The 55,490-nt window shown below is 69.3% G+C and carries 63 protein-coding genes and 1 tRNA gene (1 of these 64 running past the window's edge); 56 read left to right on the top strand and 8 right to left on the bottom strand.

What is annotated here, in order from left to right; genetic code table 11:
• From ABGB17_RS22205 to ABGB17_RS22190, 4 genes are all read right to left on the bottom strand, one after another.
• Positions 1 to 1,309, bottom strand: partial view of a HAMP domain-containing sensor histidine kinase gene (locus ABGB17_RS22205; RefSeq protein WP_347632506.1) — the 5' portion only. 35 nt of this gene lie to the left of the window's left edge; only the first 1,309 of its 1,344 coding nucleotides appear in the window; it begins with the start codon at positions 1,307 to 1,309; its stop codon lies off the left edge, out of view.
• Complete coding sequence (locus tag ABGB17_RS22200; protein WP_347632504.1) at positions 1,306 to 2,016, bottom strand: response regulator transcription factor; 711 nt, start codon at positions 2,014 to 2,016, stop codon at positions 1,306 to 1,308. The genes ABGB17_RS22205 and ABGB17_RS22200 overlap by 4 nt, the downstream gene beginning before the upstream one ends.
• Positions 2,017 to 2,033: 17 nt before the next feature.
• Positions 2,034 to 2,561: a hypothetical protein gene (locus ABGB17_RS22195; protein ID WP_347632502.1), complete on the bottom strand. Its 528-nt coding sequence runs from the start codon at positions 2,559 to 2,561 to the stop codon at positions 2,034 to 2,036.
• Positions 2,562 to 2,778: 217 nt separating this feature from the next.
• Positions 2,779 to 3,492: a class I SAM-dependent methyltransferase gene (locus tag ABGB17_RS22190; RefSeq protein WP_347632500.1), complete on the bottom strand. Its 714-nt coding sequence runs from the start codon at positions 3,490 to 3,492 to the stop codon at positions 2,779 to 2,781.
• A gap of 203 nt (positions 3,493 to 3,695) precedes the next feature.
• Here ABGB17_RS22190 and ABGB17_RS22185 point away from each other — a divergent pair, with 203 nt between their 5' ends.
• Positions 3,696 to 4,265 carry an RNA polymerase sigma factor gene (locus tag ABGB17_RS22185; RefSeq protein ID WP_347632499.1) on the top strand — a complete coding sequence of 190 codons (570 nt, stop codon included), beginning with the start codon at positions 3,696 to 3,698 and terminating at the stop codon, positions 4,263 to 4,265.
• Positions 4,252 to 5,028 (top strand): hypothetical protein, encoded by a 777-nt coding sequence (locus tag ABGB17_RS22180; RefSeq protein ID WP_347632497.1) that lies wholly within the window; start codon positions 4,252 to 4,254, stop codon positions 5,026 to 5,028. The genes ABGB17_RS22185 and ABGB17_RS22180 overlap by 14 nt, the downstream gene beginning before the upstream one ends.
• Before the next feature lie 109 nt (positions 5,029 to 5,137).
• Here ABGB17_RS22180 and ABGB17_RS22175 read toward each other — a convergent pair whose 3' ends face one another.
• Positions 5,138 to 5,653 (bottom strand): hypothetical protein, encoded by a 516-nt coding sequence (locus ABGB17_RS22175; protein ID WP_347632495.1) that lies wholly within the window; start codon positions 5,651 to 5,653, stop codon positions 5,138 to 5,140.
• A gap of 354 nt (positions 5,654 to 6,007) precedes the next feature.
• On the opposite strand from ABGB17_RS22175, the gene ABGB17_RS22170 reads away from it, so the two are divergent.
• Both ABGB17_RS22170 and ABGB17_RS22165 read left to right on the top strand, forming a co-directional pair.
• The gene (locus ABGB17_RS22170) at positions 6,008 to 7,690 is read left to right on the top strand and encodes a sigma-70 family RNA polymerase sigma factor (RefSeq protein WP_347632493.1); all 1,683 of its coding nucleotides are present in this window, start codon (positions 6,008 to 6,010) and stop codon (positions 7,688 to 7,690) included.
• A gap of 32 nt (positions 7,691 to 7,722) precedes the next feature.
• Entirely contained in the window at positions 7,723 to 9,408 is a 1,686-nt protein-coding gene (locus ABGB17_RS22165) for a hypothetical protein (RefSeq protein ID WP_347632491.1), read from the top strand.
• Positions 9,409 to 9,482: 74 nt separating this feature from the next.
• Here the strand turns inward: ABGB17_RS22165 and ABGB17_RS22160 are convergent, their stop codons facing one another.
• Both ABGB17_RS22160 and ABGB17_RS22155 read right to left on the bottom strand, forming a co-directional pair.
• Positions 9,483 to 10,502: an adenosine deaminase gene (locus ABGB17_RS22160; protein ID WP_347632489.1), complete on the bottom strand. Its 1,020-nt coding sequence runs from the start codon at positions 10,500 to 10,502 to the stop codon at positions 9,483 to 9,485.
• A gap of 34 nt (positions 10,503 to 10,536) precedes the next feature.
• Positions 10,537 to 11,742, bottom strand: coding sequence for a pyridoxal phosphate-dependent aminotransferase (locus tag ABGB17_RS22155; RefSeq protein ID WP_347632487.1), 1,206 nt, complete (start codon positions 11,740 to 11,742; stop codon positions 10,537 to 10,539).
• A 178-nt stretch (positions 11,743 to 11,920) separates the two neighbouring features.
• On the opposite strand from ABGB17_RS22155, the gene ABGB17_RS22150 reads away from it, so the two are divergent.
• The 50 genes from ABGB17_RS22150 to truA all read left to right on the top strand — a co-directional run bounded on the left by ABGB17_RS22150 (position 11,921) and on the right by truA (position 50,954).
• A tRNA-Trp gene (locus ABGB17_RS22150) sits at positions 11,921 to 11,993 on the top strand.
• A gap of 75 nt (positions 11,994 to 12,068) precedes the next feature.
• On the top strand, positions 12,069 to 12,335 hold the full coding sequence (secE, locus tag ABGB17_RS22145; RefSeq protein ID WP_347632485.1) for a preprotein translocase subunit SecE: 267 nt from the start codon (positions 12,069 to 12,071) through the stop codon (positions 12,333 to 12,335).
• A gap of 87 nt (positions 12,336 to 12,422) precedes the next feature.
• The gene (nusG, locus tag ABGB17_RS22140) at positions 12,423 to 13,193 is read left to right on the top strand and encodes a transcription termination/antitermination protein NusG (RefSeq protein WP_347632483.1); all 771 of its coding nucleotides are present in this window, start codon (positions 12,423 to 12,425) and stop codon (positions 13,191 to 13,193) included.
• Between the two features lie 173 nt (positions 13,194 to 13,366).
• Entirely contained in the window at positions 13,367 to 13,798 is a 432-nt protein-coding gene (gene rplK / locus ABGB17_RS22135; protein ID WP_347632481.1) for a 50S ribosomal protein L11, read from the top strand.
• 131 nt (positions 13,799 to 13,929) lie between these two features.
• Positions 13,930 to 14,649, top strand: coding sequence for a 50S ribosomal protein L1 (gene rplA, locus ABGB17_RS22130; protein ID WP_347632479.1), 720 nt, complete (start codon positions 13,930 to 13,932; stop codon positions 14,647 to 14,649).
• Between the two features lie 216 nt (positions 14,650 to 14,865).
• Entirely contained in the window at positions 14,866 to 15,744 is an 879-nt protein-coding gene (locus ABGB17_RS22125) for an LppX_LprAFG lipoprotein (RefSeq protein ID WP_347632477.1), read from the top strand.
• 379 nt (positions 15,745 to 16,123) lie between these two features.
• Positions 16,124 to 16,669: a 50S ribosomal protein L10 gene (gene rplJ, locus ABGB17_RS22120; RefSeq protein ID WP_347632475.1), complete on the top strand. Its 546-nt coding sequence runs from the start codon at positions 16,124 to 16,126 to the stop codon at positions 16,667 to 16,669.
• A 99-nt stretch (positions 16,670 to 16,768) separates the two neighbouring features.
• A complete protein-coding gene (gene rplL, locus ABGB17_RS22115; protein ID WP_347632473.1) occupies positions 16,769 to 17,158 on the top strand; it encodes a 50S ribosomal protein L7/L12 in 390 nt (129 codons plus the stop codon).
• Positions 17,159 to 17,447: 289 nt separating this feature from the next.
• Positions 17,448 to 17,975 (top strand): hypothetical protein, encoded by a 528-nt coding sequence (locus ABGB17_RS22110; protein WP_347632471.1) that lies wholly within the window; start codon positions 17,448 to 17,450, stop codon positions 17,973 to 17,975.
• Positions 17,972 to 18,541, top strand: coding sequence for a hypothetical protein (locus tag ABGB17_RS22105; protein ID WP_347632469.1), 570 nt, complete (start codon positions 17,972 to 17,974; stop codon positions 18,539 to 18,541). The genes ABGB17_RS22110 and ABGB17_RS22105 overlap by 4 nt, the downstream gene beginning before the upstream one ends.
• A gap of 471 nt (positions 18,542 to 19,012) precedes the next feature.
• Positions 19,013 to 22,480, top strand: a complete 3,468-nt coding sequence (rpoB, locus tag ABGB17_RS22100) for a DNA-directed RNA polymerase subunit beta (RefSeq protein WP_347632467.1) — start codon at positions 19,013 to 19,015, stop codon at positions 22,478 to 22,480.
• A 22-nt stretch (positions 22,481 to 22,502) separates the two neighbouring features.
• Positions 22,503 to 26,378 carry a DNA-directed RNA polymerase subunit beta' gene (locus ABGB17_RS22095; RefSeq protein WP_347632465.1) on the top strand — a complete coding sequence of 1,292 codons (3,876 nt, stop codon included), beginning with the start codon at positions 22,503 to 22,505 and terminating at the stop codon, positions 26,376 to 26,378.
• Between the two features lie 572 nt (positions 26,379 to 26,950).
• Positions 26,951 to 27,325 carry a 30S ribosomal protein S12 gene (gene rpsL / locus ABGB17_RS22090; RefSeq protein ID WP_184978963.1) on the top strand — a complete coding sequence of 125 codons (375 nt, stop codon included), beginning with the start codon at positions 26,951 to 26,953 and terminating at the stop codon, positions 27,323 to 27,325.
• A 1-nt stretch (position 27,326) separates the two neighbouring features.
• Positions 27,327 to 27,797, top strand: a complete 471-nt coding sequence (rpsG, locus tag ABGB17_RS22085; protein ID WP_184978964.1) for a 30S ribosomal protein S7 — start codon at positions 27,327 to 27,329, stop codon at positions 27,795 to 27,797.
• A gap of 39 nt (positions 27,798 to 27,836) precedes the next feature.
• Positions 27,837 to 29,936 (top strand): elongation factor G, encoded by a 2,100-nt coding sequence (gene fusA / locus ABGB17_RS22080; protein ID WP_347632462.1) that lies wholly within the window; start codon positions 27,837 to 27,839, stop codon positions 29,934 to 29,936.
• 59 nt (positions 29,937 to 29,995) lie between these two features.
• Positions 29,996 to 31,189 (top strand): elongation factor Tu, encoded by a 1,194-nt coding sequence (gene tuf, locus ABGB17_RS22075; protein ID WP_347632460.1) that lies wholly within the window; start codon positions 29,996 to 29,998, stop codon positions 31,187 to 31,189.
• 263 nt (positions 31,190 to 31,452) lie between these two features.
• Positions 31,453 to 31,761, top strand: a complete 309-nt coding sequence (gene rpsJ / locus ABGB17_RS22070) for a 30S ribosomal protein S10 (RefSeq protein WP_030912931.1) — start codon at positions 31,453 to 31,455, stop codon at positions 31,759 to 31,761.
• A gap of 14 nt (positions 31,762 to 31,775) precedes the next feature.
• Complete coding sequence (rplC, locus tag ABGB17_RS22065) at positions 31,776 to 32,429, top strand: 50S ribosomal protein L3 (RefSeq protein WP_347632457.1); 654 nt, start codon at positions 31,776 to 31,778, stop codon at positions 32,427 to 32,429.
• Positions 32,426 to 33,076: a 50S ribosomal protein L4 gene (rplD, locus tag ABGB17_RS22060; protein ID WP_347632455.1), complete on the top strand. Its 651-nt coding sequence runs from the start codon at positions 32,426 to 32,428 to the stop codon at positions 33,074 to 33,076. The genes rplC and rplD overlap by 4 nt, the downstream gene beginning before the upstream one ends.
• Positions 33,076 to 33,378 carry a 50S ribosomal protein L23 gene (gene rplW / locus ABGB17_RS22055; protein WP_347632453.1) on the top strand — a complete coding sequence of 101 codons (303 nt, stop codon included), beginning with the start codon at positions 33,076 to 33,078 and terminating at the stop codon, positions 33,376 to 33,378. Before rplD ends, rplW begins: the two co-directional genes overlap by 1 nt.
• A 48-nt stretch (positions 33,379 to 33,426) precedes the next feature.
• Complete coding sequence (gene rplB / locus ABGB17_RS22050) at positions 33,427 to 34,260, top strand: 50S ribosomal protein L2 (protein ID WP_347632451.1); 834 nt, start codon at positions 33,427 to 33,429, stop codon at positions 34,258 to 34,260.
• Positions 34,261 to 34,271: 11 nt separating this feature from the next.
• Positions 34,272 to 34,550: a 30S ribosomal protein S19 gene (gene rpsS / locus ABGB17_RS22045; RefSeq protein WP_184608224.1), complete on the top strand. Its 279-nt coding sequence runs from the start codon at positions 34,272 to 34,274 to the stop codon at positions 34,548 to 34,550.
• A gap of 28 nt (positions 34,551 to 34,578) precedes the next feature.
• A complete protein-coding gene (rplV, locus tag ABGB17_RS22040; RefSeq protein ID WP_184978970.1) occupies positions 34,579 to 34,947 on the top strand; it encodes a 50S ribosomal protein L22 in 369 nt (122 codons plus the stop codon).
• Positions 34,947 to 35,792 carry a 30S ribosomal protein S3 gene (rpsC, locus tag ABGB17_RS22035; RefSeq protein ID WP_347632448.1) on the top strand — a complete coding sequence of 282 codons (846 nt, stop codon included), beginning with the start codon at positions 34,947 to 34,949 and terminating at the stop codon, positions 35,790 to 35,792. Before rplV ends, rpsC begins: the two co-directional genes overlap by 1 nt.
• A 2-nt stretch (positions 35,793 to 35,794) precedes the next feature.
• Positions 35,795 to 36,211, top strand: coding sequence for a 50S ribosomal protein L16 (rplP, locus tag ABGB17_RS22030; protein WP_347632446.1), 417 nt, complete (start codon positions 35,795 to 35,797; stop codon positions 36,209 to 36,211).
• Positions 36,212 to 36,266: 55 nt separating this feature from the next.
• A complete protein-coding gene (gene rpmC / locus ABGB17_RS22025) occupies positions 36,267 to 36,503 on the top strand; it encodes a 50S ribosomal protein L29 (protein ID WP_184978973.1) in 237 nt (78 codons plus the stop codon).
• Positions 36,496 to 36,777, top strand: coding sequence for a 30S ribosomal protein S17 (gene rpsQ / locus ABGB17_RS22020; protein ID WP_184978974.1), 282 nt, complete (start codon positions 36,496 to 36,498; stop codon positions 36,775 to 36,777). Before rpmC ends, rpsQ begins: the two co-directional genes overlap by 8 nt.
• A 138-nt stretch (positions 36,778 to 36,915) precedes the next feature.
• Entirely contained in the window at positions 36,916 to 37,284 is a 369-nt protein-coding gene (gene rplN, locus ABGB17_RS22015; RefSeq protein ID WP_184978975.1) for a 50S ribosomal protein L14, read from the top strand.
• 9 nt (positions 37,285 to 37,293) lie between these two features.
• The gene (gene rplX, locus ABGB17_RS22010; protein WP_347632598.1) at positions 37,294 to 37,596 is read left to right on the top strand and encodes a 50S ribosomal protein L24; all 303 of its coding nucleotides are present in this window, start codon (positions 37,294 to 37,296) and stop codon (positions 37,594 to 37,596) included.
• Entirely contained in the window at positions 37,596 to 38,165 is a 570-nt protein-coding gene (rplE, locus tag ABGB17_RS22005; protein WP_347632445.1) for a 50S ribosomal protein L5, read from the top strand. Before rplX ends, rplE begins: the two co-directional genes overlap by 1 nt.
• 38 nt (positions 38,166 to 38,203) lie before the next feature.
• Complete coding sequence (locus ABGB17_RS22000) at positions 38,204 to 38,389, top strand: type Z 30S ribosomal protein S14 (protein WP_184978978.1); 186 nt, start codon at positions 38,204 to 38,206, stop codon at positions 38,387 to 38,389.
• Positions 38,390 to 38,565: 176 nt separating this feature from the next.
• Positions 38,566 to 38,964 (top strand): 30S ribosomal protein S8, encoded by a 399-nt coding sequence (rpsH, locus tag ABGB17_RS21995; RefSeq protein ID WP_347632443.1) that lies wholly within the window; start codon positions 38,566 to 38,568, stop codon positions 38,962 to 38,964.
• A gap of 19 nt (positions 38,965 to 38,983) precedes the next feature.
• A complete protein-coding gene (rplF, locus tag ABGB17_RS21990; protein ID WP_347632441.1) occupies positions 38,984 to 39,526 on the top strand; it encodes a 50S ribosomal protein L6 in 543 nt (180 codons plus the stop codon).
• A 2-nt stretch (positions 39,527 to 39,528) separates the two neighbouring features.
• Positions 39,529 to 39,909, top strand: a complete 381-nt coding sequence (gene rplR, locus ABGB17_RS21985) for a 50S ribosomal protein L18 (protein ID WP_347632439.1) — start codon at positions 39,529 to 39,531, stop codon at positions 39,907 to 39,909.
• Positions 39,910 to 39,958: 49 nt separating this feature from the next.
• Entirely contained in the window at positions 39,959 to 40,591 is a 633-nt protein-coding gene (rpsE, locus tag ABGB17_RS21980) for a 30S ribosomal protein S5 (protein WP_347632437.1), read from the top strand.
• 3 nt (positions 40,592 to 40,594) lie between these two features.
• The gene (rpmD, locus tag ABGB17_RS21975) at positions 40,595 to 40,777 is read left to right on the top strand and encodes a 50S ribosomal protein L30 (protein ID WP_347632435.1); all 183 of its coding nucleotides are present in this window, start codon (positions 40,595 to 40,597) and stop codon (positions 40,775 to 40,777) included.
• 2 nt (positions 40,778 to 40,779) lie between these two features.
• Positions 40,780 to 41,247 carry a 50S ribosomal protein L15 gene (gene rplO / locus ABGB17_RS21970; protein ID WP_347632433.1) on the top strand — a complete coding sequence of 156 codons (468 nt, stop codon included), beginning with the start codon at positions 40,780 to 40,782 and terminating at the stop codon, positions 41,245 to 41,247.
• A 167-nt stretch (positions 41,248 to 41,414) separates the two neighbouring features.
• Positions 41,415 to 42,722 (top strand): preprotein translocase subunit SecY, encoded by a 1,308-nt coding sequence (secY, locus tag ABGB17_RS21965; protein WP_347632431.1) that lies wholly within the window; start codon positions 41,415 to 41,417, stop codon positions 42,720 to 42,722.
• On the top strand, positions 42,722 to 43,375 hold the full coding sequence (locus ABGB17_RS21960) for an adenylate kinase (protein ID WP_347632429.1): 654 nt from the start codon (positions 42,722 to 42,724) through the stop codon (positions 43,373 to 43,375). Before secY ends, ABGB17_RS21960 begins: the two co-directional genes overlap by 1 nt.
• Positions 43,376 to 43,522: 147 nt before the next feature.
• On the top strand, positions 43,523 to 44,365 hold the full coding sequence (gene map / locus ABGB17_RS21955; protein ID WP_347632427.1) for a type I methionyl aminopeptidase: 843 nt from the start codon (positions 43,523 to 43,525) through the stop codon (positions 44,363 to 44,365).
• Between the two features lie 58 nt (positions 44,366 to 44,423).
• On the top strand, positions 44,424 to 44,849 hold the full coding sequence (locus ABGB17_RS21950; RefSeq protein ID WP_347632426.1) for a DUF1707 domain-containing protein: 426 nt from the start codon (positions 44,424 to 44,426) through the stop codon (positions 44,847 to 44,849).
• A 173-nt stretch (positions 44,850 to 45,022) separates the two neighbouring features.
• Positions 45,023 to 45,496 (top strand): hypothetical protein, encoded by a 474-nt coding sequence (locus ABGB17_RS21945; protein WP_347632425.1) that lies wholly within the window; start codon positions 45,023 to 45,025, stop codon positions 45,494 to 45,496.
• A gap of 537 nt (positions 45,497 to 46,033) precedes the next feature.
• Complete coding sequence (gene infA, locus ABGB17_RS21940) at positions 46,034 to 46,255, top strand: translation initiation factor IF-1 (RefSeq protein WP_012887858.1); 222 nt, start codon at positions 46,034 to 46,036, stop codon at positions 46,253 to 46,255.
• Between the two features lie 108 nt (positions 46,256 to 46,363).
• Positions 46,364 to 46,477 (top strand): 50S ribosomal protein L36, encoded by a 114-nt coding sequence (rpmJ, locus tag ABGB17_RS21935; protein WP_003956441.1) that lies wholly within the window; start codon positions 46,364 to 46,366, stop codon positions 46,475 to 46,477.
• Between the two features lie 192 nt (positions 46,478 to 46,669).
• On the top strand, positions 46,670 to 47,050 hold the full coding sequence (rpsM, locus tag ABGB17_RS21930) for a 30S ribosomal protein S13 (protein ID WP_347632422.1): 381 nt from the start codon (positions 46,670 to 46,672) through the stop codon (positions 47,048 to 47,050).
• Positions 47,051 to 47,090: 40 nt separating this feature from the next.
• Positions 47,091 to 47,495, top strand: a complete 405-nt coding sequence (rpsK, locus tag ABGB17_RS21925; protein WP_184978991.1) for a 30S ribosomal protein S11 — start codon at positions 47,091 to 47,093, stop codon at positions 47,493 to 47,495.
• 20 nt (positions 47,496 to 47,515) lie between these two features.
• Positions 47,516 to 48,142 carry a 30S ribosomal protein S4 gene (gene rpsD / locus ABGB17_RS21920; protein WP_347632420.1) on the top strand — a complete coding sequence of 209 codons (627 nt, stop codon included), beginning with the start codon at positions 47,516 to 47,518 and terminating at the stop codon, positions 48,140 to 48,142.
• A 114-nt stretch (positions 48,143 to 48,256) separates the two neighbouring features.
• Positions 48,257 to 49,273, top strand: a complete 1,017-nt coding sequence (locus tag ABGB17_RS21915) for a DNA-directed RNA polymerase subunit alpha (RefSeq protein ID WP_347632418.1) — start codon at positions 48,257 to 48,259, stop codon at positions 49,271 to 49,273.
• Positions 49,274 to 49,388: 115 nt separating this feature from the next.
• Positions 49,389 to 49,934, top strand: coding sequence for a 50S ribosomal protein L17 (gene rplQ / locus ABGB17_RS21910; protein WP_347632416.1), 546 nt, complete (start codon positions 49,389 to 49,391; stop codon positions 49,932 to 49,934).
• Between the two features lie 126 nt (positions 49,935 to 50,060).
• Positions 50,061 to 50,954 carry a tRNA pseudouridine(38-40) synthase TruA gene (truA, locus tag ABGB17_RS21905; protein ID WP_347632414.1) on the top strand — a complete coding sequence of 298 codons (894 nt, stop codon included), beginning with the start codon at positions 50,061 to 50,063 and terminating at the stop codon, positions 50,952 to 50,954.
• A 266-nt stretch (positions 50,955 to 51,220) separates the two neighbouring features.
• On the opposite strand, the gene ABGB17_RS21900 is transcribed toward truA, so the two are convergent.
• Positions 51,221 to 52,024, bottom strand: coding sequence for a hypothetical protein (locus tag ABGB17_RS21900; RefSeq protein WP_347632412.1), 804 nt, complete (start codon positions 52,022 to 52,024; stop codon positions 51,221 to 51,223).
• Between the two features lie 1,465 nt (positions 52,025 to 53,489).
• Here ABGB17_RS21900 and ABGB17_RS21895 point away from each other — a divergent pair.
• Both ABGB17_RS21895 and ABGB17_RS21890 read left to right on the top strand, forming a co-directional pair.
• Positions 53,490 to 53,741 (top strand): hypothetical protein, encoded by a 252-nt coding sequence (locus tag ABGB17_RS21895; protein WP_347632410.1) that lies wholly within the window; start codon positions 53,490 to 53,492, stop codon positions 53,739 to 53,741.
• Positions 53,742 to 54,050: 309 nt separating this feature from the next.
• The gene (locus ABGB17_RS21890; protein WP_347632408.1) at positions 54,051 to 54,560 is read left to right on the top strand and encodes a hypothetical protein; all 510 of its coding nucleotides are present in this window, start codon (positions 54,051 to 54,053) and stop codon (positions 54,558 to 54,560) included.
• Positions 54,561 to 55,490: the final 930 nt, after the last annotated feature.

Here is a 55,490-nt window from a genome sequence, read left to right as displayed (position 1 = left end):
TGCCCTGGGTTGGGAGGGAGCGGAGGGTGGCTTGGCCGCCGTGGGCTATGGCTATGGCTTGGACTATGGAGAGGCCTAGGCCGGTGCCGTCGCTTTCGGCGTGGTGGTGGAAGCGGTCGAACGCCAGGGCGGCTATTTCGGGGGGCATGCCTGGGCCGGTGTCGGTGACTTCCAGGGTGGCGGGGGGAGTCACGCGGACGGTGGTGGTGGTGCCGGGTGGGGTGTGGGCGCGGACGTTGGCCAGGAGGTTGACGAGGACCTGGCGGATGCGGGCCTCGTCCACGACGGCGATGAGTTCGGCGGGGGCGTCGAGGGTCACGGGGTGGGCGGGGTTGAGGGCGGTGAAGTCGTCGACGACCTCGGCGGCCAGGGTGGTGAGGTCGACGGGGGCCATGGCGAGGGGGGCGCCCTTGTCGAGGCGGGCCAGTTCCAGGAGTTCGGAGACCAGGCGGGTCATGCGGGCGGCTTCGTCCTCGATGCGCCGCATGACCTGCGGGGTCTCCTCGGGCGGGATGGCACCCTGGCGGTACAGCTCGGCGTACCCGTGGATCGTGGTGAGAGGGTTGCGCAGCTCGTGGGAGGCGTCGGCGGCGAAGCGGCGCACCCGTTCCTCCGAGGCCCAGCGCGCGGCGAAGGCGTACTGGATGCGGGTCAGCATGACGTTGATGGCCGCCCCGAGCCGCCCCGCCTCGGAGCGGCCCTCGGGCATGCGTTCGGACAGGTCGCCCCCTTCGGCCACCCGCTGCGCCGTGCTCGCCATCCGGTGCAGCGGCGCGAGGCCCTTGGCGATGAGGAACCGGCCGAGCAGGAGCAGCAGCACGATCAGCACGACCCCGGTGACCAGTTCGGCGAGGATGAGCCGCTTCACCGCGTCCCGCACCTCGTCCAGCGGCACCGCCACCACGACGATGCGGTCCCCGACGTCCATGCGCGCCGCTGCCGCGCGCAGCCGCCCGCTGAGGGCGAACGGCCGCCCGCTGTCCGCGAGCGGCTCCAGGACGCGTCCGCCGAGCCGTTCCAGCATCTCGGGCATGTGCCCGGCTTCGGTGTCGTCTCCGGCCAGCAGGCGCCCCCGGCCGGTGGTGAGGTTGAGCAGGGCCACCGCGTACGACGGGCTGGCGTTCACCAGCGCGATGCCGGACGCCCGTACCAGCCGCGTCGCGGACCCGTGCGCCGCCGCGGTCAGCGACGCGTCGGTGCGGTCCAGCATGTGTCCCCGCAGCACCAGCACGCTCACCACGGACAACACCGCCAGCCCGGCCGCGGTCACGGACAGCAGGCCCGTGAGCAACCGCCCGCTGAGGGTCATGACGAGGGACGCAGGGCGTAGCCGACGCCGCGCTGGGTGTGGATCAGCGGTGGCCCGAGCGGGTCGAGTTTGCGGCGAAGGTACGAGATGTACGTCTCGACGACCTGGGACTGCGTGCCGAACCCCCAGACGTGCTCCAGGAGCTGCGCCTTGGTGAGCACCTGCCCGGGGTGGCGCATCAGGAAGGCCAGGAGGCGGAACTCGGTGGGCGAGAGGTCCACCGGCGTGCCGTCGCGGCGGACCTCCCAGCGGGCCTCGTCCAGCTCCAGCCCGCCCACCGACAACACGGCCCGCTCGGCGGGCGCCTCGGCCCCGGAGCCGCCCCGCACGCCGCGCCGCAGCACCGCGCGGGCACGGGCGACCAGTGCCTCCACCGAGAAGGGTTTGGTGACGTAGTCGTCACCGCCGAGCGTGAGGCCGTGCACGGTGTCGGCGACGGTGTCGCGCGCGGTGAGGAAGATGACCGGCACGTCGTCGCCCCGGGCCCGCAGGCGCCGGCACAGCTCGAACCCGTCCAGGTCGGGCAGCATGACGTCCAGCACCAGCAGGTCGGGCGACGACGAGCCGGCCAGTTCCAGCGCCTCGTACCCCCGGGCCGCGCTGATCACCTCGAACCCGTGGAAGCGCAGCGCCATGCCCACGAGGTCGCGGATGTTGCGCTCGTCGTCCACGACGAGGACCCGGGGTCGGTTCGTCTGCTCGCTCATGGGTCCGCCGCTCACTCCTAGCGCTTGGGCACCACCACTCCGAGCGCGGTCCGGGTGTCACCGGACGGGCGGCCGAGGACGAAGACGTCGTCGCCCGCCTTCAGCGCCGACGGAGTGGACTTGTCGCCATTCTTACGGACTTTACTGTCGCCGGTGACCGTCCAGGTCCAGCTCACGCCGTCAGCGCTCCTCACGGTGAGGGCGGTGCCGGACGCCGACGTCACCGCGCCGCGCTGCCAGGCGAAGGTGTCGAAGCCGCCGCCGCGCGCCCGCACGGTCGTCTCGCCGTGCACCCCGATGAGCGCCCTGCGCGCCCCGAGGCGCAGCCGGGGCCGGTCGGCCGGGTCGCGGTCCCCGGCGGTGAGGAAGGCGGGGGAGGAACCCGCCAGGGAGGCCGCCTCGGCGGCGACCGGATCGGCGGCCGTGAGCTCGTACGGCACCCCGGCGCCGCCGTCCCGGTTCGCCAGCGCGGCGCCGCCGAGCAGGCCCACGGTGAGAGTGCCGGCGAAAGCACCGGCCGTCAGTGCCTTGGACAGATTTCTCATGTGGCCCATGCCACCGCCACCGGCTGGGAGAAGGCCGGGGAAAGCCTGGGACAACCCGGGGAACAGCGAGCCGGGCGATGAATCTTTCAACGGATTTCGCGTCCGGAGGCGGTGGATCCGGCGCGGAGACGTCCACCGGAAGTCCGGCGGCGGACTTTCCCAGCCGCCCGCCGCGGCCGGGCGGGGGGACAGGCCGGGAGGTGTCCGGGGGAACGTCTCAGCCGGGGACGCGGGCGACGCAGAACACCGTCTGGCCGAACGGCGGGCGGATGAACCGTTCGATCAGGCGGGTGGCGGGCACGACGGTGCGGTCGTAGATCTTCACCAGCCGGGGGTCGGGGTAGCCCACCCCGCCGCGCCGCACGGCCAGCCACCACGCGATGCCGCCGAGGAAGTTGATCGGCTTGAGGACCTCGGCCTTCAGCCCGGCCGAGGCGACCGTGCGGCCGAGCGTGGCGGGGGTGTAGCGGGTGACGTGGCCCACCTTGCGGTCGAAGTCGCCGTAGAGCTGCATGTAGCCGGGCACCCAGATGACGATGCGCCCCCCGGGCACGGTGACCTTGGCGAGCGAGCGCAGCGCCTCGACGTCCTCCTCGATGTGCTCGAGGACGTTCATCATCACGACGGTGTCGACCGGCTCGGCCAGCGGGATCTCGGCGGGCAGCCCGAACTGCAGCACGCCGATGTCCTCGCGCCCGTCGAAGCGCTTGCTGAGCTGCTCGACGCAGTAGGGGTCGAAGTCGCTGACCACGAGCCGGTCCAGGCGGGGCAGGAACTGCTCGGCGAAGTGGCCGAGGCCGGAACCGATCTCCAGCATGGACCTGCCGACGTGGGGGGCGACCATGTCGAATTCGTACTGCCGGTAATTGCGGGCCTCGTCACCCCCGAGGTGGTTCTCCAGGGCTTCGTCCCCGGCCGCAGGTTGCACCACGCGGTCATACCCAGACATGCGTTCCGCCCAGTTTCGCTCACTCAAAAACCGCGGCCCCGAGCGGGAGCCACGGTCACGGATGGGCCCCGAGTCTAGCCGCCCTGTTCCACGTCACGCTCCGCTTCCCGGACAACCAGGCGGTAAACGCCTGCTCTCCCCGGCGCGGGCACCCCTTTGCGGAATGGCGTGGCAGTAACTACCTTTTGACGCGCACACACCCCCCTGAAGGAGCCCCGACGGACGACGACGAGGCCATAACGAGGTCGCTGGCCGGCGATCTGGACGCGTACGAGGTGCTGGTCGCGCGGTACAGCGCGATCGCCCATCGCACGGCGGCCCTGCTCGGTGCGGGCGAGGAGGCCGAGGACGTCGTCCAGGAGGCCTTCGTCAAGGCGTTCCGGCACCTGTCCGGGTTCCGCAGGGACGCCGCCTTCAAGCCGTGGCTGTTGCGCATCGTGGCCAACGAGACCCACACGGCGACCCGCGCCCGGGGCCGCCGCACCGAGCTCGCGCTGCGGGCCGGGGCCGAGCCCGAGCGGTTCCCCGACGACCCGGAGGGCGTCGCCATCGCCACCGACCGCCGCACCCGGCTGCTCGGCCTGGTTCGCGCTCTGCCGGAACGGGAACGCCAAGCGGTGGTCTGCCGGTACTTCCTACAGCTGACCGAGGCGGAGACCGCCGAGATCCTCGGCTGGCCGCTCGGCTCGGTCAAGTCCCGCACCTTCCGCGGGCTGGCCCGGCTGCGGGAGGAGGTGGGCGATGGGCTCGCATGACGACCTGGAGATGTCCCTGCGTGCGCTCGGCGAACACGTCGGCCCCCCCACACCTCCGCCGGCCGACGTCGCGCGGGCCGTACGCGCACGCCTGGAGTCCGCCTCCGGGACCGAAGCTGACGGACCGCGCGCCCCGTCCGAGAGGACCGGCGGGGCGCACGGGCCGGACCGGCGCCGGTGGCGTCCGCGCAAACGGTGGATCGCGACGGGGGTCGCGGTGGTGCTGGCCGTGCTGCTCGGCCTCACCCCGCAGGGCCAGGCGGCGGTGGAGCGGGTGCTGCGGTTCGCCGGCATCGAGCTCCAGATCGGCGATCCCGGGCCGCTGCCGTCCGGCGTGCCGCGGGCGCTGCCGGGCGAGACCCGGGTGACGCTGGACGAGGCCAGGGACATGGCCCCGTTCCCGTTCCGGGTGCCGGCCGAGCTCGGCGCCCCCAAGGACGTGCGGGTGGCCGAGGACGGCCGCCTGGTGTCGATGTTCTGGCCGGGGGTCCGGCTGGACGCCTTCGCCGGCGTGATGGACGTGTTGTGGCGCAAGGAGCTCGGCCCGCCCTTCCCCCAGCAGGTGACCGTGGGGGAGTCGCAGGGGTGGTGGGTGCAGGCCCCGCACGGCATCACCTACCTCCCGCGTGACGGCGTCGGCGCCAAGGACCTGGCCCGGGTGGCCGGTCCGACCCTCATCTGGCAGCTCGACCTGGCCGGCTATCGCCTGGAAGGTGTGCCGGACGTGACAAGGGCGCTGGAAATAGCCGTCTCCCTCCGTTAAGGGCCGCGGCGAGTTCCCATTTAGGGGTGCCCGTAAACAATCCATACCGGATTGCGATACCGCGAGAATTCACCCGCCGTTCCGGCTCAGGCTCGGCGGGTGTGCGGACTCAGCTCCCCGGCGGTGGCGGCGGGAGGGACGGACCGGTCGGCGGGCTCTCGTCGTCCGGCGGGGCGGTGGTCGGCCGTGAGGTCGGCTTGGACGACGAGGGCGGCGGCGGAGGCTCGGTCGGCCCGCTCTGGCCGTCCGGCGACCTGCGTGGCTTGGGCGTCCTGGTGGGCGGGCCGGACCGCGGCGGGGCCGAGCTGGCCGCCGGCGGCGGTGGCGGGGTGACCGTCCTCGGGCGGTTCGGGTCCTGGCCCGCGCGGCGGGTGCGGGTCGGCGACGGCCGTGCCTCGGGTGGCGGCGGTGGCGAGTCCACGCCGAAGGCCGGCTGCTTGGGGGCCGGCGAGGACGGCGGCGGCGGGGACTGCACCGCCGCGGGCGGGGGCGGCGCCTCGGACTCCGGCCAGGCGAACCAGATGCCGGTGCCGGCCGCCAGCAACAGCGTCAGGCCGATCACGATGGGCCCGCTCCGGCTGTTGCCGAGCCGTTGCCAGGGCGTCTCCTCCTCGTCGTCATCCATGTCAGGCGTGGTCTCCCACGTGCGCCATCGGTCCTCCCGAGGGCCAGGGCCGGGGAAATTCCCGGCGTACGGCGGCCGGCGTCGCGGTGAAGAAGGCTCGTCGCTGTCGTCTCGCACGATGCTCTGTCTCCGGTGGGCGGATCGAGTGACGGAACTGCTGCCTGCACACCACGGCGACTTGTGGCTTGATGTGCATTCATGTGGGGGTTAAGACCACTAGGCAGTCAACAGAGTATAGAAGGTTGTTATGTAACAAAAGTGATATGAGACAACAGCGCTTCCTCCCGTATATTTCTGACTGCTTTGCCTGCGCCCGATTTATCATTTGCAACTATGTCAGGAGAGCTGAGTCCCGTGCTGAGGAGGGATGACCCCGCCGCGCTGGAACGCTTGTGCCGTGAGTACGGCGACCATCTCTACGACTACTGCCAGTCCCTGATCGCCGGTGAGGACGCCCTCTCCGCGACGATTGGAGCGCTGTACGGGGCGGTCGCGCACACCGACCGGCTCTATGACGCCACCCGCTTACGCGCCTGGCTCTACTCCCTCGCCCGCGCGGAATGCCAGGCCAGGCTGGCCGGTGTCGCGCACACCGGCTCCTACGCCCGCCAGGGGCGGGGCGGCGCGCCCGAGCTCGGCATCGAGGTGCTCGCCTGTCTGGAGCCGCGCGAGCGCGAGATCCTCGATCTGACGCTGCGTCACGGGCTCAAGTCCGACGAGGTCGCCAGAGTGCTCGACATCTCGGTGGACGCCGTCGAGAGCGTCGCCGCGGCCGGCAAGAAGCACGCCGAGCAGTGGCTCGCCGCCGTCATGGACGCCCGCGGCCACGACCCGCGCTGCTCGGTGCTGCCGGGGCTCGTGAAGTCGTGGGCCGAGTCGCCCACCCGGCTGCTGCGGGCGCACATCAGCAGGCACGTACGCTCCTGCAAGGACTGCCAGAGCATCAAGTCCGGGGTCGGCATCACGGCGCTCATGACCCGCCTGCCCATCCTGGCCGGGCCCGCGCCCGCCGAGCGGCTGTTCAGCGGCGCGGGCGAGTCGATCACCGCGGCCGACAACCGCACCGAGAGCTGGCACCCCGACGGGTTCCCCGTGCAGCCGGACGCGCTGGAGGACCCGCCCGCCGCCCAGGCGCCCCTGTCGGTGGACGAGGGCTTCGCCCCTGAGCGGTCCGAGGGGCACAAGATCCCTGAGTTCTGGGAGCCCGACCCCGAGGCCGACGACCCCGAGAGCCGCATCCGGTGGGGCCGCGTCTCCCTGGTCACCGTCGTGTCGGTCGCCGTCGCGGGCACCATCTGGTCGCTGCTGTTCACGCCGCAGGCCAAGCAGCCCGTGGACGTCTCGGCGGCCGGCGGCGGCTCGGTGTTCGTGACCCCCGGCGAGTCGCTGCCGCCCCTGGTGGACTCCCCGCCCCCGCCGCCTCCTGGCGGCACCGGCGGCCCGATGGCCTCGCCCGGCGCGAGCCTGCCGGTGGCCAACCGGCCCGGCGTGGGCCTGCCGTCCGGCTCGGTGCCGCTGGTGCCCCCGCCGACCAGCGCCTCGGCCAAGCCGACGAGCAAGCGCTCGACCAGCCCTCCGACGAACGACGACGGCCCGAACGACCCGCCGCCCCCGCCGCGCACCACGTCCAAGCCGACGTCGTCCCCCAAGAGTTCCTCGTCGCCCAAGCAGAGCTCGCAGCCGCAGTCGCAGCCGCGCACGAGCTCGCCCCCGCCCCCGCCGCCTCCTCCGCCCCCGCCGTCGCTGGCCGCGTCGTCCACCTCGGTGGACCTCGGGACCGCCAGGGAGGGCACCGTCACCGTGCGGTCGCAGCCCGGCGCCATCCAGTGGACGGCCGTGGGAACCGATCTTGTCGTCTCACCTGGTTCCGGATCCATCTCCAACGGCGGCTCCGCCGCCATCGTCGTCTCGCCGCGCTCGGGCAGTGAATGTGGTCAGAAGACCGCTCTCGTGTCCATCTCCTGGTCAGGCGACAACCAGGGCACCAAGAACTCCGGAACGATCAGGGTGAACGTCACGTACAACCGGCCCTGTTAGCCCCCCAGTCCGAACCCGAGGAGAGACCGCGTATGCCCCGACTCCACAAACGCGAGTGGATCATCGCACTCATCGCGGTGCTCGTCACGCTGACCGTTGGCGTTCCCACCGGCATGGCCCTGGCCGACCCGGCTCCCGCGGCGACCGAGGAGGCGCCGGACAACGAGTGCGACGACATCCTCGGGACCGGCACGCCGGAGTTCATGTACTGCAAGTGGATGGCCAAGACCCCTCGCGACGCGCTGGACATCGTCCGCTTCTGGGCGCGCAACGACGGCCAGAAGCTCCAGGACGCCGTGCCCTACCCCGGCCCGGTGCTGTTCTGCACCGACCAGACCAACAAGGGTCCCGGCATGCAGGACTGCGCCGACAAGGACCAGGTGCTGTGCAAGTACGACCACGACGCCGGCAAGTACGTCTGCAAGGACGTGGACGGCAACGTCACCAACCCGCCCGCCAAGGCCTGCCAGGGCGGTGAGTTCGACTGCTCGGCCGGCGGCGGCTCCTCCGGGACCCCCGCTCCCGGCGGCGGTAACGGCGGCACCGGTTCCGGCCAGGCCACCGGCGCTCCCGACGTCCAGCCGGACGTGACCCAGCTCCCGGTGGACGACAAGTCGCAGGCACCCCCGTCCGGCACCGAGCCCTCAGCCGCGCCGAGCGGCGACGGCGCGCCGAGCGGCCCGGCCGACCCCAGCGCGTCCGGCGACCCGAGCGCCCCGCCGGCCGCCGACCCCACCGCCGAGCCCGACCAGAGCACGGCCCCGCGGCCGACCGCCTCGACGCTGCCCGACCCCAGCGCCCCGGCTGAGCCCGAGGCCACGCCGACCACCCCCAAGCGTGAGCTGACCCCGCCCAACGACGCCACAGGCAAGGCCGCCGCCGCCGCGGTCAAGCTCAACATGCGCGTGTGGATCGAAGGCGAGCTGGCTCCCGCGTGGCAGGCCGGCAAGGACCAGTTCGACGCCGCGGTGGCCAGCATGGCCGCCCAGGCCAGCCGGCCCGGCGTCGCCGGCGTCAAGTTCGCCCAGGACCTCGGCTACTGGGGCTTCAAGTCCGCCGCCGACATCCGCAGGTTCGTCAAGGACTCCTCGGCCGCCCTGCGCGCCGCCATGCCCGCGGGCCGCCAGCTCGCCGTGGACGTGGTCGTCCCCGAGATGGGCTGCGGCGCCTCGCAGACCTGCCAGACCGCGCTGCGCGCCAAGTACCCGCTGATCACCCGGGCCAACGTCGAGAAGTACGTCCTCACCGGCGACGTCGACCACGTCAACGTCTCCAGCGGCCTGTTCGCCAGCGAGTACTCCAAGTACAAGATCACCCCCGACAAGGCCCTGCGCAACCAGTGGATCGGCGTCCGCGCCCGAGGCTGGGACACCCGGGTCCACATCGGCGCCCGCGAGGTGGGCCTGGCCCACAGCGGCGCCAACAAACTCACCGCCGCCCAGGCCGAAGCCGCCGCCAAGCTGAGGGTCGACCTCCCGCTCCAGGCCGGCGTCCAGACGGTCATGCTCTGGACCCACCGCCAGAACTGGGACGGCACCACCTGGCGCCTGCTGGACCAGGGCCTGACCGACAACACCATGTGGAAGGCCCTCCAGGCCCGCAAGGGCCTCGGCCGCCTGGCCGTCACCTTCGACGCCAGCGATCCTGAGAAGAGCATCACCGCCGACCTCAACAAGCTCTCCGAGGTCTTCAGCGTGATCTACATCCACTCCCAGTAACCCCGAAGATCCGACGATGACGACGGCCGCCCGGCGACCCCCGCCGGGCGGCCGTCGTCGTACGGCGGTTCGCCCTACAGGTCCGCGGTGAGCCAGGTGTCGATGCCGGCGAGCAGTTCCTTCTTGTACGCCTCGGGGGCGGTGGAGGAGCGGATGGACTGGCGGGCCAGTTCGGCGAGCTCGGGGTCGGTGAAGCCGTAGGCGTCCCGGGCCAGTTCGTACTGGGGGAGGAGGCGGGCGCCGAAGAGCAGGGGGTCGTCGGCGCCCAGGGCGATGGGGACGCCGGCGTGGAAGAGTTGTTTCAGGGGGACCTCGTCGGCGGTGCGGGCGACGCCGAGGCCGAGGTTCGATGTCGGGCAGACCTCGCAGGTGATCTGGCGGTCGGCGAGGCGGTCCATGAGACGCGGGGACTCGGCGGCGCGTACGCCGTGGCCGATCCGGTCGGCGCCGAGGTCGTCCACGCATTCCGCCACACTGGCCGCCCCCGAGAGCTCGCCGCCATGGGGCACCGCGAGCAGGCCCGCCCGCTTGGCGATGCGGAAAGCGCCGTCGAAGTCGCGGGCGCGGGCCCGGCGTTCGTCGTTGGACAGGCCGAAGCCGGCCACGCCCTGGCCGGCGTACTGGGTGGCCAGGCGGGCGAGGGTCTTGGCGTCCAGGGGGTGCCGTGTGCGGTTGGCGGCCACGATGACCGCGATCCCGATGCCCGAGCGGGACGCGGCCTCGCGGGCGGCGTCCAGCACCAGCTCAAGGGTCGCGGTGAGGCCGCCGAAGCGTGAGGCGTAGCCCGAGGGGTCCACCTGGATCTCCAGCCAGCGGGACCCCTCGGCCGCCTCGTCCTCCGCCGCCTCGCGCAGCAGCCGGCGCACGTCGTCCTCGCGGCGCAGCACCGAGCGGGCGATGTCGTACAGGCGCTGGAAGCGGAACCAGCCCCGCTCGTCGGTCGCCCGCAACCGAGGGGGCCAGTCCTGCACCAGCGCGTCCGGCAGATGCACCCCGTGTTCGGCGGCCAGCTCCAGCAGCGTCGAGTGCCGCATGGAGCCGGTGAAGTGGAGGTGCAGGTGGGCCTTGGGCAAGGTGTCGAGCGGGCGTGCCATCTCCATATCCTGCCGCAACCCCGGGGAACCTCAGTCAGCGCGCCTCGGACAGCAGCTTGCCGAGCCGGGTGATGCCCTCGGCGAGGTCGTCGTCGCCGAGCGCGTACGACAGCCGGAAGTACCCCGGCGTGCCGAACGCCTCACCCGGCACCAGCGCGACCTCGGCCTCCTCCAGGATCAGCTCCGCGAGCTCGGAGGACGACGAGGGCCGCCGGCCCCGGATCTCCTTGCCGAGCACGCCCTTGACCGACGGGTAGGCGTAGAAGGCGCCGAACGGCTCGGGGCACACCACCCCGGGGATCTCGTTGAGCATGCGCACCATGGTCTGCCGCCGCCGGTCGAACGCCTCCCGCATGCGCGCCACCGCGGACAGGTCGCCGGACACGGCCGTGAGCGCCGCCCACTGGGCGACGTTGGAGACGTTGGACGTGGCGTGCGACTGCAGGTTGGTGGCGGCCTTCACGACGTCGGACGGGCCGATCAGCCAGCCCACCCGCCAGCCGGTCATGGCGTACGTCTTGGCCACGCCGTTCAGCACCACGACGCGGTCGTGCAGCTCCGGCACGGCGGTGGCGATGCTGGAGAACCGCGTGTCGCCGTACACGAGGTGCTCGTAGATCTCGTCGGTGACCACCCACAGGCCGTGCTCCGCGGCCCAGCGGCCGATCTCCTCGACCTGCGCGGGGGAGTACACCGCGCCGGTCGGGTTGGACGGCGACACGAACAGCAGCACCTTGGTGCGCTCGGTGCGCGCCGCCTCCAGCGCGTCCACCGAGGCGAGGTAACCGGTGGTCTCGTCCGTCGGCACGTCCACCTGCACGCCCCCGGCGAGCTTGATCGCCTCGGGGTAGGTGGTCCAGTAGGGGGCGACGACCAGCACCTCGTCCCCCGGGTCGAGCAGCGTGGCGAACGCCTCGTACACGGCCTGCTTGCCGCCGTTGGTGACCAGCACCCGCGAGGCGTCCACCTCGAAGCCGGAGTCGCGGCGCGTCTTGTCGGCGATGGCCTGCTTGAGCTCGGGCAGGCCCCCCGCGGGGGTGTACTTGTGGAATCTGGGGTTCCCGCACGCCTCGACGGCGGCCGCGACGATGTAATCCGGCGTCGGGAAGTCGGGCTCTCCCGCGCCGAAACCGATGACCGGGCGACCGGCGGCCTTCATGGCCTTGGCCTTTGCGTCCACCGCTAGCGTGGCGGACTCTGAAATGGCGGAGATGCGCGCTGAGATGCGAGGACGGGTCATGGGTACCATGCTTCCAGACGTCTCACACCGCTTCCGCCGCATATCCATGATGTGGACACGCGGCGGATCGTCCCGGCCTGCCCGACGCGTTGGTTCGACGTGGGGGCCATTCCCCCGTACACTTCTGCAACTAGTGAGCGACGCCCCCGTGCCGCACGGGTAAGCTGGCTCATGGCAGAGGGCACTAGCGCAATTGGTAGCGCACCGGTCTCCAAAACCGGCGGTTGGGGGTTCGAGTCCCTCGTGCCCTGCGGAGTGCGGTCCGCGCACCGATGGCGTGTATGCCGCCGCAAAGTTGCGTTGGAACGACGGATCAGGTGAGGACTGTGGCGATCGACACGCGCGGCGAGGCCGCGGACCGGCCGAGCAAGCCGTCTGGCCAGCCCGCGAAAAAGCGCACTTCTCCGGCCCTTTTCTACCGGCAGATCGTTGCGGAGCTCCGCAAGGTGATCTGGCCGACGCGGAAGGCCCTGATCAACTACACCACCGTTGTCCTCGTGTTCGTGCTGATTATGGTCGGCATCGTGGCCGGGCTGGACTTCTTGCTCACGAAGGGTGTGCTCGCGGTCTTCGGCGGGTCGACCACCCCGTAGAGCACCGGCGCGCCGCGACCGCCGTACCCTCCCGCCGTAGGCTGGAGGCGGCGGAGTTTCGCAACATCGACGAGAGAAAGAGTCACTGTGTCCGAGTCCCCACTGCCGGCCGGCGCATCCCACGACGACGAGTGGGAGGGCGAGCCGGAGCAGGCGATCGAGATCACCGACGCGTCCGGCGAGGCCGGCGGTCCCGGTGAGGCCGAGGAGCACGGCGAGGCCGACGCTCCGGCCGCCGCCGTGGACGAAGACGGTGACGTCCTGCCCGACGTGGACCCCGTCGAGGAGTTCAAGCGCTCGATGCGCGGCCTGCCCGGCGAGTGGTACGTCATCCACTCCTACGCCGGTTACGAGAACCGCGTGAAGTCCAACATCGAGACGCGCACCCAGTCCCTGAACATGGAGGACTACCTCTTCCAGGTCGAGGTGCCCACGCACACCGTCACCGAGATCAAGGGCGGCAAGCGCACCCCGGTCAAGGAGCGTGTCCTGCCCGGGTACGTCCTGGTCCGCATGGAGCTGACCGACGAGTCCTGGTCCGCGGTCCGCAACACGCCGGGTGTCACCGGTTTCGTCGGCCTGTCCAACCGGCCGAGCCCGCTGAGTCTCGACGAGGTCGCGAAGCTGCTCGCGCCCGAGCCGACCGAGCAGGCCAAGACCACCACGGCCAAGGCCGCGGCCGCCACCGTCGACTTCGAGGTCGGCGAGTCGGTCACCGTCATGGACGGCCCGTTCGCCACGCTCCCGGCCACGGTCAGCGAGATCAGCGCCGAGTCGCAGAAGCTCAAGGTGCTGGTGTCCATCTTCGGCCGCGAGACCCCGGTGGAGCTGTCGTTCAACCAGGTCTCCAAGATCTGACGGTCGTCCAGGTCTCGGTGATCCGCCGCCACGCATACACTGGTAAGTCGTCCCCGCGGGCCGAGCGCGCCGCGGGGTGAATCCCGAGGGATGGCCACGCGGCCGACGCATGCCCTCGGTGGCTTCCACCTCCGTGGAAGTCTCGCAGGAGTAAACGGACCCGGAGTAGGACAATGCCTCCAAAGAAGAAGATCGCGGCACTGGTCAAGGTGCAGCTTCCGGCCGGCCAGGCCACGCCCGCGCCCCCGGTCGGTACCGCCCTCGGTCCGCACGGTGTCAACATCATGGACTTCGTGCGGCAGTACAACGCCGCCACCGAGGCCCAGCGGGGCAACATCATCCCCGTCGAGATCACCATCTTCGAAGACCGCAGCTTCGTGTTCGTCACGAAGACGCCGCCGGCGCCTGAGCTGATCAAGAAGGCCGCGGGCCTCGACAAGGCGAGCGCCAACCCGCTGCGCGACAAGGTCGGCAAGCTCACCAAGGAGCAGCTCCGCCAGATCGCCGAGACGAAGATGCCCGACCTCAACGCCAACGACATCGAGGCGGCCGAGAAGATCATCGCCGGCACCGCCCGGTCGATGGGCATCACCATCGCCGACTGACCTTGTCCCAATTTGGATGATCTATGTAGGTCATCCGGATCGCGGGCCGGGCGGCCGGCGGCCGTACCGGCGCCACCCGTGGGAGGGCCACGCGCTGGCCCACGACCACGCACTCCACGAGGAGAGAGAACATGAAGCGCAGCAAGACGTACCGCAAGGCGTCCGAGCAGATCAACCCGGAGAACCTCTACAGCCCGGTCGAGGCCGCCAAGCTGGCCAAGAGCACCTCGGTCACCAAGTTCGACGCGACCGTCGAGGTCGCCCTGCGGCTGGGCGTCGACCCCCGCAAGGCCGACCAGATGGTCCGCGGCACCGTCAACCTCCCGCACGGCACCGGCAAGACCGCCCGGGTCCTGGTCTTCGCGACCGGTGACCGCGCCGAGGAGGCCCGCGCCGCGGGCGCCGACATCGTCGGCGCCGACGAGCTGATCGAGGAGATCTCCAAGGGCAACCGCCTCGGCGAGTTCGACGCCGTCGTGGCCACGCCGGACCTCATGGGCAAGGTCGGCCGTCTCGGCCGCGTGCTCGGCCCCCGCGGCCTCATGCCGAACCCCAAGACCGGCACCGTGACGCCGAACGTCTCCAAGGCCGTGACCGACATCAAGGGCGGCAAGATCGAGTTCCGGGTCGACCGGCACGCGAACCTCCACTTCATCATCGGCAAGGTGTCGTTCCCCGAGCGTCAGCTCCTGGAGAACTACTCCGCCGCGCTGGACGAGGTGGTCCGGCTCAAGCCGACCGCGGCCAAGGGCCGTTACCTGAAGAAGATCACCTTCTCCACCTCCATGGGCCCCGGCATCCCCGTGGACCCCAACATCACGCGCGGCATCACCGCCGAGCTCGACGCCTGACGGCCCTCACCGGCCGTCCGAAGGGCCTCCGCCACGCGGCGGGGGCCCTTTTTTCGCTCTTTCCTGCTCAGCGGCACGCCACGACTGCCCAGGTCACGGGCCAGGTCGCCGCGTCGGCCGGCGGTGGCGGGGCATAGCTCCTCGAAAGAAGTCGCCGCACGGGGTAGAGGCGGCGCGTAGGGTCGAAACAGTCTTGGGGGATAGAAGGGATACCTAGTGAAGCGGCGAACGACCTCCGCGATGGTGGCAGTAGGCGCGGCCACGCTGATCGCGGTCTCAGCCTGCGGCCAGCCGACGCAGAGCACGGCGGAGCCTCTCGGCTCGGTCAAGCTCTCCGCGGCGGAGACGCTCCAGGCCAGCGCGAAGAGCGCCGAGGCGGTGAGCTCCTATCAGGCGCAGATCTCGGTGGACTTCACCTCGCCCAAGGACGGCGCGGGCTCGGTCTCGGGCTCCATGGTGTACCACCAGAAGCCCCAGGTGGCTTCGGACGTCACCCTGGACAAGATCTCCGCAGGCGGGCAGAACGTGCCGGGCGGCGTGCGGGTGATCCTGCTCGGCCAGACGGCGTACATGAAGGTCGAGATGCTGAACAAGCTCCTCGGCAGCGCCAAGCCCTGGATCAAGCTCGACCTCGCCGAGCTCGGGCGTTCCGCGGGCGTGGACGCCGGGCAGTTCCTCTCCCAGGCGCAGCAGCTCGACCTGCAGAGCAGCGTCAAGATGATCACGGGTTCCAAGGACGTCAAGGCCGTGGGCACCGAGACGGTCGGCGGCGTGGACACCACCCACTACAAGGGCACCTTCCCGGTGGCCGAGGCGGTGAAGCAGCTCGACCCCGAGCTGCAGCAGAAGCTCGCGCCGCAGATCAGCAAGCTCAAGGACATGAAGTTCGACGCGTGGATCGACGCCGAGAACCTGCCGCGCAAGCTGGAGATGAACGGCGCCGCCGACGGCGGCACCTTCAAGGCGGCCCTGCAGTTCAGCAAGTTCAACGAGGCCGCCGAGGTCACCGCCCCGCCCGCCGACCAGGTCGGCGAGCTCCCGAAGGGCCTGAACGGCACCGGCGGCGCCGGAGGCAGCGGCACCATCGGGAGCTGACTTCCTCCGTACGCCTCTGTACGCCCCGCACCCTCCGGTGCGGGGCGTACTCGTCTTCCGGGTGGGGCTCCGCCTCCCAAGGCGGGGGCGGGGTCCCTCACGGCCTCCCGCGGCCGTTGATTTGGTGGCACGCGGCCCGAGCGCGTACAGTGGTCTCGCCGAAGACCGCCGGTCATCGCTGAGCCTTGTCATGGCTCGGCGGCTGAAAGTTCCACGATCGTGGGCGACCAGCGCAGGTGTGATGTGAGTTTCCATATGGTTCGCGTGCGGCCTCCGCCGCCCGTCGTCTGTGTGTGAGCCCCGCGCGCCCGCGCCGGGGCTCGTTTCGTTTCCGTGGGCCCTTCGGCCGCGTACCGGCGGCACATCTGGAAGGAGGCCCATGGCGAAGGCTGAGAAGGCGACTGCCGTCGCCGAGCTCAAGGATCGCTTCGAGGGCTCTAGCGCGGCGGTCCTGACGGAGTACCGCGGCCTCACCGTGGCGCAGCTCAAGGAATTGCGCGTCGCCCTGCGGGGCAACGCCAAGTTCGCCGTGGCGAAGAACACCCTGTCGAAGATCGCGGCCAATCAGGCCGGGGTCAGCACCCTGGACGATCTGTTCCAGGGCCCGACCGCGATCGCGTTCGTCACCGGCGACGTGGTCGAGGCGGCGAAGGGCCTGCGTGATTTCGCCAAGGCCAACCCCCTCCTGGTGATCAAGGGTGGTGTCGTCGACGGCAAGGCGATGACGCCCGCCGAGATCACCACGCTCGCCGACCTCGAGTCGCGTGAGGTTCTGCTCGCGAAGCTGGCAGGCGCCCTGAAGGCGAAGCAGTCCCAGGCCGCCGCCACGTTCAACGCGCTGCCCACCCAACTGGTGCGGCTCGTCGAGGCCCTGCGCGAGAAGCAGGCCGGCGGCGCCGAGGCGGGGCAGGCCGAGTCCGAGTAGCTCGGGGCCCGCGGCCCGTGTGGGGCCGCGAGGCGCGGGGATCGCTGCGCACACCGCGGTCCGTAACAACGTTTTGATACAAGCGGAGGAAGTACCACCATGGCGAAGCTCAGCACCGACGAGCTGCTCGACGCGTTCAAGGAGATGACCCTCCTCGAGCTGTCCGACTTCGTGAAGGTCTTCGAGGAGACCTTCGACGTCAAGGCCGCCGCCCCCGTGGCCGTGGCCGCGGCCCCGGGCGCCGGCGGCGGCGCCGCCGCCGAGGAGGTCGAGGAGCAGGACGAGTTCGACGTCATCCTCGAGGCCGCCGGCGACAAGAAGATCCAGGTCATCAAGGAGGTCCGGGCCCTCACCAGCCTCGGGCTGAAGGAGGCCAAGGACCTCGTGGACGGCGCGCCGAAGCCGCTGCTCGAGAAGGTCAACAAGGAGGCCGCGGAGAAGGCCAAGGCGCAGCTCGAGGGCGCCGGCGCCACCGTCACCGTCAAGTGACGTTCTCCTCTCCGAGGACCTGACGCGTCACGCGTCATCACGCTCCATCAGAAAGGGGCGGGCCACCCAGGTGCCGGGTGCCCGTCCCTTTCCGTGTTTCCGGACATACGCTCCGCGGCGGGGTCCGGTTCGCGACGGCCGTCCCGGGTTATGATCCGGCCGACCGTACAGGGGCGGAAGCCGTCCGCTGAGGGAGCCGTCCGGACGGGTGCGAGAGCCGGGCGGGCCGACGCGAGAGCCGCCCGGACGGGTGCGAGGGCCGGACGGGCAGGGCCGAGAGGAGGCGCACGTGGCGCAGCACGCCGCGCGGTCCCGTGCGCGCGGGCCGCGGTCGCGTCTGGCCGTGCTCGCCTTCCTGCTCGTGCCCGCGGCCGTCCTCGCGTTCGCGTGGGTCCGGGTGGGCGCCGAGCTGGACGAGGCGCGCGGCGCGGCGCGTGACCGCATGGCCGCGATCCAGGCCGCCCAGCGGTACGCCGTGACCCTCCTCGCCGTCAGCCACCGCACCGTGGACCGCGACGTGCAGCGGGTGATCGAGTCCTCCACCGGCCAGGCCAGGGCCGAGTACACCAGGGACGCCGAGCGGCTGAAGGCGGCGACCCGGGCCAACAAGGCCGTGCAGACCGGTGTGGTGCGCGCCGCCGGGCTGGTGTCCATGGACGCCCGCCGGTCGGTGGCCCGCGTGCTGGTGGTGGCCGACTCGGTGGTGAGCTGGGAGGGCTCCTCGACCGCCCCGCAGGACCGCTACTACCGCTGGAGCGTCGAGGTCACCAAGATCGACGGGCTGTGGTGGGCGTCGAAGCTGGAGACCGTCTCGTGAGCGCCGCGTCCGCCGTGGAGCCCGTGGAGGGCGTCAGGAGGCGCCGGCCGCGTTCCCGGGCCTTCGGCGCCCTCGTGGCGCTGCTGGCGCTCCTGGTGGGCACTCTGGCCTTCCTGGTGGGCGCCGGCTATCTGCGGCTGCGGGAGCTCCGGCAGAGCGAGACGGCCGCCGCGGAGGCGCTGGCGGCGGCCCGCACGTACGCGCCGGACATGCTCTCCTACGACTACCGCACCATCGACGCCGACCTCGCCCGTGCCCGCGGGTACGCCACCGGGGCACTCGCCGACCACTACCGCGAGCTCGGCCGGGTGCTGCCGCCGTCCGTCCGGCGCCAGCAGACCGTGCAGCAGGCCGTGGTGGCCGCCGCCGCGGTCGAGTCGGCCACCCCCGGCCGGGTACAGGTGCTGTTGTTCATGAACCTCGGCACGACCAAGGTGCCCGCAGGGGGGACCGTCCCGTTGAAGCAGGTTTCGCAGAACCGCGCCAGGTTCGTCCTGGTCAAGGCGGACGACCACTGGCTGGTGTCCGAGCTGTCGACCTTGATAGGCAACGCCCCGACTGACTGAGCGTGACCGTGACGGGGCCCCGCGCCCGGACACGCCGGTGATGGGCGAGGCGGGTTATCAAATTGTTAGTAAAGGATAGGTTTGGCGGCGGTGTGGATGGGCAGATACAGAGCACGCCAGTGTCGACGGCGAGTAAGCCTTCGACCCTCGACGTGACCGAGCGTTAGCCGATCCGCCTCGCGGGTATCGTCTGGGTCCGGCTGACCGCACAGTCCTTCGGGGGAAGAAAACCCAGCGTGACGACTCACGATCGTCGCGAATCCGGGCTTACGGGCTTGACGTTTCGGCGCTGACGGGCGATGCTGCGTCCAACGTGGGTGCGCAGAGCGAGACTGAGTGGACAGGTGTATGCCCATCGGCTACACTGCCCCTTTGCGCTGCCCTTTGACGACCCGCTTCTCTAGGTAACTTCGAATGCGTGGTCGTCTGGCGTGCGTGTAGTCAGTCCGCGAGCCCTCGGAAGGACATCTGTTGGCAGCCTCGCGCAACGCCTTCGCCGTACCCGCTGGTCCCCGCCGCGTCTCTTTCGCGCGCATTCAGGAGCCGCTCGAAGTTCCCGACCTTCTCGCTCTGCAGACCGAGTCGTTCGACTGGCTGCTGGGTAACGAGAAATGGCGGGCGCGGGTCGACGCGGCTCGCCAGGCCGGCCGCAAGGACGTCCCGGCCCAGTCCGGGCTGGAAGAGATCTTCGAAGAGATAAGTCCCATCGAGGACTTCTCCGGCACGATGTCCTTGTCGTTCCGCGACCACCGGTTCGAGCCGCCCAAGTACTCGGTCGACGAGTGCAAAGACAAGGACATGACCTTCTCCGCCCCGATGTTCGTGACGGCGGAGTTCATCAATAACACCACGGGTGAGATCAAGAGCCAGACGGTGTTCATGGGCGACTTCCCGCTCATGACCTCGAAGGGCACCTTCATCATCAACGGCACCGAGCGTGTCGTCGTGTCGCAGCTCGTGCGCTCCCCGGGTGTCTACTTCGACCGCAGCGTCGACAAGACCTCCGACAAGGACCTGTACGGCTGCAAGGTGATCCCGTCGCGCGGCGCCTGGCTCGAGTTCGAGATCGACAAGCGCGACAGCGTCGGCGTCCGCATCGACCGCAAGCGCAAGCAGGCGGTCACGGTGCTGCTCAAGGCGCTCGGCTGGACCAGCGACCAGATCCTGGAGCGTTTCGGCCAGTACGAGTCGATGCGCGCCACCCTGGAGAAGGACCACACCACCGGCCAGGACGACGCGCTGCTCGACATCTACCGCAAGCTGCGGCCGGGCGAGCCTCCGACGAAGGAGTCCGCGCAGACCCTGCTGGAGAACCTCTACTTCAACCCCAAGCGTTACGACCTCGCCAAGGTCGGCCGCTACAAGATCAACAAGAAGCTCGGGGTCGACTCCGACATCAACCAGGGCACCCTCACCGAAGAGGACGTCGTCGCCACCATCGAGTACATCGTCCGGCTGCACGCCGGCGAGATCTCGATGCCCGGCGCGAACGGCGAGGTCGTCGTCGAGACCGACGACATCGACCACTTCGGCAACCGGCGCCTGCGCACGGTCGGCGAGCTGATCCAGAACCAGGTCCGCCTGGGCCTGGCCCGCATGGAGCGCGTCGTCCGTGAGCGCATGACCACGCAGGACGTCGAGGCGATCACGCCGCAGACCCTGATCAACATCCGCCCGGTCGTGGCGTCGATCAAGGAGTTCTTCGGCACCTCGCAGCTCTCGCAGTTCATGGACCAGACCAACCCGCTGGCCGGCCTGACGCACAAGCGGCGTCTGTCCGCGCTCGGCCCCGGTGGTCTGTCCCGTGAGCGGGCCGGCTTCGAGGTCCGTGACGTGCACCCGTCCCACTACGGCCGCATGTGCCCGATCGAGACGCCGGAAGGCCCGAACATCGGCCTCATCGGCTCGCTCTCGTCGTTCGGCCGGGTCAACTCCTTCGGCTTCGTCGAGACGCCCTACCGCAAGGTCGTGGACGGCCGGGTCACCGAGGAGATCGATTACCTCACCGCCGACGAGGAGGACCGCCACGTCATCGCGCAGGCCAACACGCCGCTGCGCGCCGACGGCACCTTCGCCGAGGACCGCGTGCTGGTCCGCCGGAAGGGCGGCGAGGTCGAGTTCATCCGCCCGAACGAGGTCGACTACATGGACGTCTCGGCGCGCCAGATGGTGTCCGTCGCGACCGCCATGATCCCGTTCCTGGAGCACGACGACGCCAACCGCGCGCTGATGGGCTCCAACATGCAGCGCCAGTCGGTGCCCCTGCTGAAGAGCGAGGCCCCGCTGGTCGGCACCGGCATGGAGTACCGCGCGGCGACCGACGCCGGCGACGTCATCACCGCCGAGAAGGCGGGTGTCGTCGAGGAGGTCTCCGCCGACTACGTCACCGTGATGAACGACGACGGCACGCGCACCACCTACCGCGTGGCGAAGTTCAAGCGCTCCAACCAGGGCACCTGCTTCAACCAGAAGCCCATCGTCCGCGAGGGCGACCGGGTGGAGGTCAACCAGGTCATCGCCGACGGCCCGTGCACGGACGACGGCGAGATGGCGCTCGGCAAGAACCTCCTGGTGGCGTTCATGCCGTGGGAGGGCCACAACTACGAGGACGCGATCATCCTGTCCCAGCGCCTGGTGCAGGACGACGTGCTCTCCTCGATCCACATCGAGGAGCACGAGGTCGACGCCCGTGACACCAAGCTGGGCCCCGAGGAGATCACGCGGGACATCCCGAACGTCTCCGAGGAGGTGCTGGCCGATCTCGACGAGCGGGGCATCATCCGCATCGGCGCCGAGGTCGTGCCCGGCGACATCCTGGTCGGCAAGGTCACCCCGAAGGGTGAGACCGAGCTGACCCCCGAGGAGCGCCTGCTGCGCGCCATCTTCGGTGAGAAGGCCCGCGAGGTCCGCGACACCTCCCTGAAGGTGCCGCACGGCGAGATGGGCAAGGTCATCGGCGTCCGCGTGTTCAGCCGCGAGGACGGCGACGAGCTGCCTCCCGGCGTGAACGAGCTGGTGCGGGTGTACGTCGCCCAGAAGCGCAAGATCACCGACGGCGACAAGCTCGCCGGCCGTCACGGGAACAAGGGCGTCATCTCCAAGATCCTGCCGGTCGAGGACATGCCGTTCCTGGAGGACGGCACCCCGGTCGACATCATCCTCAACCCCCTGGGCGTGCCCGGCCGCATGAACGTCGGCCAGGTGCTGGAGACCCACCTCGGGTGGATCGCCGCCAGAGGGTGGGACATCTCGGGCATCGAGGAGGCGTGGGCCGAGCGGCTGCGCGACAAGGGCTTCGGCCAGGTCGAGCCGCGCACCAACGTCGCCACCCCGGTGTTCGACGGTGCGCACGAGGAGGAGCTCACGGGTCTGCTGGAGAACACCCTGGTCAACCGGGACGGCGAGCGCATGGTCGGCGTCAACGGCAAGGCCCGGCTGTTCGACGGCCGCTCCGGTGAGCCGTTCCCGCACCCCATCTCGGTCGGCTACATCTACATCCTCAAGCTGCTCCACCTGGTGGACGACAAGATCCACGCTCGCTCGACCGGTCCCTACTCCATGATCACCCAGCAGCCGCTCGGCGGTAAGGCCCAGTTCGGTGGCCAGCGCTTCGGTGAGATGGAGGTCTGGGCGCTGGAGGCCTACGGAGCCGCGTACGCGCTCCAGGAGCTGCTGACCATCAAGTCCGACGACGTTCTCGGCCGCGTGAAGGTCTACGAGGCCATCGTCAAGGGCGAGAACATCCCCGAGCCGGGCATCCCTGAGTCCTTCAAGGTCCTCATCAAGGAGATGCAGTCGCTGTGCCTCAACGTCGAGGTGCTCTCCAGCGACGGCATGTCCATCGAGATGCGGGACACCGACGAGGACGTCTTCCGCGCGGCGGAGGAGCTCGGCATCGACCTGTCCCGGCGTGAGCCGAGCAGTGTCGAAGAGGTCTGATTTTCAAGCGAGGGGATAACAAGTGCTCGACGTCAACTTCTTCGACGAGCTCCGCATCGGCCTCGCCACGGCCGACGATATTCGCCAGTGGTCGCACGGCGAGGTGAAGAAGCCCGAGACCATCAACTACCGCACCCTGAAGCCGGAGAAGGACGGGCTCTTCTGCGAGAAGATCTTCGGTCCGACCCGCGACTGGGAGTGCTACTGCGGCAAGTACAAGCGCGTCCGCTTCAAGGGCATCATCTGTGAGCGCTGTGGCGTCGAGGTCACGCGCGCCAAGGTGCGTCGCGAGCGGATGGGCCACATCGAGCTGGCCGCTCCCGTCACGCACATCTGGTACTTCAAGGGCGTCCCGTCGCGCCTCGGGTACCTGCTCGACCTGGCCCCGAAGGACCTGGAGAAGGTCATCTACTTCGCGGCCTACATGATCACGTTCGTGGACGCCGACATGCGCGCCCGGGACCTGCCGTCCCTGGAGGCCAAGATCTCCGTGGAGCGGCAGCACATCGAGCAGCGCCGCGACGCCGACATCGAGGCCCGGCAGAAGAAGCTGGAAGCCGATCTGGCCGAGCTGGAGGCGTCCGGCGCCAAGGGCGACGCCCGCCGCAAGGTGCGTGAGGGTGCCGACCGTGAGATGCGCCAGCTCCGTGACCGGGCCCAGCGCGAGCTGGACCGGCTGGAGGAGGTCTGGAGCCGCTTCAAGAACCTCAAGGTCCAGGACCTCGAGGGCGACGAGCTGCTGTACCGCGAGATGCGCGACCGCTTCGGCCGCTACTTCCGCGGCGGCATGGGCGCCCAGGCCATCCAGGAGCGGCTGAACAACTTCGACCTCGCCGCCGAGGCCGAGTCGCTGCGCGAGACCATCCGCAGCGGCAAGGGCCAGAAGAAGGCCCGCGCGCTCAAGCGGCTCAAGGTCGTGTCCGCGTTCCTCACCACGCGCAACTCGCCGAACGGCATGGTGCTGGACTGCATCCCGGTGATCCCGCCGGACCTCCGCCCGATGGTCCAGCTCGACGGTGGCCGCTTCGCGACCTCCGACCTGAACGACCTGTACCGCCGGGTCATCAACCGGAACAACCGCCTCAAGCGGCTTCTCGACCTCGGTGCTCCCGAGATCATCGTGAACAACGAGAAGCGCATGCTCCAGGAGGCCGTGGACGCGCTGTTCGACAACGGCCGGCGCGGCCGTCCGGTCACCGGTCCCGGCAACCGCCCGCTCAAGTCGCTGTCCGACATGCTCAAGGGCAAGCAGGGCCGGTTCCGCCAGAACCTGCTGGGCAAGCGCGTCGACTACTCCGGCCGTTCGGTCATCGTGGTCGGCCCGCAGCTCAAGCTGCACCAGTGCGGCCTGCCCAAGCAGATGGCGCTGGAGCTGTTCAAGCCGTTCGTGATGAAGCGCCTGGTCGACCTGAACCACGCGCAGAACATCAAGTCGGCCAAGCGCATGGTCGAGCGTGCCCGCGCGGTCGTGTGGGACGTGCTGGAAGAGGTCATCACCGAGCACCCGGTGCTGCTCAACCGCGCGCCCACCCTGCACCGCCTCGGCATCCAGGCCTTCGAGCCGCAGCTCGTCGAGGGCAAGGCCATCCAGATCCACCCGCTCGTCTGCACCGCGTTCAACGCGGACTTCGACGGCGACCAGATGGCGGTCCACCTGCCGCTGTCGGCGGAGGCCCAGGCCGAGGCGCGCATCCTGATGCTCTCGACCAACAACATCCTCAAGCCGGCCGACGGCAAGCCGGTGACCATGCCCACCCAGGACATGATCATCGGTCTGTACTGGCTGACCACCCAGAGCGAGGACGCCGCGGGCGAGGGCCGTGTCTTCGCCTCGGTCTCCGAGGCGCTGATGGCCCACGACCGTCACGAGCTGGACATCCAGGCCAAGATCCAGGTCCGGATCGCCGACACCCCGCCGCCGCGCGGCTGGTCGGCGCCCGAGGGCTGGGAGGCGGGCGAGTCCTACCGCCTGGAGACCACGCTCGGCCGGTGCCTGTTCAACCAGACGCTCCCGGAGAACTACCCCTTCGTCAACTCGCAGATCGGCAAGAAGCAGCTCTCGACCATCGTCAACGAGCTGGCCGAGAAGTACCCCAAGGTCGAGGTGGCCGCGGCGCTGGACGCGCTGAAGGACGCCGGCTTCCACTGGGCGACCCGCTCGGGTGTCACGATCTCGATCGACGACGTGGTGGCCCCGCCGAACAAGGCGGCGATCATGGAGTCGTACGAGCGCCGCGCCGACAAGGTGCAGCGTGAGTACGAGCGCGGCCTGATCACCGACGAGGAGCGCCGCCAGGAGCTCATCGAGATCTGGACGCACGCCACGGCCGACGTCGAGACCGACATGGTGAACGCCTTCCCTGCCACCAACTCGGTCTGGATGATGGTCAACTCCGGCGCCCGAGGCAACAAGATGCAGGTCCGGCAGATCGCGGGCATCCGCGGCCTGGTGTCCAACACCAAGGGCGAGACGATCCCGCGGCCGATCAAGTCCTCCTTCCGCGAGGGCCTGTCGGTGCTGGAGTACTTCATCTCCACCCACGGTCAGCGGAAGGGTCTCGCCGACACCGCGCTGCGCACCGCCGACTCGGGCTACCTCACCCGGCGCCTGGTCGACGTCGCGCAGGACGTCATCGTGCGTGAGATCGACTGCGGCACCGACCGCGGCGTGCCTCTGCACGTCGGCGAGCGGGACGCGGCCGGCAACCTCTCCAAGGCCGAGAACGCCGAGAGCAACGTGCACGGCCGCATCCTGGCCGAGGACGTCGAGGTGGACGGCAAGGTCGTCGCGGCGGCGGGCGTGGACATCAACGACACGACCGTCACCGCGCTGGTCGAGGCCGGCGTCGAGACGGTCCGCACCCGCAGCGCGCTGGTGTGCGAGGCCAAGATCGGCGTCTGCGCCACCTGCTACGGCCGCTCGCTGGCGACCGGCAAGCTGGTGGACGTCGGCGAGGCCGTCGGCATCATCGCGGCCCAGTCGATCGGCGAGCCCGGCACCCAGTTGACGATGCGGACCTTCCACACCGGTGGTGTGGCGGGCGCCGACATCACCCACGGTCTGCCCCGTGTCCAGGAGCTGTTCGAGGCGCGCGTCCCCAAGGGCGTCGCCCCGATCAGCGAGGCGGACGGCCGGGTGCGGATCGACGAGACCGACAAGACCCGCAAGATCGTCGTCACCCCGGACGACGGGTCGGACGAGATCTCCTACCCGGTGTCCATGCGGTCGCGCCTGCTGATCTCCGAGGGACAGCACGTCAAGGTGGGCCAGCAGCTCATCGCCGGTGCCGTCAACCCCAACGAGGTGCTGCGCATCCTCGGCCCGCGGGCCGTGCAGCTCCACCTGGTGGCCGAGGTGCAGCAGGTCTACCGGTCGCAGGGTGTGTCGATCCACGACAAGCACATCGAGATCATCGTGCGGCAGATGCTCAAGCGCGTGAACGTGCTGGAGTCCGGTGACACCGACCTGCTGCCCGGCGAGCTCGTGGAGCGCCCGCGCTTCGAGATGGTCAACCGCGAGGTCGTCGCCGAGGGCGGCACCCCCGCCTCCGGCCGTCCGGTGCTGATGGGCATCACCAAGGCCTCGCTGGCCACCGAGTCGTGGTTGTCGGCGGCGTCCTTCCAGGAGACCACGCGGGTGCTCACCGACGCGGCGATCCACGCCAAGTCGGACTCGCTGCTCGGCCTGAAGGAGAACGTCATCATCGGAAAGCTGATCCCGGCCGGTACCGGTATGTCGCAGTACCGCAACGTCCGGGTGGAGCCGACCGAGGAGGCCAAGGCGGCGATGTACACCGTCGGCGGCTACGACGGCTCCGCGACCGACTACACCTTCGGCACCGGCAGCGGCGAGGCCGTGCCGCTGGAGGAGTACGACTTCGGCCAGTACAACCGCTGACGCCGCACGGCCGCCGGCCGGTCGTGAACCGGTGAGGGGCCGCTGACATGGCGGCCGGGCCCGCGGCCCGGCCGCCGAGCCAGGCGCGAGGGGCGCCCAGCTCCCTACGGGGGGCGGGGCGCCCCGTCGTTTTCCCCGCCTGGGCGGGGCAGGCGCGATCAACACGCGGAAATCGTCGAGACAACCCTCCGAGTGCCGGTAAACTTGACACGAGCCCGATCGGTGGTCGGCCGGAAACCGGCCCCCGGGGGCCACGACACGGACAGGAGCCGCTCACGGAGCGGCTGGTGGCGCAACCGTTTTGACGTGTTGCGATGGGCTGGGTAGTCTTGCCCTTCGTGCCCGTGGCTTCGCGGGCTCACATGCGTGCGCATCGAGCGCCTCTACGAGGTCAGCCGGGCGGCGTGTGACTCCTCCAAGGTCCGGCCTCGCCGGGTGTACGCGGCGAAGATCGCGACACGCCCGAGCGCGGGGGTCGGAGCGGGCGGAGAAACAGCAGGTCATGACACCGGCAGTACCTGCGAAATGCACGACTTTTCGATTCACCGGCGATGCACGAAACGGAGACGCGGTTGCCCACGATTCAGCAGCTGGTCCGCAAGGGCAGGCAGGACAAGGTCAGTAAGACCAAGACACCGGCGCTCAAGGGGAGCCCGCAGCGGCGCGGTGTGTGCACTCGCGTTTACACCACGACTCCGAAGAAGCCCAACTCGGCGCTGCGCAAGGTGGCCCGTGTGCGGCTGACCAACAGCATCGAGGTCACGGCCTACATCCCGGGTGTCGGCCACAACCTTCAGGAGCACTCCATCGTGCTGGTGCGCGGCGGTCGTGTGAAGGACCTGCCGGGTGTTCGTTACAAGATCATCCGCGGTTCGCTGGACACCCAGGGTGTCCGCAACCGCAAGCAGGCCCGCAGCCGTTACGGCGCGAAGAAGGAGAAGAGCTGACATGCCGCGCAAAGGCCCCGCTGGGCGTCGCCAGCTTGTCGCGGACCCGGTGTACAACTCGCCGCTGGTCACCGCGCTCATCAACAAGGTCCTTCTGAACGGCAAGCGCTCACTCGCGCAGACCGTGGTGTACAACGCGCTCGAGGGGTGCCGCGACAAGTCCGGCAACGACCCCGTGGTGACCCTGAAGCGCGCCCTCGACAACGTCAAGCCCACTCTCGAGGTGCGCAGCCGCCGCGTCGGCGGTGCCACCTACCAGGTGCCGGTCGAGGTGCGTGCCGCGCGCAGCACCACGCTGGCCCTTCGCTGGCTGGTGCAGTACTCCCGCGCCCGCCGCGAGAAGACCATGACCGAGCGGCTGATGAACGAGCTGCTCGACGCGAGCAACGGCCTCGGCGCCAGCGTGAAGCGGCGCGAGGACACCCACAAGATGGCCGAGTCCAACAAGGCCTTCGCCCATTACCGCTGGTAACCCCAGCGGCGACGACGAGACGACGAGGACGCGAGAGAAGTGGCCACATCGACCGCTCTTGACCTGGCCAGGGTCCGCAACATCGGGATCATGGCCCATATCGACGCGGGCAAGACCACGACGACCGAGCGGATCCTGTTCTACACCGGTATCAACTACAAGATCGGTGAAGTCCACGAGGGCGCAGCCACGATGGACTGGATGGAGCAGGAGCAGGAGCGCGGCATCACCATCACCTCCGCCGCCACCACCTGCACTTGGCTTGATCACACGATCAACATCATCGACACGCCCGGCCACGTCGACTTCACCGTCGAGGTGGAGCGCTCGCTGCGGGTCCTCGACGGCGCGGTGGCGGTGTTCGACGCCGTGGCCGGCGTCGAGCCCCAGTCCGAGACGGTGTGGCGTCAGGCCGACCGTTACGGCGTGCCGCGCATCTGCTTCGTCAACAAGATGGACCGGGTCGGGGCCGAGTTCCACCGCTGCGTCGACATGATGGTGTCGCGCCTCGGTGCGACCCCGCTGGTGGTCCAGCTTCCGTGGGGCGTCGAGTCCGACTTCAAGGGCGTCATCGACCTTGTCCGGATGAAGGGCCTGATCTGGAGCGCCGAGGCGGCCAAGGGCGAGATGTACGACACCGTCGACATCCCGTCCGACCACGCCGAGGTCGCCCGTGAGTGGCGCGACAAGCTCATCGAGACCGTCGCCGAGAACGACGACGAGCTCATGGAGCTGTTCCTGGAGGGTGTCGAGCCCACCGAGGAGCAGCTCGTCGCCGCCATCCGCCGGGCCACGCTCGCCAGCGCCCTCAACCCGGTCCTGTGTGGCACCGCGTTCAAGAACAAGGGCGTGCAGCCCCTGCTCGACGCGATCGTCGCCTACCTCCCCGCCCCGACCGACATCCCCGCCTTCAAGGGGCACGCGGTCGGCGACGAGGAGAAGGTCATCGAGCGTCACGCCGACACCGAGGAGCCCTTCGCCGCGCTGGCCTTCAAGATCATGAGCGACCAGCACCTGGGCAAGCTCACCTACATCCGCATCTACTCCGGAAAGCTCGAGACCGGCACCAGCGTGGTGAACTCGGTCAAGGGCAAGAAGGAGCGGATCGGCAAGATCTACCAGATGCACGCCAACAAGCGCGAGGAGCGCCCGTCGGCGTTGGCCGGCTCGATCGTGGCGGTCATGGGCCTGAAGGACACCACCACCGGTGACACCCTCAGCGACCCGGCCCACCCGGTCGTGCTGGAGTCGATGAACTTCCCCGCGCCGGTCATCAACGTGGCCATCGAGCCCAAGACCAAGGGCGACCAGGAGAAGCTCAGCACCGCGATCCAGCGCCTGGCCGAGGAGGACCCCTCCTTCCAGGTCCGCAGGGACGAGGAGACCGGGCAGACCGTCATCTGGGGCATGGGCGAGCTTCACCTGGAGATCCTGGTGGACCGCATGCGCCGCGAGTTCAAGGTCGAGGCCAACGTCGGCCGCCCGCAGGTCGCCTACCGCGAGACCATCCGCCGCCGGGTGGAGAAGGTCGAGTACACGCACAAGAAGCAGACCGGTGGTTCCGGCCAGTTCGCGCGTGTGATCATCGACCTGGAGCCGCTGGGCGAGGGCAACGACGGCTACGAGTTCGAGAACAAGGTCACCGGTGGCCGCATCCCCCGGGAGTACATCCCGTCGGTGGACGCGGGCGCGCAGGAGGCCGCCGAGTTCGGCGTGCTGGCCGGCTACCCGATGGTGGGTGTCAAGGTCACCCTCAAGGACGGTGCCTACCACGAGGTCGACTCGTCCGAAATGGCTTTCAAGATCGCCGGTTCGATGGCCTTCAAGGAGGCCGCGCGCCGTGCGGACGCCGTGATCCTTGAGCCGATGATGGCCGTCGAGGTCACCACGCCCGAGGACTACATGGGTGATGTCATCGGCGACCTCAACGGCCGCCGCGGGCAGATCCAGGCGATGGAGGACCGGACCGGGGCGAAGGTCATCCGCGCCCTGGTTCCGCTGTCGGAGATGTTCGGTTACGTGGGCGACCTGCGCAGCAGGACCCAGGGCCGGGCGGTCTACAGCATGCAGTTCGACTCCTACGCGGAGGTGCCCCCGGGCATCGCCAAGGAGATCGTCGCGAAGGCTCGGGGCGAGTAGGACCGCCTCGCAGTCCGACGACTAGCAAGTCAAGTCAGAATCTCTAAGGAGACAGAGCAGTGGCCAAGGCCAAGTTCGAGCGGACCAAGCCGCACGTGAACATCGGCACTATTGGGCACATCGACCACGGCAAGACCACTCTGACCGCGGCGATCACCAAGGTGCTTCACGACCGTTTCCCTCACCTCAATGAGGCGACCCCGTTCGACAAGATTGACAAGGCGCCCGAGGAGAAGGCCCGCGGCATCACCATCTCCATCGCCCACGTCGAGTACCAGACCGAGAAGCGGCACTACGCTCACGTGGACTGCCCGGGTCACGCCGACTACGTGAAGAACATGATCACGGGTGCGGCGCAGATGGACGGCGCGATCCTCGTGGTCGCCGCCACGGACGGTCCCATGCCGCAGACCAAGGAGCACGTGCTCCTGGCCCGCCAGGTCGGTGTGCCGTACATCGTCGTCGCCCTGAACAAGGCCGACATGGTGGACGACGAGGAGATCCTGGAGCTCGTCGAGCTCGAGGTCCGCGAGCTCCTGTCCGCTCAGGAGTTCCCGGGCGACGACCTGCCGGTCGTTCGCGTCTCGGCGCTGAAGGCGCTCGAGGGCGACGAGAAGTGGGGCGACTCCATCATCGAGCTCATGAACGCCGTGGACGACAACGTCCCCGAGCCCGTTCGTGACACCGACAAGCCGTTCCTGATGCCGATCGAGGACGTCTTCTCGATCACCGGCCGCGGCACCGTCGTGACCGGCCGCATCGAGCGCGGCATCGTCAAGGTCAACGAGACCGTCGACATCATCGGCATCAAGGAGAAGCACACCTCGACCACCGTCACCGGTGTCGAGATGTTCCGCAAGCTCCTCGACGAGGGCCGGGCCGGCGACAACGTGGGCCTGCTCCTGCGTGGCATCAAGCGCGAGGACGTCGAGCGCGGCCAGTGCATCATCAAGCCGGGCACGACCACCCCGCACACCGAGTTCGAGGCGCAGGTCTACATCCTGTCCAAGGACGAGGGCGGCCGCCACACGCCGTTCTTCAACAACTACCGCCCGCAGTTCTACTTCCGTACCACGGACGTGACGGGCGTCGTGACCCTCCCCGAGGGCACCGAGATGGTCATGCCCGGTGACAACACCGAGATGACCGTCCAGCTGATCCAGCCCATCGCGATGGAGGACGGACTCAAGTTCGCCATCCGCGAGGGTGGCCGCACCGTCGGTGCGGGCCGGGTCACGAAGATCATCAAGTAGTTCGACCGCGGGTCGGCGGCCGGGCCCGGGAAACCGGGATCGGCCGCCGCACCACGAAGGGGCCGCTCCGGCGGCCCCGGAGCCCACAGCGGGCCCACACCCGGGCCAGGCCGTGATCTCGCAGCAGGCTCGATCCGCGCGACCGAGACGGCTGCAAGATCACGGAGGCACGCGCGTCCGGGTCACCGCACAGGTGGGACACGCCAAAGCGGCACAGGCCGCACGAAACTTGTAGGACGACAGCGAAGGACACCGAGGCCACTATGGCGGGACAGAAGATCCGCATCCGGCTTAAGGCCTATGACCACGAGGTCATCGACGTCTCGGCCAAGAAGATCGTCGAGACGGTGACGCGGACTGGCGCGAAGGTCGCGGGCCCGGTGCCGTTGCCGACCGAGAAGAACGTGTACTGCGTCATCCGCTCGCCGCACAAGTACAAGGACAGTCGCGAGCACTTCGAAATGCGCACGCACAAGCGGCTGATTGACATCATCGATCCGACGCCGAAGACCGTCGACTCGCTCATGCGTCTCGACCTCCCGGCCGGCGTCGACATCTCGATCAAGCTCTGAGGGAACGCACTGACATGGCTAAGCAGATCAAGGGCGTCCTGGGCAAGAAGCTCGGCATGACCCAGGTCTTCGACGAGGGCAACCGGATCGTCCCGGTCACCGTCGTCGAGGCCGGTCCGTGCGTGGTGACCCGCGTCCGCACTGAGGACAGGGACGGCTACTCGGCCGTCCAGCTCGGCTACGGGCAGGTGGACCCGCGCAAGGTGAACAAGCCCCTGGGTGACTACCTGCGCAAGCACAACATCACCCCGCGCCGCTACTTCACCGAGATCCGCACTCCGGACGCCTCGGAGTACGAGCTCGGCCAGGAGGTCCTCGCCGACGCGTTCGAGGCCGGCCAGTTCGTGGACGTCACCGGCAAGAGCAAGGGCAAGGGTTTCGCCGGTGTCATGAAGCGTCACGGCTTCAAGGGCCTCGGCGCCTCCCACGGCACCCAGCGCAAGCACCGTTCGCCCGGCTCCATCGGTGGCTGCGCCACCCCGGGCCGCGTGTTCAAGGGTGTGCGCATGGCGGGCCGCATGGGCAACGTCCGCACCACCGTCCAGAACCTCAAGGTGCACGCCGTGGACGTCGAGAAGGGGCTCATCCTGATCAAGGGTGCGCTTCCCGGCGCCAACGGCAGCCTCGTCCTGATTCGCACCGCCGCCAAGAAGGGGGCCGACAAGTGAGCACCACCATCGACGTCCTCGACCCGGCCGGCGCGAAGACCGGGACGGTCGAGCTGCCGGAGGCCGTCTTCGGCGCCAAGGTCAACATCCCGCTGATCCACCAGGTCGTGGTCGCGCAGCTCGCCGCCCGCCGGCAGGGCACGCACAAGACCAAGACCCGTGGCGAGGTCCGCGGCGGCGGCAAGAAGCCGTACCGCCAGAAGGGCACCGGCCGCGCCCGTCAGGGTTCGACCCGCGCCCCGCAGTTCGCCGGCGGTGGCGTCGTCCACGGCCCGGTGCCGCGCGACTACTCCCAGCGGACCCCGAAGAAGATGAAGGCCGCCGCGCTGCGCGGCGCCCTCAGCGACAGGGCGGGCGGCGGCCGCGTGCACGTCGTCAGCGGCCTGGTCGAGGGGGACACCCCGAAGACCCGGGCGGCCATCCAGGCCCTGCGCAAGATCTCGGAGGCGCGCTCCGTCCTCGTCGTCCTCGACGAGAACGACGAGCTGTCGTGGCTGAGCCTGCGCAACGCCCCGGAGGTCCACCTTCTGACGGCGGGGCAGCTCAACACCTACGACGTGCTCTGCCACGAGGATGTCGTGTTCACCCGCGAGGCGTACGACCAGGTCGTCGCCCGGCTGAGTGACAGCGGGAAGGAAGAAGCCTGATGGACAAGATCACCGACCCGCGCGACATCATCATCAAGCCGGTCGTCTCCGAGAAGAGCTACGGCCTGATCGACGAGCACAACAAGTACACGTTCCTGGTGCGCAAGACGGCCAACAAGACGCAGGTGAAGATCGCCATCGAGCAGATCTTCGGCGTCAAGGTGACCGGCGTGAACACGATCAACCGCCAGGGCAAGCGCAAGCGGACCCGGTTCGGCTACGGCCAGCGCCCGAGCACCAAGCGGGCCATCGTCAGCCTCGCCGAGGGCGACCGGATCGACATCTTCGGCCCGGTCGGCTGACCCACCTCCGCACCGCATCGCATCACCGACGAAGGATGAACGAAAAAGATGGGCATCCGTAAATACAAGCCGACGACACCCGGTCGTCGCGGCGCGAGCGTCTCGGACTTCGCCGAGATCACGCGCAGCACGCCGGAGAAGTCGCTGCTTGCCCCCTTGCACAGCAAGGGCGGCCGCAACGTCCACGGCCGGGTGACCGCGCGTCACCAGGGTGGCGGGCACAAGCGTGCGTACCGGATCATCGACTTCCGGCGGCACGACAAGGACGGCGTCCCGGCCAAGGTCGCGCACATCGAGTACGACCCGAACCGCACGTCGCGCATCGCGCTCCTGCACTACGCGGACGGCGAGAAGCGCTACATCCTCGCCCCCACCGGCATCAAGCAGGGCGACCGCATCGAGAACGGCCCCGCGGCCGACATCAAGCCGGGCAACTGCCTGCCGCTGCGCAACATCCCGACCGGTACCTTCATCCACGCCGTGGAGCTGAAGCCGGGCGGCGGCGCCAAGCTCGGCCGCTCGGCCGGCGCGCAGATCCAGCTTCTGGCCAAGGAAGGGCAGCTCGCCACGCTGCGTATGCCCTCGGGTGAGATGCGCCAGGTCGACGTGCGCTGTCGCGCCTCGGTCGGCCAGGTGGGCAACGCCGAGCAGGCCAACATCAACATCGGTAAGGCCGGTCGTAACCGCTGGAAGGGCAAGCGCCCGACCGTCCGCGGTGTCGCGATGAACCCGGTCGACCACCCGCACGGTGGTGGTGAGGGCAAGACCTCCGGTGGTCGCCACCCGGTGAACCCCAAGGGCAAGCCCGAGGGCCGCACCCGCCGTGCCAACAAGGCCAGCGACCGGCTGATCATCCGTCGGCGGAGCAAGAAGAAGCGGTAGGAGCAGCGTAAATGCCACGTAGCCTTAAAAAGGGTCCTTTCGTTGACGACCACCTGATGAAGAAGGTGGACACGCAGAACGAGAAGGGCACCAAGAACGTCATCAAGACGTGGTCGCGGCGCTCCATGATCGTGCCGGACATGCTCGGTCACACGATCGCCGTCCACGACGGCCGCAAGCACGTACCGGTGTTCGTCACCGAGTCGATGATCGGTCACAAGCTGGGCGAGTTCGCGCCGACGCGGACCTTCCGCAGCCACGTCAAGGAAGACCGGCGTAGCCGGCGGTAAAGCGCCTTCAGGAAACGAGGAGTAAGCGATGGAAGCCAGGGCTCAGGCGCGGTTCGTCCGCGTCACGCCCCAGAAGGCCCGCCGCGTGGTGGACCTCATTCGCGGGCTGCCCGCTTCGGAGGCGCAGGCCGTGCTGCAGTTCGCCCCGCAGGCGGCGAGCGAGCCGATCTACAAGGTGCTGTCGAGCGCGGTCGCGAACGCCGAGCACAACTACAAGCTCGATCGCGAGACGCTGGTCGTGAGCCGGGCGTGGGTCGACGAGGGGCCGACGCTGAAGCGGTTCCGTCCCCGCGCGCAGGGCCGTGCCTATCGGATCAACAAGCGGACGAGCCACATCACTGTGATCGTCGAGTCCCGGCCCGAGGGCCAGGGCAGGCCGAAGGGAAGGACCCGCTAGTGGGCCAGAAGGTTAACCCGCACGGGTTCCGCCTCGGCATCACGACCGACTTCAAGAGCCGGTGGTATGCCGACAAGCTGTACAAGGCGTATGTCGCCGAGGACGTCGCGATCCGTCGCATGCTGCAGAAGGGCATGGAGCGGGCCGGCATCTCCAAGGTCGAGATCGAGCGCACCACCGACCGCGTCCAGGTCGACATCCACACCGCCCGGCCGGGCATCGTCATCGGCCGCCGCGGCGCCGAGGCGGACCGCATCCGTGGCGACCTCGAGAAGCTGACCAAGAAGCAGGTCCAGCTCAACATTCTCGAGGTCAAGAACCCCGAGGTCGACGCCCAGCTCGTCGCCCAGGGCGTGGCCGAGCAGCTCTCCAGCCGGGTGTCGTTCCGGCGGGCCATGCGCAAGGCCATGCAGTCGGCGATGAAGAGCGGCGCCAAGGGCATCCGTGTCCAGTGCTCCGGTCGTCTCGGCGGCGCGGAGATGTCGCGGTCGGAGTTCTACCGCGAGGGCCGCGTGCCGCTGCACACCCTTCGCGCGGACATCGACTACGGCTTCTACGAGGCCCGCACGACCTTCGGCCGCATCGGCGTGAAGGTCTGGATCTACAAGGGCGAGGCTCCGACCAGCCGCGCCGAGCGCGAGGCCCAGGCGGCCGGGGCGCGGGCCGGCCAGCGCCGTGACCGCACCGACCGTCCGCAGCGCGGCGGCCGTGGCGCCGGCGGCGGCCGTGGCCGTGACGGCGGCGGCCCCCGTGGCGGCGGCCGTGGCCCTCGGGCCGAATCCACCGCGCCCGCTGGGGCGCCCGAGAGTGGCCCGGCCGAGCAGCCGGGTGCTGAGGGGAGCTGACCATGCTGATCCCGCGCAGGGTCAAGCACCGCAAGCAGCACCGGCCCGACCGTAGCGGTGCCGCCAAGGGCGGCACCAAGGTCGTGTTCGGTGAGTTCGGCATCCAGGCGCTTGAGCACCACTACGTGACCAACCGCCAGATCGAGGCCGCGCGTATCGCCATGACCCGGCACATCCGCCGTGGCGGCAAGGTGTGGATCAACATCTACCCGGACCGCCCGCTGACCAAGAAGCCGGCCGAGACCCGCATGGGTTCCGGCAAGGGCTCGCCGGAGTGGTGGATCGCGAACGTCAAGCCTGGCCGCGTGATGTTCGAGCTGTCCGGTGTGTCGGAGCCGGTGGCCCGTGAGGCCCTCCGGCGCGCGATGCACAAACTCCCGATGAAGTGCCGGTTCGTCAAGCGCGAGGTCGAGGTCTGATGACGCGCGCGATGAAGGACGTCCGGACTGTTGAGTGTGAAGTGGGTGAGGCGTGATGGCCAAGGGCCTGACCGCCGGTGAGCTGCGGACTTCTGACCAGGACGAACTGGTCCAGAAGCTCAAGGAAGCCAAGGAGGAGCTGTTCAACCTCCGCTTCCAGGCGGCGACCGGTCAGTTGGAAAGCCACGGGCGGCTCCGTGCCGTCCGGCGCGAGATCGCCCGTATCTACACCGTGATGCGCGAGCGGGAGCTCGGCATCGTCACGGTCGAGAAGGAGCCGAGCGATGGCTGAGACAACCGAGACCACCAAGCAGGCGCGGAACTACCGCAAGACCCGTGAGGGTCTGGTCGTCAGCGACAAGATGGACAAGACCGTCGTCGTCGCCGTCGAGGACCGCGTCAAGCACCCGCTGTACGGCAAGGTCATCCGCCGTACGACCAAGTACAAGGCCCACGACGAGGGCAACACCTGCGGCGTCGGCGACCGCGTGCTCCTGATGGAGACCCGGCCGCTGTCCGCCACCAAGCGGTGGCGGGTCGTGGAGATCCTCGAGCGGGCCAAGTAAGTCGCCCGGCGGGCCCCGCGAGGGGTACCGCCCGGGCGTCCCCCCCGACACCGGCAGGGCCGGTGGCGGGTGCATTAGACCGAATCTAGTTCCGCCAGGCTCAGAGAATGAGAACCGGCGTGACACACGGGAGTTGACGTGATCCAGCAGGAGTCGCGGCTCAAGGTCGCCGACAACACGGGTGCCAAGGAGATCTTGTGCATCCGGGTGCTCGGCGGCTCGGGTCGGCGCTACGCGGGTATCGGCGACATCATCGTCGCGACGGTGAAGGACGCCCTTCCCGCCGCGGGTGTCAAGAAGGGTGATGTGGTCAAGGCTGTCGTGGTGCGCACCGCCAAGGAGCGCCGCCGCCCCGACGGCTCCTACATCCGCTTCGACGAGAACGCCGCGGTCATCATCAAGGACAGCGGTGACCCTCGGGGCACGCGTATCTTCGGTCCGGTCGGTCGTGAGCTGCGCGAGAAGAAGTTCATGCGCATCATCTCGCTCGCGCCGGAGGTGTTGTAAATGCCGAAGCTGCATGTGAAGAAGGGTGACCTCGTCCTGGTCATCGCCGGTAAGGACAAGGGTGCCAAGGGCCGTGTGATCCAGGCGATACCGCGGGAGGACCGCGTCATCGTCGAGGGCGTCAACATGGTCAAGAAGCACTCCAAGGTGACCCACCAGGGTCCCCGCGGCGCCAAGGAAGGCGGCGTGCGGACCATGGAGGCCCCCATCCACGTGAGCAACGTCAAGAAGCTCAAGGATGAGCCGAAGAAGGACGACGAAAAGCCCGCCAAGAAGGCTGACAAGGCCGACGAATCGGGTGAGGACAACTGATGACCGCCACCACTGAGACCAGGCCGTCGCCGCGCCTCAAGGAGCGTTACCGCGAGGAGATCGCCGGCAAGCTCCGTGAGCAGTTCGGCATCGAGAACGCCATGCAGATCCCCCGGCTCACCAAGATCAAGGTGAACATGGGTGTCGGCGAGGCGGCTCGCGATTCCAAGCTCATCGAAGGCGCGGTCCGCGACCTGACCGCCATCACCGGTCAGAAGCCGGCCGTCGCGCACGCCCGCAAGTCCATCGCGCAGTTCAAGCTGCGTGAGGGCATGCCGATCGGCGCGCACGTGACGCTGCGCGGCGACCGCATGTGGGAGTTCCTCGACCGTCTGCTGTCGCTGGCCCTCCCGCGAATCCGTGACTTCCGCGGCCTGTCCCCGAAGCAGTTCGACGGCAACGGGAACTACACCTTCGGCCTGACCGAGCAGGTGATGTTCCACGAGGTCGACCAGGACAAGGTGGACCGCCAGCGGGGCATGGACATCACGGTCGTGACCACCGCGGCCGACGACGACCAGGGCCGGGCGCTGCTCAAGCTTCTCGGCTTCCCGTTCAAGGAAGCGTAGGCGGCCGAGATGGCTGAGATTCGCGAAAGGAAGGCCTGATGGCCAAGAAGTCCTTGATCGCCAAGGCGGCGCGCAAGCCGAAGTTCGGCGTCCGGGCTTACACCCGGTGCTCGCGGTGCGGGCGGCCTCGTGCCGTCTACCGCAAGTTCGGCCTGTGCCGCGTGTGCTTCCGTGAGATGGCGCACCGCGGCGAGCTGCCGGGCATCACCAAGTCGAGCTGGTAGACCCCGCGCGGGCTCCTCTTGCAGGGGCGGAGTGATCAAGAGCCCCCTCCGGGAGGGGCCCGCACGGTGCCGGCCGCACACAGAAGAAGACATATCAACCGGGGGCCGCACACGCGGCGCCCACGACCACACCGTAGGTCCCATGCGGGAAACCGCGGTGAGGAGGGCCACCGGCCATGACGATGACCGACCCGATCGCGGACATGTTGACACGTCTGCGTAACGCGAACTCGGCGTATCACGACACCGTGAGCATGCCGTACTCGAAGATCAAGGCGCACATCGCCGAGATCCTCCAGCAGGAGGGCTACATCCAGTCCTGGTCCGTCGAGGACGCCAAGGTCGGGAAGAACCTCGTGGTGGAGCTCAAGTTCGGGCCTACGCGTGAACGGTCCATCGCGGGCCTGCGGCGGGTTTCCAAGCCCGGTCTGCGGGTCTATGCAAAGAAGGACAACCTGCCCAGGGTCCTGGGTGGTCTCGGCGTCGCGATCATTTCGACGTCCGGCGGCCTCATGACCGACAAGCAGGCCGGCAAGCGTGGTGTGGGCGGGGAAGTCCTCGCCTACGTTTGGTGACGAGGGGAGGCATAACAGCATGTCGCGAATTGGACGGCTGCCCATCCCCGTCCCGAACGGTGTAGATATCACCATCGACGGCCGGGATGTCACGGTCAAGGGGCCGAAGGGCACGCTTTCGCACACCGTGGTGGAACCGATCGAGGTCAAGCGCGGCGAGGACGGCACCATCGCCGTCACGCGCCCGAATGACGAGAACAAGGTCCGCGCACTGCACGGGTTGTCCCGCACGCTGATCGCCAACATGGTGGACGGCGTGACCAAGGGGTACAGCAAGACGCTGGAGATCCACGGCGTCGGTTACCGCGTCCAGGCCAAGGGCCCGACGCAGTTGGAGTTCTCGCTGGGCTTCAGCCACCCGGTGGTCGTCGACGCCCCCGAGGGCGTGAGCTTCCGCGTCGAGCGGCCGACCCTGTTCCACGTGGACGGCATCGACAAGCAGAAGGTCGGCGAGGTCGCCGCGAACATCCGCAAGCTGCGCAAGCCCGACCCGTACAAGGCCAAGGGTGTGCGGTACCAGGGCGAAGTCATCCGCCGCAAGGTCGGAAAGGCTGGTAAGTAGTCATGGCCTTCACCAAGATTGCCAAGCACAGGGCCGCGCGCGCTCTCTCGCGCTCGCGGCGCCACCGTCGCGTCCGCAAGAAGGTCGTCGGCTCGCCGGCCCGTCCGCGCCTGGTCGTCAACCGCTCGGCGCGGCACCTGTTCGTGCAGATCGTCGACGACACCGCCGGTCACACGCTGGTGAGCGCGTCCACCCTGGACGGCTCGCTGCGCACCGCCGACGGCACCAAGACCGACAAGGCGAAGAAGGTCGGCGAGCTCCTCGCTCAGCGGGCCAAGGCCGCCGGGATCACCGCCGTCGTGTTCGACCGCGGCGGCAACCGCTACGCGGGCCGCATCGCGGCGCTCGCGGACAGCGCCCGTGAAGGCGGGCTGGAGTTCTGATGTCTCCAGCCGGCAACGTGACCAAGAGGTATGAGGAGAGGAACCACTGATGGCTGCAGCTCCGCGTCGCGGCGCCGGCGGCGGTGGTGAGCGGCGTGACCGTCGCGACGATCGCCGCGGTGGTGCCGCAGAGAAGGGCGTCTCGTACATCGAGCGCGTCGTGAAGATCAACCGGGTGGCGAAGGTCGTCAAGGGCGGCCGGCGCTTCAGCTTCACCGCCCTGGTCGTCGTCGGCGACGGCAACGGCCTGGTCGGTGTCGGGTACGGCAAGGCCAAGGAGGTGCCCGCGGCGATCGCCAAGGGTGTCGAGGAGGCCAAGAAGCACTTCTTCAAGGTGCCGCGCATCCAGGGCACGATCCCGCACACCTCGCAGGGCGAGGACGCCGCGGGCGTCGTGCTGCTGCGCCCGGCGTCCCCCGGTACCGGCGTCATCGCCGGTGGCCCGGTGCGCGCCGTGCTGGAGTGCGCGGGCATCCACGACGTGCTGTCGAAGTCGCTCGGCTCCGACAACCCGATCAACATCGTCCACGCCACTGTGGCGGCCCTGAAGGGCCTCAGCAGGCCCGAGGAGATCGCCGCCCGCCGTGGGCTCCCGATCGAGCACGTGGCGCCCGTACGCATGCTCAAGGCCCGCGCTGAGGGCATCGCCGAGGCCGCGGCCGCCGCGAAGGCGGTGAGCTGACCGATGGCGCGTCTTCGGATCACCCAGGTCCGGTCCAAGATCGGTGGCAAGCAGAACCAGCGTGACTCGCTTCGCTCGCTGGGCCTGAAGCGGATCGGCGACGTGGTCGTCAAGGAGGACCGCCCCGAGGTCAGGGGTCAGGTCGCCAAGGTGACGCACCTCGTCGTCGTGGAAGAGGTCGACTAGTCATGGCTAACGCAGAGAACAACGAGCGGCCGCTCGGCATCCACGATCTGCGTCCGGCCCGCGGGGCCAACCGCGCCAAGATCCGCAAGGGTCGCGGCGAGGCCTCCAAGGGCAAGACCGCCGGTCGCGGCACCAAGGGCACCAAGGCCCGCACGAAGGTCCCCCACGGCTTCGAGGGTGGCCAGGTCCCGCTCCAGCGGCGGCTGCCGAAGCTCAAGGGCTTCTCCAACGCGCTGTTCAAGACGACCTACCAGGTCGTCAATCTGGACAAGCTGAGCGAGCTGTTCCCCGAGGGCGGAGACGTCACGGTGGAGACCCTCGTCGCGCGTGGCGCGGTCCGTAAGAACCAGCCAGTCAAGGTTCTTGGAACTGGCGACGTCTCGGTGGCGTTGAACGTGCGGGCGCATGCTTTCTCCGCCTCCGCGAAGGACAAGATCACTGAAGCCGGTGGCTCCGTCACCGAGCTGTAGGTGTGGCAGTGCGAGGCGCGGAGGATCACAGTGAGCCTCCGCGCCCGTAGTGCGTTAGAGTGCGCTGGACAGAAGGCTGTCCAGGGCTCATTGATCAGAGATGTGCCGATGGATCACTCCCAGACCTTCGCTGACCGACACCGCCTGAAAGGCGCGCAGGAGGGACCGTGCTGACCGCGATTACCCGGGCGTTCCGTACGCCCGACCTGCGCAACAAACTGCTGTTCACGTTGGGCATCATCGCCTTGTTCCGGCTGGGTTCGGTGCTGCCGACCCCCGGGGTGCACACGACGAACGTCGAGCAGTGCTTGAAAGAGGCGCAGGCGAGCGACGCCGCCAACATCTACGGCATGGTGCAGTTGTTCAGTGGCGGGGCGCTGCTGAAACTTTCCGTCTTCGCCCTCGGCATCATGCCCTACATCACCGCGAGCATCATCCTTCAGTTGCTCACCGTGGTGATCCCTCGCCTCGAGGCGCTGAAGAAGGAAGGTCAGTCCGGTAACGCCAGGATCACGCAGTACACGCGTTACCTGACCATCGGCCTCGCGGTCCTGCAGTCGACCGCGTTCGTGGCGCTGGCCCGCACCGGGCAGCTCTTCCCGAACTGCCGCCAGTCCGTCCTGGTGAACCAGGACGTCTTCACCATCGTGACCATGGTCATCTGTATGACCGCCGGCACCTCGGTGATCATGTGGCTCGGTGAGCTGATCACCGACCGCGGCGTCGGCAACGGCATGTCGATCCTGATCTTCACTCAGGTCATCGCCGTTTTCCCCTCCGAGCTCCTGAACATCTTCCGCCAGAACGCCTTCACCTTCGTGGTGGTGCTCATCGTAGGAGTGTTCATGATCGCGGCGGTGGTGTTCGTCGAGCAGGCGCAGCGCCGCATCCCCGTGCAGTACGCCAAGCGCATGGTGGGCCGCCGCATGTACGGCGGCACGTCCACCTACATCCCGCTGAAGGTGAACCAGGCGGGCATCATCCCCGTCATCTTCGCCTCCTCGCTGCTGTACCTCCCGCAGCTCGTGGTGTCGCTCTTCGGCCAGCAGCAGAACCCGAACGTCGTGGTCGAGTGGCTGGCGCAGAACCTCGTGACCGGCGACCACCCGGTGTACATGGCCACGTTCTTCGTGCTGATCATCTTCTTCACGTACTTCTACGTGTCCATCACCTTCAACCCCGTTGAAGTCGCCGACAACATGAAGAAGTACGGTGGATTCATCCCGGGCATCCGTCCGGGACGGCCGACCGCCGAGTACCTCAGCTACGTGCTCAACCGATTGACCGCTCCTGGCTCGCTCTACCTCGGCCTGATCTCCATGGTCCCGATCATCGCTCTGGCGGTGGCGGGTGCGAGCCAGAACTTCCCCTTCGGAGGCACGAGCATTCTGATCATGGTTGGAGTTGGGCTGGACACCGTGAAGCAGATCGAGAGCCAGCTACAGCAGCGGAACTACGAGGGCTTCCTCAAGTAGTGCGCCTCGTCCTGGTCGGGCCCCCCGGAGCGGGCAAGGGGACACAGGCCCAGTTCATCGCATCGAACCTGTCCATCCCGAAGATCTCGACAGGTGACATCTTCCGTGCCAACGTGTCGGGCGGCACGGAACTCGGCAAGCTTGCCAAGGAGTACATGGACCGTGGCGACCTCGTGCCCGACGAGGTCACCATCGCCATGGTCCGCGACCGCCTTTCCAAGCCGGACGCGCAGGAGGGTTTCCTGCTGGACGGCTTCCCGCGGAACGTGCCCCAGGCGCAGACGCTGAACAAGATGCTGGCCGAGTTCGGCACGTCGCTGGACCTCGTCCTCGAGCTCGTCGTCGACGACGAGGAAGTGGTCCGGCGGCTGGCCGGGCGCCGCACCTGCCGCTCCTGCGGCAAGGTGTGGCACGAGGTGTTCGACCCCTCCTCCAAGGAAGGGGTGTGCGATGTCTGCGGTGGCCAGTTGTTCCAGCGCGACGACGACCGCGAGGAGACGATCCGCCACCGGCTGGAGGTCTATCAGCAGCAGACCGCGCCGCTGATCTCGTTCTACGCGGACGAGGGCATCCTGCACGGGGTGGACGCGACCGGTCCGGTGGAGGAGATCACGCAGCGGGCGATGCAGGTTCTGCGCCGTTTCGCCGATTGATCGAAGTTCGCCGGCAGATAGAGAAGTTCGTGGCCTACGCCACTTCTGGGGTGATACTCCAGGGGTGGCGTTCGCCGTGTCGGGGGACAATCGGGGGAATCGGGACGCCCACCCAACCCGTTGACCCGCCCAGGGGGTGCCACTTCAGTGTTCAAGAAGAACAAGCACGGAATCCAGGTCAAGACGCCTGAGCAGCTCGGCAAGATGCGGGCCGCCGGCCTGGTCGTCGGCCGCACGCTCGAACTGCTGCGGACGTCCGTGCGTCCCGGGATGACTCCGCTCGACCTGGACGCCATCGCCGAGAAGGCCATCCGCGACGAGGGCGCCGTGCCGTCCTTCAAGGGGTACCAGGGCTTCCCCGCCACCATCTGCGCCTCGGTCAACGACGAGGTGGTGCACGGCATCCCGGGCGACCACCGCCCGCTGCGCGAGGGCGACATCCTGTCCATCGACTGCGGCGCCATCCTGGACGGCTGGCACGGCGACTCGGCGATCACCGTGGCGATCGGCGAGGTGGACCCGGCGCTCACCGAGCTGATGCGGGTCACCGAGGAGGCCATGTGGCGCGGTATCGCGGCCCTGGCCGTCGGGCGGCATCTCTCCGACGTCGGGCACGCGGTCGAGCGTTACGTGCGCTCTCAGGGCCGTTACGGCATACCGCACGAGTACGGCGGGCACGGCATCGGCACCGAGATGCACATGGACCCGTGGGTGGCCAACCACGGCAAGCCGGGCCGGGGTCCGAAGCTGGAGGCGGGCATGTGCTTCGCCATCGAGCCGATGGTCAACCTCGGCACCGAGCGCACCCGGGTGCTCGCCGACGACTGGACCGTCGTCACCGTCGACGGAAAGCCCTCCGCGCACTTCGAGCACAGCGTCGCCGTGACCGATAATGGTCCTTGGGTGCTTACTGCCCTTGACGGGGGAGAGGCACGGCTCACCGAGTTGCTGGGAAGGCGAGCGGACACCGAAGGCGCGCCCGGGCGTTAAGCCCGCTTTGCCCGCCTTGGGGGCCGGTCGCGCACACGCGTCAGGGAGTTGAGGTGTGATGGCGGCGGCACCGGAGATGCGGGCGTCGGACGGCGACCGGGACAGGGTGGCGGCTGAGCTGCGCGAGCACGCCGCGCAGGGCAGGCTCACCATGGAGGAGTTCAACGAACGGCTGGAGCTGGTCTACCAGGGCCGCACGTTCGGCGACCTGCGGAAGCTGACCGTCGACCTGCCCAGCATCGACCTCACCTCCTTGCCCGCGCCGCAGCCGAAGACGCCGGCCCGCCGCGACGACGCCGTCCGCCAGGGCCTGCGGGTCGCCTGGGCGTCCTGGGCCTCGGTGGTGGCGGTGTGCACGGTCGTCTACCTGCTGACCGACCCCGGCGGTTACTACTGGCCCATGTGGGTGGGGGGCCCGTGGGGCGCGATTCTGCTGGTCAGCACGATCTTCGGTCTCGACATGAGGCCGGAGAAGGATCGATGAGTCGTCGCTAATGTGCCGTTGTGCACGCTCGGCGGTATGTGTGTATTCGTACGCAGATCGGAGCGGCACGGCTTCCTAATGTGAGCGCTGTCCGGAAAGAGCGGCACCGAAAAGCTCGCCGGGCACGGGGAACCGTCCTCGATCCCGAGGACGCTCGCAAACAGGAGGAAACCGTGCGAAACATTCGCAACCTGCTCGTCAGCACCGCCCTCGCCGGTTCGCTGGCGGCGGGGCTCGCCGCCGCCACCGCCCCCGCCGCCTCGGCGTCGGCCGCGGGCACCAGCGGCTCGGCCGTAGCGGCGCAGGCGTCGCGCCACTTCTTCGGCCCGATCTACTCCCACTACGGCCGGGGCGAGGACCGCGGGCACCGGTCCTACTTCAAGGGCTACTGGGAGAAGTCGAGCGGCCGTTACTGGTTCTACGGCAGCCTCTTCGACCGCGACCGTGACCGCGACTACAGCTACGTGTGGTTCCGCTGGCACGACGACCGCGGCTTCCACACCAAGTACTACAAGACGTTCGGCAAGCTGAGCTTCAACAAGTTCGGCGGTTTCCGCAAGAGCAACGGCTTCGACGACTTCGACATCCGCGTCTGCGAGGGCGACAACCGCTTCGACGACTGCGGCGGCTACAAGGACGTCTTCTAGAAGCCTCCGAGGCCTCTGGGAGGTGATCCACCGTCCGGTCTCCGCGAGGGGGTGCCGGGCGCGGGGGTGAGATTTGGGGATCAGAGCGGGCGCTCGGGAGAGCGCCCGCTCTTTCTCGTTTTCACGGGCAATGGACACAGCCTTTACCACTCATGGCCAGTTTCCCGGTTTGTAGGCGGGTAGCTGATCTCTAGCGGAGGGGAGTGATGAGCACGCGCCCGCCCGTGCCGCGGTGTCGGCGGAACCGGCGGCCGGGCGGGCGCGTACCCCCGCCGCGCGACCTCCCCCGCCGGGCGTCGCGCCGGCGTGCGGAGATCCCCGTGGTCGGCCGTTCCTGAGGTAGCATGGAGGCCGGTTGTGTCCGGACAAGCGCCAGGCGTTTCGCAATTCCTCGCCGGTTGTCGTACACTCCTTTGTCGGTTCACTATGACCATCGCGTGTCGTGCGGCCCCATCGAGCGCCGCTCTCTCTCGCGCGTGGTCGCGGCTGCGTAGTGTTCCGAGACCTCAGACGACCGATCAGTGAAACGCGAGGGACATGGCCAAGAAGGACGGCGCCATCGAGATCGAGGGCACTGTGGTCGAGTCGCTCCCGAACGCGATGTTCCGGGTGCAACTCGACAACGGCCATAAGGTCCTGGCCCACATCAGCGGACGGATGCGGATGCACTACATCCGGATCCTTCCCGACGACCGGGTGGTCGTTGAACTGAGCCCCTACGACCTGAGTCGTGGGCGGATCGTCTACCGCTACAAGTAAGCCCCTTCACCGGCGGCGAGGAAGACCTGCCGAACCGTGCGACGACCTGCACGGCGAAGCGGTTCGACCAGGCCGGCGGACGGGCCGTCTGAGGAACGACTAAGGACTATGAAGGTCAAGCCGAGCGTCAAGAAGATCTGCGACAAGTGCAAGGTGATTCGCCGGCACGGTCGCGTCATGGTGATCTGCGACAACCTGCGCCACAAGCAGCGCCAGGGCTGATCGCACCCGGGCCGGGCCGCCTCCACGGGGCCGTCCGACCCGGTTGACATGTAAACGCGCAGCACATCCGCGCAGGCGGCCTCGGCCGTACCACGCGGAAGACCCCTGGTCGGAGGCCGGGGCCCTCACCCCGGGCATGGGGAGGGGTAGTGACGCGCAGGACCTCCGCCACACGAAGGAGAATGCCCGACCATGGCTCGCCTGGTTGGCGTCGACCTCCCCCGCGACAAGCGGCTGGAGATCGCTCTCACGTACATCTATGGAATCGGCCGCAGCCGCGCTCTGGAGATCCTGAACGCGACCGGCATCAGCGGTGACCTGCGGGTGCACCAGCTCAGCGACACCGAGCTGGTCCCGCTGCGCGACTACATCGAGGCCACCTTCAAGATCGAGGGTGACCTGCGCCGCGAGGTGCAGGCGGACATCCGCCGCAAGATCGAGATCGGCTGCTACCAGGGCATCCGGCACCGCCGCGGCCTTCCCGTGCACGGTCAGCGCACGCAGACCAACGCGCGCACCCGCAAGGGCAAGAAGAAGACCGTGGCCGGCAAGAAGAAGCCCGGCAAGAAGTAGTCCGCGCAGCAGGACCGACCACCTCAGGAGATTTGGCTACATGCCTCCGAAGAGCCGCCAGGCCGCACCGAAGAAGGTGCGCCGCAAGGAGAAGAAGAACGTCGCTCACGGGCACGCCCACATCAAGAGCACGTTCAACAACACGATCGTCTCGATCACCGACCCCAGCGGGAACGTGATCTCCTGGGCCAGCGCCGGCCACGTCGGGTTCAAGGGCTCCCGCAAGTCCACCCCGTTCGCCGCGCAGATGGCCGCCGAGAACGCCGCCCGCCGCGCCATGGAGCACGGCATGCGCAAGGTCGACGTGTTCGTCAAGGGCCCGGGCTCCGGTCGCGAGACCGCCATCCGGTCCCTTCAGGCCACCGGCCTGGAGGTGGGGTCCATCCAGGACGTCACCCCCGTTCCCCACAATGGCTGCCGTCCGCCCAAGCGCCGCCGCGTCTGAGGCCAGGAGATACAGAAGATATGGCTCGTTACACCGGAGCGGACTGCAAGCTGTGCCGGCGAGAGAAGACCAAGCTCTTCCTCAAGGGCACCAAGTGCGAGTCCCCGAAGTGCCCCATCGAGATCCGTCCCTACCCGCCGGGCGAGCACGGCCGCGGCCGGCCCAAGGAGTCGGAGTACCAGCTTCAGCTTCGTGAGAAGCAGAAGACCCGCCGCATCTACGGCATCCTCGAGCGGCAGTTCCGCAACTACTACGAGGAGGCCAACCGCCGGACCGGCAAGACCGGCGAGAACCTCCTCCAGATCCTGGAGAGCCGGCTGGACAACGTCGTGTTCCGGGCCGGTCTCGCCGTGTCCCGCGACGCCGCCCGCCAGCAGGTGCGCCACGGTCACATCCTCGTGAACGGCAAGAAGGTCGACATCCCCTCCTACCGGGTGCGGGAGCACGACATCGTCGAGGTCCGCGAGAAGTCGCGCAACCTCATGCCGTACGAGGTGGCCCGGGCCACCGCGGGCGACCGCACCGTCCCGGCCTGGCTCGGCGTCGTGCCCGACAAGCTGCGGGTCCTGGTGCACCAGCTCCCGGTCCGCCAGCAGATCGACACGCAGGTCCAGGAGCAGTTGATCGTCGAGCTCTACTCCAAGTAGCGGCTCGCTCGCCTGTACCGTACGGCCCGTATCCTGGGTCGTACGGTACAGGCGATGAAGTACCCAGACGCGGTGGTCAAATAGCGGGCCCCGCGGAACCCAGGGGAGAAATCCATGCTGATCGCACAGCGCCCGTCCCTCGTCGAGGAGTCGATCGAGGAGACCCGCTCCCGGTTCGTGATCGAGCCGCTGGAGCCCGGCTTCGGCTACACCATCGGCAACTCTCTGCGGCGCACGCTGCTGTCCTCCATCCCGGGGGCGGCCGTCACCAGCATCCGCATCGAGGGCGTGCTGCACGAGTTCTCGACCGTGCCCGGGGTCAAGGAAGACGTCACCGACATCATCCTCAACCTCAAGTCGCTGGTCGTCTCGTCCGAGCACGACGAGCCGGTCGTGATGTACCTCCGCAAGCAGGGGCCCGGCGAGGTCACCGCCGCCGACATCGCGCCGCCGGCCGGTGTCGAGGTGCACAACCCCGATCTGCACATCGCCACGCTGAACGGCAAGGCGAAGCTGGAGATGGAGCTCACGGTCGAGCGCGGCCGCGGCTACGTCTCCGCTGCCCAGAACAAGCAGCCCGGCCAGGAGATCGGCCGCGTGCCGGTCGACTCGATCTACTCGCCGGTGCTCAAGGTCACCTACAAGGTCGAGGCGACCCGAGTCGAGCAGCGCACCGACTTCGACCGCCTGATCCTGGACGTCGAGACCAAGCCGTCGATGAAGCCCCGCGACGCGGTGGCCTCCGCCGGCAAGACCCTGGTCGAGCTGTTCGGCCTCGCCCGCGAGCTGAACGTCGAGGCCGAGGGCATCGACATCGGCCCGTCGCCCACGGACGCGGCGCTCGCCGCCGACCTGGCGCTGCCGATCGAGGAGCTCAACCTCACCGTCCGCTCGTACAACTGCCTCAAGCGCGAAGGCATCCACACCGTGGGCGAGCTGGTGGCGCGCAGCGAGCAGGACCTTCTGGACATCCGCAACTTCGGTGCGAAGTCCATCGAAGAGGTCAAGCAGAAGCTGCACGAGATGTCCCTCGCGCTGAAGGACTCCCCGCCCGGGTTCGACCCGACCGCCGTCGCCGGTGGCGACTACGACGACGACGACGCGCGGTACGTCGAGACCGAGCAGTACTGACCGGCTGCTTACCTGCCTTTCCCGAACGGGGGCCACGAGGCGCACGCCTCCTGGCCCCCGGCCCGACCCCGGTACCTGACACGGCCGGAGCGGGTTATCCCAAAGGAGAACGAACATGCCCAAGCCCGCCAAGGGTGCTCGCCTCGGTGGCAGCCCGGCGCACGAGCGGCTGATCCTGGCGAACCTCGCCACCCAGCTCTTCCAGCACGGCCGCATCCGCACCACCACCGCCAAGGCCAAGCGCCTCCGGCCGCTCGCCGAGCGTCTGATCACCAAGGCCAAGAAGGGCGACATCCACAACCGTCGCCAGGTCCTCACCGTGGTCAAGGACAAGGGCGTCGTCCACCACCTCTTCACCGAGATCGCCCCGACCTTCGCGGAGCGTCCCGGCGGCTACACCCGCATCACCAAGCTGGGCCCGCGCCGCGGTGACAACGCCCCCATGGCGATGATCGAGCTCGTCACCGAGCCCCTGAACGCCACCACCACGACGCGCAAGGCCCCGGCCGCTCCGGCTCCGGCCGCTCCCGCTCCCGCCGAGGAGGTCGTCGAGCTCCCCGAGTCCGACACCCCCGCGGACGAGACCGCCGACGGCACCGAGCCCACCGCGACCGCGTCCGACAAGAAGGACGAGTCCGCGGACAAGAAGGACGAGTCCTGACCTGGCAGTAGTCCACCCGAACGGCCCGCCCCACCTCCAGGTGAGGCGGGCCCGTTTCGTTTCCCAGGTGGCGAGTCGTCCCCGCGCCGCGGCGTCACAGGCGGATGATTGGGGAGGAGAGAGGGGGTGACCGTGAGCTCGGACAACGGTGACGAGGTGCTGCGGGTGCGCCTGGACCTGGCATACGAGGGCACCGAGTTCTCCGGCTGGGCCCGGCAGCCGGACCGCCGGACCGTACAAGGGGAACTGGAGACGGCCCTGGCCAGAGTCCTGCGCATGGACCCGCCCCCCTCCCTGACCGTCGCCGGCCGCACCGACGCCGGAGTACACGCCCGCGGTCAGGTCGCCCACGTGGACCTCCCCCCCGGCGCCCTGGCCGCCGCCGAGCGCCGAGGCGAGGAAGGCACCCGGACGACCACCGAGCGCCTGGTGGCCCTCAGCCGGCGCCTGGCCGGCGTCCTTCCCCCCGACATCCGCGTCCACGCCGTCACCGAGGCCCCTGAAGGCTTCGACGCCCGCTTCTCAGCCCTCTGGCGCCGTTACACCTACCGCGTGTGCGACGCCCCCGGCGGCGTCGACCCCCTCCGCCGCCGAGAGGTCCTCTGGTATCCCCGCCCCCTGGACGTGGGAGCCATGAACGTCGCCGCCGCCGGCCTGATCGGCGAACACGACTTCGCCGCCTTCTGCAAACGCCGCGACGGCGCCACGACCATCCGCGAACTCCAGCAGCTCCACTGGTCCCGCACCCCCGACAGCTTCCTGACCGCCACAGTGATCGCCGACGCCTTCTGCCACTCCATGGTCCGCGCCCTCGTGGGCTCCCTGCTGGCCGTCGGCGAATCCCTACGCCCCGTGGAATGGCCCGCCACCGTGCTGACGACCGGCACCCGTGACTCCGGCGTCAACGTGGCCCCCGCGCACGGCCTCTGCCTGGAAGAAGTCCACTACCCCCCCTTGGACCAACTCCTCCCAAGGGCCCGGCTGACCCGCCGGGTCCGCACCCTGACCCACCCCTCCTGAACCGCCCCACACACTCCGAGCCCGGCAGCGCCGGTCGAGCCGCCGGCCGTCGATGTCCTGAGGAACGGCATCGAACGGCACGCCGCCGACCGGGCGGAGCGTGTGACGTTCCTCCGCCGGGCGGAGCGTGTGACGTTGCTCCGCTCGCTGGGACGGCCCCGCGAGCCGGGGCCCGGTCCGCGTGGTGCGGGCCGGGCCTTGCGACTTCTCCCTGCGTACGGCAGTGGCCTGGTGCGTGAAGGCCATGGCTCGCTCGCGTTGGCAGGTCACTCGGTGAGGCGCTTCTCCAGCACTCCGGCCGTGTGGTCACGTAGGGCGCCGCTGACTGGGCCTAGGTCTTTTTCCTGCTTTGTGGGGGTGTGGCCGTCGCTGTAGGTGGCGAAGCTGAAGACGATGTAGCGGCCCCACACCAGACCGGCCGCGTAGCCGCCGGAGATGTCCGCCTTGTCGGCGCCCTTGGACGCCGGGCCGGCCAGGCCGCGGAACCAGACGGTTTTGGCGAGGTTCTTCTTCTTGTCCGCCGCGACCGCCGCCTCCTTCGTGGGGAAGACCGCGATGCCCGTCGTGATGGCGTACTTCTTCCGGGCGTCGACGTACGTGGCCCGGAGCACGCGGCTGCATTTCTGCTGCTTGAGCGCCGCGGCGAAGACCCCCACCGCGACCTTGTCGCACGCGGCGGTGATGTCGGCCTTGACCCTCAGATAGGTGCGCCCGTTGATCACCACGCGCTGCCGCGAGAAGGCCTCCTTGAGGGTGAGCTTGCGCGGGTCGCTCTCCTCGGAGTCCAGCATCGTGGTCTCGACCGGCGACGGCTCAGGGGGCAGGGTGTCCTCCGGCTCAGGGATCTGCTGGTCCACCGAAGGAATCGGCGACGGAAGCGTCAGCGGCTCGCTCGACCCCGAGTAGGCCTGGTAACCGAACCACGCCGCCGTACCGAGCGCCGCGACCGCCACCGCGACCCCAGCAGCCAGCACGGTCCTCTTCCGCGACCTCCGCTGCGGCGGCAACGCAGGCGTCCCCGTGGACACCGGCACCAACGCCCCCGGCGGCACGAACGGCGGCCGCTCCACGACCCCGCCCCCCGAGCTCCGCTCCCCACTCCCCGGCCCACCGGCCCCACTCGTCCCCCCGACAAGCCCACTGGCCGCCACACCACTGGCTCCACCCCCGAACCCACCCGTTCCGGCCGGCGCCACGGCGCCCGCCACCGGCCCGGACCCGACGGCCCGACCGACGGCCTTGAGGGGCGTGGTGCGCGTGGTGGGAGTGATGAGGCTGGTGGGGTCGATGGGCTTGCCACTGACACTGGTCAGACCCGATGCGGCCACGCCGGTGGAAGGGGCCGCCGGGCCCGAGCCGGTGGGGGAAGCCTCGGGTGTCGACCCGGTGGGGGACGTGCCTGGTGCGGTGTTGCTGGGTGGAGTCCCGAGTGCCGAGCTGGAGGGCGCTGCGGGGGTCGTGCTGATGGACGAAGGCCCGGAGGGCATGCCGGTGGGGAGAGCCCCGGGTGTCGACCCGGTGGGGGACGTGCCTGGTGCGGTGTTGCTGGGTGGAGTCCCGGGTGCCGAGCTGGAGGGTGCTCCGGGTGTCGTGCCGATGGGCGAAGGCCCCGAGGGCATGCCGGTGGAGAGGGCTCCGGGGGTGGTGCCGGCCGGTGGGGTCCCGGTGGGGGTACCCGTGGGAGAAGGTCCGGTGGGCGTGCCGACGGAGGGTGCTCCAGGCGTGGTGCCGGCAGGTGGAGAGCCGGTGGGGGAGATCCCGGGTGTCGTGCCGATGGGTGGAGGACCGGAGGGTGTGCCGACGGAGGAGGGGCCGGGGGTGGTGCCGGTAGGGGGCACTCCTGGCGTCGTGCCGGTGGGGGGAGCACCGGTGGGTGTGCCGGCGGAGGCAACTCCGGGCGTGGGGCTGGTGGGTGCGGTTCCTGGGGGCCTCGCGGGGGGTGAGCCGGCAGGAGGCGCTGCCGGAGTGGAGCCGCTGGCGGTGACTCCAGAGGTGGCGATGCCGGGGGCGGCCGTAGAGGTGGGGACACCGGTGGGGCCGTGGGGTGCGGGGTCAGGCGATTTCGCGATAAACGGTGACTTCGGGTCGTCCGGGGCTTTGGGGGTGCCGGGCGGAGGGGAAGTGACCGGTGATCGGGAGGTGCTGGGCGGAGTGGAGGTGCCCGGTGATTCCGGGAGACCGGACGGACTGAGGGCGACCGGTGAATCGGCGGTGCCGGACGGTTTCGGGATGGCGCCCGGCGCGGTTGCCGGTACGGAGGGGCCGCTCGACGGAGCGTTCGTGCCACGATCCGTGGGCGGGGTGTTCATGCCACGGTCCGTGGGCGGTGTGTCAGGGGCGGGTGCGCTGGGGGCCGGTGTGGACGGTAGAGGCGCCAGGCTGCGAGGTGCGGGGGGGAGCGGAGTGCCGGGGGGTCTGGGGGGCGGCAGCAACGACCCGGTCAGAGGCTGCGCTGTCGGCTCCGGAGGGGTGGGTGGCTTTCCACTGCCTGTGGACGGGGCTCCAGGGCTCCCTGCCGACGCCGGCGGGGTGGGCGTGGCTGTGCCGCCGCCGACGGCCTGCGGGCGGTCCTTGGGAGAAGACGGCGACGAGGAGAGCGCGGTGCTGGTCAGGGGGGCCGGAGGCAGGGGAGTCCCCGGAGCGGGGCGGTCCGTGTGGCCGGAGCCGGACGTGGACGAGGTCGTGCCGCCCGGCGTACCGGTGGGGGCGCTGAAGCCCTCCGCCGGCGTCGTGGCGTCCGCTACGGAACCGCCTCGGGACGCCGGCCCGCTGGGCTCGGCGAAATGACGGGACGTGAGGTCCGGCAGGGACATCGGAGCGGGAGGAAGCGGCGTCCCCGGTGCCCTGTGTGAGGCGGCGGACGGCCCGTGCTGCCCGGTGCCGGGCCGGGGAGGCGGACCGGCCTGGGAACGCGGCAACGTCGGCATCGTCCCGGCGCCGGCAGACGCCGACCCGGGAGCTCCGCCACCGGGTGTCCCAGAGGCGGGTGTGCCGATGCCGCCCGATCGCGGTTCCAGGGGCTTGTCGGCCGGACCTGGGGCCGTGTCCAGGTCGCTCGGCGGCGCGGCGTCCGGGCCGGGAGGGCGAGGGGCAGGGATGTTCGGAGCCGGCTCCGGCGGCGGGGAGGGTGCCGGGATGGTGGGGGACGGCTCCGGCTGCGGAGGCACAGGCGGTGGCACCGGGGCCGGTGACGACGTCAGAGGCGCGGACGCGCCGGCCGGTCCGGCGGGCGCGCCCCAGGCGGCCGGTGGTGACAGCGGCGCGGAGGGCGCCACCGGAGGCGGCGAGACCGGAGAAGGCGTGCCGGGAGAAGACGAGAACGAGGCCGGCGTCGCCGGAGGTGGCGTCGTCGGTTGTGGCGTCACCGGTGGTGTGGTCACCGGTGGTGGTGTGACGGCAGATGGGGCCTCGCCGGGGACGGGCTGGACCGTCGGTGGGGACGCTGGAGGCTGTCCCTCGGGTGGTACGGGAGGCCAGACCGGGATGTCGCCGTACGGGGGAAGGTTCCGGTTCCGCACCTGGCTGGTCGGCGGCTCGGTCGAGGGTGACCACAAGGCGTCCTGGGACGGCGGTACGGAGTCCTGCGGTGACCACAGGGCGTCCTGAGGGGCCGCGAGGGCGTCCTTGGGGGAGGACAGCAGGTCCTGAGGCGGAGGCGGCGCCGGGGCGTTCATGGGGGGCGCGAGGCTGTCCTGAGGAGGCGGCTGGAAAGGGGTGCCGGGAAGAGGAGGCGCGTCCGGGGGATAGAGCGGGGCGTCCTGGGGGGTGGAGAAGGACGGCGGTGTCTGACGCAGGTACGGGGTGTCGTGAAGCTGGTACGGGGCGTCCTGCGGCGGAGGTGCGGTGGGCCTGTCCTGCGGGACGGCGGGAGGGCCGTACGTCGTGGGTGGGCGGCCGTACGAGGTGGAGAGAGGGTCGTACGGGGCCGAGAGCTGGTCGTACGGCGCACTGAGCGGATCGTACGGAGGCGCGGGCGGGGCGTCCTGGGGAGACGCGGTGCCCAACGGGTCCCATGCGGGCGGTGCCGGGTCTGCGGTAGGCACCGGCGGAGGGGGCATCACCGGCGCCGGCAGCGGAGCATCGGCGAACGGCCCCGCCGGCTGCCGCCACCCCTCCTGCGGAGGGGGAGGAGGCGCACTGGAGGGGAGATAAGGCGAGGGCTGCGCGGGGGGCATCGTGCCGCCTCCCCAAACCGCTCCACGGTCCCCACCGGTCGTGCCGGAGGGGGCATCTGCCGGACGGTCTCCGCTGGACGTGCCGAACGGGGTGTCGGCCGGAGGGTTTCCGCTGGTCGTGCCGAAGGGGGTGTCGGCCGGAGGGTTTCCGCTGGTCGTGCCGAACGAAGTGTCGGCGAGACGGTCTCCGCTGGTCGTGCCGAAGCGGTTGTCGGCTGGACGGTCTCCGCTGTTCGTGCCGAAAGGGTCGGCGGCCAGATGGTCTCCGCCGGTGGTGCCGTGAGAGGTGCCGGCCGGGCGGTACGGGTCGGGCTGGGGGCCGGGGGCCTGGGGTGTGGCGGGCTGGGGCGGGGGCTTGGGG

It is taken from the genome of Sphaerisporangium sp. B11E5, assembly GCF_039871875.1.
Taxonomy (GTDB): Bacteria; Actinomycetota; Actinomycetes; order Streptosporangiales; family Streptosporangiaceae; genus Sphaerisporangium.
Note: the sequence above shows the minus strand (reverse complement) of the source record. Positions and strands in the feature narration are given on the sequence as shown.

Bases quoted from the DNA above. Each gene is read 5' to 3' on its own strand.
- ABGB17_RS22155 (WP_347632487.1), bottom strand. From the start codon at position 11,742: ATGACCCGTCCTCGCATCTCAGCGCGCATCTCCGCCATTTCAGAGTCC.
- ABGB17_RS22000 (WP_184978978.1), top strand. From the start codon at position 38,204: ATGGCCAAGAAGTCCTTGATCGCCAAGGCGGCGCGCAAGCCGAAGTTC.
- rpsM (WP_347632422.1), top strand. From the start codon at position 46,670: ATGGCTCGCCTGGTTGGCGTCGACCTCCCCCGCGACAAGCGGCTGGAG.
- rplW (WP_347632453.1), top strand. From the start codon at position 33,076: ATGGACAAGATCACCGACCCGCGCGACATCATCATCAAGCCGGTCGTC.
- rpsE (WP_347632437.1), top strand. From the start codon at position 39,959: ATGGCTGCAGCTCCGCGTCGCGGCGCCGGCGGCGGTGGTGAGCGGCGT.
- ABGB17_RS22160 (WP_347632489.1), bottom strand. From the start codon at position 10,502: ATGGCACGCCCGCTCGACACCTTGCCCAAGGCCCACCTGCACCTCCAC.
- ABGB17_RS22195 (WP_347632502.1), bottom strand. From the start codon at position 2,561: ATGAGAAATCTGTCCAAGGCACTGACGGCCGGTGCTTTCGCCGGCACT.
- rplA (WP_347632479.1), top strand. From the start codon at position 13,930: ATGAAGCGCAGCAAGACGTACCGCAAGGCGTCCGAGCAGATCAACCCG.
- rpsS (WP_184608224.1), top strand. From the start codon at position 34,272: ATGCCACGTAGCCTTAAAAAGGGTCCTTTCGTTGACGACCACCTGATG.
- ABGB17_RS22200 (WP_347632504.1), bottom strand. From the start codon at position 2,016: ATGAGCGAGCAGACGAACCGACCCCGGGTCCTCGTCGTGGACGACGAG.
- ABGB17_RS21915 (WP_347632418.1), top strand. From the start codon at position 48,257: ATGCTGATCGCACAGCGCCCGTCCCTCGTCGAGGAGTCGATCGAGGAG.
- ABGB17_RS22180 (WP_347632497.1), top strand. From the start codon at position 4,252: ATGGGCTCGCATGACGACCTGGAGATGTCCCTGCGTGCGCTCGGCGAA.
- rplR (WP_347632439.1), top strand. From the start codon at position 39,529: ATGGCCTTCACCAAGATTGCCAAGCACAGGGCCGCGCGCGCTCTCTCG.
- rplL (WP_347632473.1), top strand. From the start codon at position 16,769: ATGGCGAAGCTCAGCACCGACGAGCTGCTCGACGCGTTCAAGGAGATG.
- rpmD (WP_347632435.1), top strand. From the start codon at position 40,595: ATGGCGCGTCTTCGGATCACCCAGGTCCGGTCCAAGATCGGTGGCAAG.
- rpsD (WP_347632420.1), top strand. From the start codon at position 47,516: ATGGCTCGTTACACCGGAGCGGACTGCAAGCTGTGCCGGCGAGAGAAG.
- rplK (WP_347632481.1), top strand. From the start codon at position 13,367: ATGCCTCCAAAGAAGAAGATCGCGGCACTGGTCAAGGTGCAGCTTCCG.
- rpmC (WP_184978973.1), top strand. From the start codon at position 36,267: ATGGCCAAGGGCCTGACCGCCGGTGAGCTGCGGACTTCTGACCAGGAC.
- rplE (WP_347632445.1), top strand. From the start codon at position 37,596: ATGACCGCCACCACTGAGACCAGGCCGTCGCCGCGCCTCAAGGAGCGT.
- rpsK (WP_184978991.1), top strand. From the start codon at position 47,091: ATGCCTCCGAAGAGCCGCCAGGCCGCACCGAAGAAGGTGCGCCGCAAG.
- ABGB17_RS22175 (WP_347632495.1), bottom strand. From the start codon at position 5,653: ATGGATGACGACGAGGAGGAGACGCCCTGGCAACGGCTCGGCAACAGC.
- rpsG (WP_184978964.1), top strand. From the start codon at position 27,327: ATGCCGCGCAAAGGCCCCGCTGGGCGTCGCCAGCTTGTCGCGGACCCG.
- rplB (WP_347632451.1), top strand. From the start codon at position 33,427: ATGGGCATCCGTAAATACAAGCCGACGACACCCGGTCGTCGCGGCGCG.
- rpsJ (WP_030912931.1), top strand. From the start codon at position 31,453: ATGGCGGGACAGAAGATCCGCATCCGGCTTAAGGCCTATGACCACGAG.
- infA (WP_012887858.1), top strand. From the start codon at position 46,034: ATGGCCAAGAAGGACGGCGCCATCGAGATCGAGGGCACTGTGGTCGAG.
- rplV (WP_184978970.1), top strand. From the start codon at position 34,579: ATGGAAGCCAGGGCTCAGGCGCGGTTCGTCCGCGTCACGCCCCAGAAG.
- rplP (WP_347632446.1), top strand. From the start codon at position 35,795: ATGCTGATCCCGCGCAGGGTCAAGCACCGCAAGCAGCACCGGCCCGAC.
- ABGB17_RS22165 (WP_347632491.1), top strand. From the start codon at position 7,723: ATGCCCCGACTCCACAAACGCGAGTGGATCATCGCACTCATCGCGGTG.
- rplF (WP_347632441.1), top strand. From the start codon at position 38,984: ATGTCGCGAATTGGACGGCTGCCCATCCCCGTCCCGAACGGTGTAGAT.
- rplO (WP_347632433.1), top strand. From the start codon at position 40,780: ATGGCTAACGCAGAGAACAACGAGCGGCCGCTCGGCATCCACGATCTG.
- ABGB17_RS21890 (WP_347632408.1), top strand. From the start codon at position 54,051: ATGTTCGGAGCCGGCTCCGGCGGCGGGGAGGGTGCCGGGATGGTGGGG.
- rpmJ (WP_003956441.1), top strand. From the start codon at position 46,364: ATGAAGGTCAAGCCGAGCGTCAAGAAGATCTGCGACAAGTGCAAGGTG.
- rpsH (WP_347632443.1), top strand. From the start codon at position 38,566: ATGACGATGACCGACCCGATCGCGGACATGTTGACACGTCTGCGTAAC.
- rpsQ (WP_184978974.1), top strand. From the start codon at position 36,496: ATGGCTGAGACAACCGAGACCACCAAGCAGGCGCGGAACTACCGCAAG.
- rplQ (WP_347632416.1), top strand. From the start codon at position 49,389: ATGCCCAAGCCCGCCAAGGGTGCTCGCCTCGGTGGCAGCCCGGCGCAC.
- rplJ (WP_347632475.1), top strand. From the start codon at position 16,124: ATGGCGAAGGCTGAGAAGGCGACTGCCGTCGCCGAGCTCAAGGATCGC.
- rplC (WP_347632457.1), top strand. From the start codon at position 31,776: ATGGCTAAGCAGATCAAGGGCGTCCTGGGCAAGAAGCTCGGCATGACC.
- ABGB17_RS21950 (WP_347632426.1), top strand. From the start codon at position 44,424: ATGGCGGCGGCACCGGAGATGCGGGCGTCGGACGGCGACCGGGACAGG.